This window comes from Photorhabdus viridis, assembly GCF_040256935.1.
In the GTDB taxonomy this organism is placed as follows: domain Bacteria; phylum Pseudomonadota; class Gammaproteobacteria; order Enterobacterales; family Enterobacteriaceae; genus Photorhabdus; species Photorhabdus viridis.
On record NZ_JBEJZY010000006.1, the window covers coordinates 57,672 to 115,342 of the forward strand.

Below are 57,671 nucleotides of genomic sequence, written 5' to 3' on the forward strand. Positions count from 1 at the left end.
TTGAATGGCTGTACTTGCGGCCCACTCAAAACTTTAGCAGCAGCAACTCGCTGATCTTTCAGAGAAGAGATATAACGTGCAAATACAGATTCAGTGATCAGCGTCAATGGAATACCCAAGTCCAAAGAGCTCTGGCTGGTCCACTTACCCGTCCCTTTATTTGCTGCTTCGTCCAAAATCACATCAACCAGATATTGGCCTGCTTCATCTTTCTTACGGAAAATATCAGCCGTGATTTCAATCAAATAGCTGCTCAGTTCACCATTATTCCAATCAGTGAAAATTTCATACAACTCTTCATTGCTCAGATTCAGAGCGTTTTTCAGTAAGGAATAGGCTTCAGCTATGAGCTGCATATCACCGTATTCAATCCCATTGTGAACCATTTTTACATAATGACCGGCGCCATCCGGGCCAATATATGCCACACAAGGTTCACCTTCAGCTTTAGCCGCAATCTCTTGCAGAATTGGCGCAACCAACTCATACGCCTCTTTTTGACCGCCCGGCATGATTGATGGCCCCTTCAATGCCCCTTCTTCACCACCGGAAACACCTGTACCGATAAAATTAAAGCCCTGAGCAGAAAGTTCCCGGTTACGGCGGATAGTATCCTGAAAATAGGTATTACCACCATCAATCAAAATGTCACCTTTATCCAGATGCGGAGTCAGTGAAGCGATAGTTTTATCGGTTGCTTCGCCAGCCTTAACCATAAGCAGAATACGGCGCGGTTTTTCCAGTGAATCGACAAACTCTTCGATAGTGTAACTTGGGACTAATTTTTTCCCTGGATTTTCGGCAATCACTTCGTCAGTTTTATCACTTGAACGATTAAATATAGATACGGAATAACCACGGCTTTCAATATTCAGCGCCAGGTTACGCCCCATCACCGCCATACCGACAACACCAATCTGCTGCTTGGACATGAATAACTCCTGTCTGATGATAATACTTGCACACTAATTATCATTAGTATGCAATTTGTTAATGTGATCACATGTTAACTCAGGATTAGGCTCAGTGGATAGTTATTGGTGCTATCAATACCGCCATAACTTATTTTTTGAAAAAAACTTCCTCAGATGAAAAATCAACTATTGAAATTTTATGAGTCAATGCCCATTATTCATTATTCGGCATAAGCCGTCATATTAAGAAAGGTAAAACAAACGGTATGGAATGGATCGCAGATCCGACGATATGGGCTGGACTGGTTACTCTTATCGTTCTAGAAATTGTCCTCGGAATCGACAACCTGGTCTTTATTGCCATTCTGGCAGATAAACTTCCTGAAAAACTAAGAGACAAAGCGCGTATCACAGGGTTGACCTGCGCACTACTGATGCGTGTCGTGTTGCTTTTTAGTCTCTCCTGGCTGATAACGCTAACTAATCCATTAATTACGCTTTGGGAACATCCATTCAGTGCCCGTGATTTGATTATGCTGGTAGGTGGCCTTTTCTTGCTATTCAAAGCGACTATGGAGCTAAACGAACGACTGGAAGGCAAAGATGCACACTCAGGGCAACAACGCAAAACGTCTAAATTTTGGACGGTTGTCGCGCAGATCATTGTCCTTGATGCCGTCTTCTCTCTAGACTCAGTGATTACTGCTGTCGGTATGGTTAATAATATTGGTATCATGATCGCAGCAGTAACCATCGCGATGTTCCTGATGATACTGGCAAGTAAGCCGTTAACAACCTTCGTCAATGCTCATCCAACCATCGTTATTCTCTGTCTGAGCTTCTTGCTGATGATTGGTTTCAGTCTGGTTGCCGAAGGTTTTGGTTATTACATACCAAAAGGTTACTTGTATGCCGCCATCGGCTTCTCAATTATGATTGAATCCTTAAACCAGTTCGCTCAATTTAACCGCCGCAGATTTCTTACCGCTTCCCGCTCACTACGTGAAAGAACAGCGGAGGCGGTTTTGCGTATCCTCAGTGGTAAACATGAAAAGGCAGAATTGGATAACCATACATCTAATCTGATTTCTGATAATCAAGAAGTGTTTGATCCACAAGAACGCCAGATGATTGCCAGAGTTTTGGGTATGGCGCAGCGTAACGTCAACAGTATCATGACCTCACGCCACGACGTGGAATACCTTGATATCAATGCACCGGCGGAAAATCTGACGCAAATACTGAGTAAAAACCCTCACACACGTATTGTCGTGACAGATGAAAATGTCAGTGACGAACCATTAGGTGTTGTCCATGTCATTGATTTACTGAATCAACAACTCAACCAGCAGCCTTTTGATTTGCATTCGTTGATAAAACAACCGCTGATTTTCCCTGAGCAACTTTCCCTGCTTCAGGCGTTGGAACAGTTCCGCCAGGCACAGACTCACTTCGCGTTTGTCGTCGATGAATTTGGTTCTGTGGAAGGTGTCGTTACTCTGACCGATGTCATGGAAACTATCGCGGGTAATCTGCCGGTAGATGGCGAAGAAACTGATGCCCGTCATGATATTCAAACGACTGAAAATGGCTGCTGGATTGCCAATGGTTATATGCCGCTGGATGATTTGATCCTTTACGTTCCTTTGCAACTGGATGAGAAGCGTGAATATCAAACCTTAGCAGGCTTATTGATGGAGCATTCACAACATATTCCACAACAAGGTGAGCAATTGCAGATTGATAATTATCTGTTTGAGCCATTGGAAGTCACAAGTCACCGAATTAATAAGGTAAAAATTACGCCATTGGTTTCAGAGGAAGAAGATAAAGAATAACCCGGAGCTATTTCACCAGCATCACCAAGTTCTTATTTTCCTCCAGGAATAAAATAAAAGCCCGGTCAGTTCTGATGAACTGTACCGGGGCATTGAATCCCTTGACGGCATTCATTATAACTTCGCAGTTTAACCCAGCAAACTTCAATGGTTCAACAAAGCGCACCGAATGCACCAGAGCGTTCTATTGTTCTTTATTACTATTGCTATTACGTTCAACCCAATCATTGATAGCCTGCTTTGCTTTGTTCTCCAGCTCATTACGTAACAATTGCTCAATATCAAAGTTGTATTTCAGATTACTCCAATTACCATAAACCCGCAGTGGTACTTTCAGTTTTCGCAAACGGCGCACCCATTCATCATCTGCACCCCACCCTTGTGTTACCTGCACTTTTAAAGCAACATCAACATCTTGTTTAAGCAAGTTGGCCTCACCCTGGCCGTCAATATTTAGCAGCTCGGATACGGCATGAAGCTGACTGATTTTTACATCACCCTGATTAAGTACTGCTTTAATATCAAGCCTTTTGGCACGGGTAAAGTTATCCATATCATCAGGAATATTCACTTTATTCGTTGCACGAGCAACAGATTGCCGGATCAATTGGGAGATATTCAATCCATACATTTTTGCATTAACTAAACTAAAATTAAGATCACCATGCCAAATATGCGAAATAGCATAACCACCATATCCTTTACCAGAAAGATCGCCATTAAGATTGAATTTACCACTAAATGCCTGTGGTAAAGAAAATGCTTTGAGTACGGGTTCCAATTCTATATCTTGCAGTAAAGGTTTGGTATGCAATTTAAGTTGATTGCCTGTTGCATCCAGAATGGTTGGAAGGGAGAAATGACCACCAAATAATTTCCCACTCAGAACAGAAATTTCGGCAATACCTTCATTACTCTCGGCTTTAAATATCAGGTCATCGATTTCCATCCCCCGATAAATAAATTTGTTCGCATTAACAGTAACACCGGCATCAAAATCATTCAAAAATGTAGCGCTATAATCAAGCTGAGCTGGACTCGAAACCGCAATCACTGGTTTAGCCGAACTATTCTCTATCCGGTAATGGCGTTTTGCTTCTGAGTTATCTTCAGAAAGCAAATCCCACCCCACCAGATTATCTAAATTCAATTTTTGGGAAGATAAATTTATCTGATAATCAGGGTGAGCACCTAATATTGCCTTTATACTGCCATGCAGATCACTCTCATTAGCAGTGAAATTCAGTGCCTGTAGAGAGATTGTTTGTGGTTTATCTGCCGTTTTTTCCTGATAAACAGCATTCACTTTTCCCGAACCACTAATTCCTGCCGTGGGTATACCTACCCCCTGAAGCTGATAATCGAAAGAATCAATATTACCGGCAACACGATATGGATAACCAGAAATGTCTACATTTGCATTAAGATTAAAAGCCAGTTCTTGTTGATTCTTATTGACCTTACTGCTCAATTCCACACTGATATGGTTTTGATCACCCCGTTTCATAAGCAGATTAATATCGCGGACATTCAACTGAGCGTGATCATCGCTTTGCCAGATAAGTAAACTGTCAGCGACTTTAATTCTGGCAATATCAAGTTTCCAGCGTTCCCCTTTAGCGACAGGATTTGCTGGATTCCCTTTCGGTGCAATAGGGGCATTCTCTTTTTCCTGAACTTTGCTTTCCGGGGTTAATCGCAACACCGCCCCTTTTAACATCACCTCTTTAACTACAAGCTGATGGGAAAGCAGTGGCCACAGCTCCACATCCAGGCGCATATTTTCTGCCGTCACTGCCGGCTGCGCCGCTCCCGGTGCAGTTAATGACATGCGCCCGGTAATAATGCTGAGTTTTGGCCAGGCATGCCAGCGCATGCCGTCTTGCAGAACAAGCTGATAGCCACTCTTCTTTTGCACCTGCTTAACCATATAAGCACGAAAGTCATTCGGGTTCACTAACATGACTAATGTCGCCAAACCGGTAATAATCACGACCAGCAAAATAACCAGTGTCGTCAGTAATCTTTTCATGACTTCCTCAGCTTTATTAAAGCGGTAAATGCGACTCAGTAACCGATAAAAACATTAATCTTCATCAATACGGCTACTCACCGCACCTTGCTGATTTTTATATTTTGCATCCTGACGACGATTATATGGACGATCAGCCGGGCCAGATAACGGTTCAAAACTCAAAGCACCGATCACCATACCCGGACGCAGCGCCAGAGGCAATTTACCCGAATTATAGAATTCGAGAACAATCTGACCATGCCAGCCCGGATCGATGCGGTGCGCCGTCACATGCACCATCAATCCAAGACGGGCAAGAGAAGAACGTCCATCAAGCCAGCCCACCAAATCATCAGGCAATGTGACGGATTCCAAAGTGACAGCCAGTGCCAACTCTCCGGGATGGAGGAAAAAAACCTCATCATCAGGCAGGATAATTTCATCGCTCATCACGCGATCAAGGGCAGCGCTCACTTCATCTTTTGGACCACTCAAATCAATATACGCGGCAGTATGACCACGGAAAACACGAAACTGGTTTCCAAGGCGCACATCAGCCGTTGCCCCGTTAATTCGTTCAATCGGCGGACGCGGAGAAATGACCAATTTACCTTCATCAAGCCATTTAATAATGTCACGGTCACAGAGTCGCATTCTTTTCCCTCTCAAATACGATGATGCTTATCAATGCCTGACAAGCAAAGTTTTATTATTCGCAGAACTGACCAATTTTGGCTTTCAGCACATCAATCGCTACGCGGTTTTTACCCCCGCGCGGCACAATAATATCTGCATATTGTTTTGATGGTTCAATAAATTGCAGAAACATTGGACGTACAGTTTTATGATATTGCTCAATCACAGAATCCAGAGAACGCCCCCGTTCATTAACATCCCGTTTAATACGACGCATAAGACAAATATCCAACGGTGTATCAATGAAAATAGAGAAGTCCATCTCCTGGCGCAAGCGCTTATCCGTCAATAACAGAATACCTTCCAGAATAATAACTCTTTTCGGCGCAAAATGAATCGATTCTGACTTTCGGGTATGCGCGACATAATCATACTGTGGTAATTCAATTGATTTACCGGCTTTTAGATCTTGCAGGTGAGAAAAGAGCAGATTGTGATCCATGGAACTTGGGTGGTCATAATTGGTCTTATAACGCTCTTCCATTGATAGATCGCTTTGGTCTTTATAGTAACAATCTTCTGGGATAATACCGATGTTGTGATCACCAACCTGAGCGCGTAGTTCACGGTAAAGTGTATTCGCAATGAGACTTTTACCTGAGGCAGATGCACCGGAAATTCCTACAATTGTGCACTGATGTGCTTCGTCAGCCATAATAGAGATTAACCTGATTCTAGAAAAAATGGGGAACAAAGCACCTAAGAGTGCTAAGTCGGGCGAGATTATAGGGAGTTAATGATATCTGTTCCAGTGTAAACAAGATTAAGTCTCATTTTTTTCGAAGCGTTTCGCATAAGAGCCATGCAACAGATATGAATCTGAAAAGAATTCTTTCTTCCGATACACAAAAACGGGTTATGAAAATATCACAACCCATTACGACTAACCGAATATGGATATTAAACAGCGCGGAACGAAATTTCCGTCGGTATCTTCTCACCCTGCCAGTACATCTGCGCAGAAATATTCGCTGCAATTTCCCGGTAAATATCCGTGAATTCACTATCAGGATTGCTGATAACGGTTGGCTCTCCACGGTCAAGATCTTCACGTAACGAAATATGCAGAGGAATTTGTCCCAACAGTTTACAATGATATTTAGCGGCCAGTTTTTCCGCCCCGCCGGTACCAAAAATAGGCTCCAGGTGACCACAGTTGCCGCAAATATGCGCACTCATGTTTTCAACGATCCCCAGTACAGGAACTTTCACTTTTTGGAACATGACAATGCCTTTCATCGCATCAATTAAGGCGATATCCTGAGGCGTTGTCACCACCAGCGCCCCCGTGACCGGGATGTTTTGTGACAACGTAAGCTGAATATCACCGGTTCCCGGCGGCATATCGATAACCAGATAATCAAGATCCGGCCATAATGTATCCTGTAGCATCTGCATCAATGCCTTACTGGCCATCGGGCCACGCCATACCATTGCATTGTCATCTGTCACCAGATAGCCAATGGAATTAGTGGCAAGGCCATGAGTCATAATAGGCGCCATATGCTGACCATCCGGGGAAGTTGGGCGCTCTTTGGTGGTTCCCAACATGCTCGGAACCGAAGGACCGTAAATATCCGCATCCAGAATACCGACTTTGGCCCCTTCCTGAGCCAATGCCAATGCCAGGTTTACCGCAGTGCTGGATTTACCCACGCCACCTTTACCTGAGCTGACAGCCAAAATATTACGGACACCATTAATTCCCGGCAAATCGTTAGCACGGCGTAATGTGCTGATATCATGGTTCAATTTCCACGCAACAGATTTAGCCCCGGTCACTGACTGCAATTTTTGCGTTGTCGCTTCTTTCAGCGCCTCAAAACCACGCTGCCAGACAAACGGCATAATCAATTCAATGTGCAGAACCTCATCAAGCATCGTGCAGTGATGCAGTGCTTTCAGAGCTGTCAGATCGCGTTCCAGCGTCAGGTGTGTAAAGGCAGCAAGTATTTTTGTTACCTGAGATTTCAGCAGGTCAGGGTTGGTCTGCTCGGGGGATTTTGCGCTCATCCCGGCTCCTTTGATTATCATGATTAACTATAAAGCCACCTTTTCATCATAACAGAACCCAATGCATTCGGATAAGGTCAGCAACAAAAACCCACTTCTCACTCACTGATTCAATTTTTATCCAATAAAACCCGCGAAGATCAAGAGTTACCCTAGCGACAATTTTTTTGATCAGGTAACATCAAACTCCCTTTTCATTTATTGGAAGTCAGATCCTTACTATGTCTCAAGTCGCAAAAAAATTATTGGTGACGTGTGCGTTGCCATATGCTAACGGTCCAATCCATCTTGGTCACATGCTGGAACATATCCAGGCAGATATTTGGGTCCGTTTTCAACGAATGCGCGGCAAAGAGGTTCACTTTATCTGCGCCGATGACGCTCACGGAACACCAATCATGCTGAAAGCTCAGCAAATGGGTATTGCTCCCGAGGAAATGATCGCCGCCGTGAACCTAGAGCATCATCAGGATTTTACTGGCTTTTCAATCAGCTATGATAACTATCACTCTACACACAGCAAAGAGAACCAGGAATTATCAACTGAAATCTATCTGGCGCTGAAAAAGAACGGCCACATTAAGAACCGCACTATTTCTCAGTTATACGATCCTGAGAAAGGGATGTTTCTGCCTGATCGCTTTGTAAAAGGCTCCTGCCCGAAATGTAAGGCAGAAGATCAATATGGCGATAACTGTGAAGTTTGTGGTTCAACTTACAGCCCAACAGAACTGATTAACCCACGTTCTGCTGTCTCCGGCGCAACGCCAGAAATGCGTGAGTCAGAGCACTTTTTCTTCGATCTGCCTGCATTCAGTAGCATGTTACAAGCATGGACCCGTTCCGGCGCATTACAGGAACAAGTTGCTAACAAGATGCAGGAATGGTTTGAATCCGGCTTACAGCAGTGGGATATCACCCGTGATGCACCTTATTTTGGTTTTGAAATTCCTGATGCGCCGGGCAAATATTTCTATGTCTGGCTGGATGCGCCTATTGGCTATATGGGTTCTTTCCAAAACCTGTGTGACAAACGCAGCAATCTGAGCTTTGATGAGTTCTGGGCAAAAGATTCCACCGCCGATCTTTATCACTTTATTGGTAAAGACATTGTCTATTTCCACAGCCTGTTCTGGCCTGCCATGCTGGAAGGCAGCGGTTATCGCAAGCCAACAAATCTGTTTGTTCACGGCTACGTCACCGTCAACGGTACGAAAATGTCCAAATCCCGCGGTACGTTTATCAAAGCCAGCACTTATTTGGATCATCTGGATGCAGACTGCCTGCGTTATTACTATGCGGCCAAACTCTCTTCCCGTATTGATGATATCGACCTGAATCTGGAAGATTTTGTTCAGCGTGTTAACAGCGATATCGTTAATAAAGTTGTTAACCTGGCTTCCCGTAACGCGGGTTTCATCAATAAACGCTTTAATGGCAAGCTAGCGGATAAACTGGCTGATCCGGCGCTTTACCAGAAGTTTATTGATGGTGCGAAAGTGATTGAGGAAGAGTTCAACAATCGCGAATTCAGTAAAGCAATCCGTGAAATCATGGCATTGGCTGATTTGGCAAACCGTTATGTGGATGAGCAGGCGCCGTGGGTTGTGGCAAAAGAAGAAGGCCGCGATGCGGATCTTCAAGCTATCTGTTCAATGGGCATCAACCTGTTCCACGTTCTGATGACTTTCCTAAAACCGGTTTTGCCAAGTCTGGCAGAACGCGCAGAAGCTTTCCTGAATACAGAACTGACCTGGAATGGTCTTGAACAACCTCTACTGGATCATCAGGTTTCCACCTTTAAGGCGCTGTTTAACCGCATTGATATGGATAAAGTCGATGCGATGGTTACTGCATCTAAAGAAAGCATCAGCGCACCACAAAAAATCAGCGGTCCACTGGCAGAAGATCCGATTCAGGATACAATCACTTTTGATGATTTCGCCAAAGTTGATATGCGCGTCGCCCTTATCAAACAGGCTGATTTTGTAGAAGGATCAGATAAGCTGCTGAAGCTGACTCTGGATCTTAGTGGTGAAACCCGCCAAGTGTTTTCCGGTATCCGTTCCAGCTATCCTGATCCAAAAGCCCTGGAAGGCCGTTTAACTATAATGGTTGCCAATCTGGCTCCGCGTAAAATGCGCTTCGGTATTTCTGAAGGAATGGTGATGGCTGCTGGGCCTGGCGGAAAAGATATCTTCCTGCTCAGTCCTGACAGTGGCGCACAGCCGGGTATGCAGGTGAAATAACAGTCAATTTATTGCCAATATACCCTATGGATTTCAAGATGCATCGCGACGGCAAGGGAACGAATCCCCGGGAGCATAGATAACTATGTGACCGGGGTGAGCGAGTGCAGCCAACAAAGAGGCAACTTGAAAGATGACGGGTATATATCTTACAAGCGGGGATCAACAATGGTCCCCGCTTTTTTTGAATGTGATCTATGGCACATTCCTAGGGTTAATTGTATGATGAATTCCTCACTGGAATTAGGAATTTTGTTATGTCGTTTCGTGAAGTACTGATTATAGGTTGGCAGTACCTGCGAGCATTTGTACTGATTTATCTGTGTTTATTGGCAGGCAATGCCATCTCTGCTCTGTTACCCATCGCCGTCCCCGGCAGCATTATCGGTATGTTAATATTGTTTGTCTTATTAGCTTTCCAATTGATTCCTGCCCACTGGACAAAACCAGGTTGCAGTCTGTTACTGAGAAATATGACCCTGCTGTTTCTGCCTATCGGTGTAGGCGTTATGAATTATTACGATCAGCTCAGCCAACAGATATTACCGATTGTCCTCTCATGCCTTATCAGCACCGCAATGGTTATGATTATTGTTGCTTACAGTTCCCATTATGTTCACCGCGAACGTTCAATTATTGGCTCTGTATCAGAAGTTAAGACTGAACAAGAAAAACAAGAGAAATAAATATGTTAAGTCATATTTGGTGGTCACTGCCATTAACATTGATTGTATTCTACGCCGCAAGAAAACTTTCACTAAGATTCAAAATGCCTATTCTGAATCCTTTATTGGTTTCTATCGCTGTACTGATCCCAATATTGTTAATAACCAATATCCCCTATGAACACTATTTCGCCGGCAGCCGAATTCTTAACGATCTGCTCCAGCCCGCAGTAGTTGCACTGGCATACCCTTTATATGAACAGTTGCACCAGATCCGCACCCAATGGAAATCCATTATCAGTGTCTGTTTTATCGGCAGTATTGTCGCTATGGTTACAGGTACCGCTATTGCATTATGGATGGGCGCAACACCTGAAATGGCCGCTTCGATATTGCCTAAATCAGTCACTACGCCAATAGCAATGGCAGTAGCAGATGCTATTGGCGGCATCCCGGCAATCAGTGCCGCTTGCGTCATTTTTGTCGGCATTCTTGGGGCAATATTTGGTCATAACCTGTTCGACCTCTTGCAAGTGAAAACCAAAGCATCCCGCGGTTTAGCAATGGGGACGGCATCACATGCTTTAGGCACCGCCCGTTGTACAGAAATCAATTTTGTTGAAGGAGCATACAGTTCATTAGCATTGATGACCTGTGGCATCATTACTTCACTAACCGCCCCTTTTATATTCCCAGTGCTGCTATATCTATTTAGTTAATTGCCCGTTGAAAATTTGATACAAATCTCTCAATTACCAACTTTAATTACATAATTTTCATTATTTTCGTGATACTGGTCACATTTAAAATCTAATCAGAGCATCTAGAATGATCTTAAGTTAATTTGGAGATCATTCTATGCAAGCTCGCTTTCGCTCTATCTGGGCACAATTGCCATCTAAACTACAAGATGCACTTTTTCCCTATGCAGGAAACGACGACTTTCCTGCCATGCTTACGGCTGAACAAGCTGAATCGGTCAAGAAAACCTGTGGCTTTGACGATAACACATTGGCTATCGCCCTGCTGCCACTCGCAGCAGCATGCTCCCTGACTCCGATATCACATTTTAATGTCGGCGCAATTGCCCGGGGCGAAAGCGGAAATCTCTACTTCGGCGCAAATATGGAATTTACCAATGTGCCATTACAGCAAACTATTCATGCTGAACAATGTGCTATTACTCACGCCTGGTTACGCAGCGAGAAAAAACTGACCTCTATCACGGTTAATTACTCTCCATGCGGTCACTGCCGCCAGTTTATGAATGAACTTAATAGTGGTACACAACTAGAGGTACATTTGCCAAAACAGGCGCCTTCAACATTGGGGCACTATTTACCAGACGCTTTCGGTCCAAACGATTTGGGTATCACTACTCTGTTGATGGACCCGGTTAATCATGGTTATAAACTAGAAGCCACTGATGAACTTGTACTAACCGCATTGGATGCAGCAAATCGGAGCCATGCCCCATACAGCAATTCGTACAGCGGTACAGCATTGCTGGGAAAAAATGGAAAAATCTATCCTGGGCGTTATGCAGAAAATGCTGCATTTAATCCAAGCTTACCCCCATTGCAAGCTGCCCTTATCCTGATGAATATTTCTGGTGGTGATTGTCTGGCTATCGAAAGAGCAGTATTAGTTGAGGGAAAAAACAGCGATTTGTCCCAACAAAGTGCAACTCAATCCACACTTGCCGCACTAGGCTGTAGTAAATTTGAGTATCACACGTTCTGAATTCAGTGAAAAATGCGCTTTTTCCTCTAGTCACACTCAACCGTGCGTATACGAAATTTGCACCGACGGCTCTGCCGGGCATCAAGCCCGGCGATAGGAAATTAAATGTACACGAAATATTAACGCTCCTTTTTATGAAAATTATGTAGATATCTATAACCCGGATGGAGGATTTTCTCCTATAAAAATAGTTAACGTAACATTTTATTAGCTAAATCTGGATGTTATCTCTCATTTTTACTCATAATACCTCTAATTAAGTAACATTTGCTGTACATATTTTTCCTATCTCTTAGGATCTATAGCTGACCTTGTTATCCATTTAGTTCAAAGAGTAAGATTCATGGAACTGGAACACGAAAATAAACGTCCATTATATATTCCCTATTCTGGCCCCATCCTGTTGGAATTTCCCCTGCTCAATAAAGGCAGTGCCTTTACTGAAGCAGAACGCGGCAACTTTAACCTTCATGGCTTATTACCGGAAGCGGTTGAAACTATCGAAGAACAAGCTGAACGCGCCTATCGGCAGTATCTTGATTTCAAAAATGATGCAGATAAACACATTTATCTGCGAAATATTCAAGACACTAACGAAACTCTGTTCTACCGCCTGCTGGATGCACATTTGAGCGAAATGATGCCAATCATTTATACCCCAACGGTTGGTGAAGCTTGTGAACATTTTTCTGATATTTACCGCCGCGCCCGTGGCTTGTTCATCTCATATCCAAATAAAACGCATATTGATGACATGCTGCAAAATGCGACTAAACAAAATGTAAAAGTTATCGTTGTCACCGATGGTGAACGTATTCTTGGTCTGGGTGACCAAGGTATCGGCGGTATGGGTATTCCTATTGGTAAACTTTCCCTGTATACCGCCTGTGGTGGTATCAGCCCGGCTTATACGCTGCCGGTAGTCCTGGATGTGGGAACGAATAACCCCCAGCGCCTGAATGACCCGTTATATATGGGCTGGCGCCATCCGCGTATTACCGGTGCAGAATATGATGAATTTGTTGATGAATTTATTCAGGCCGTTAAGCGCCGCTGGCCCAATGTGCTGCTACAGTTTGAAGATTTCGCGCAAAAAAATGCCATGCCCCTGCTCGACCGCTATCGCCATGAGCTTTGTTGCTTTAATGATGACATTCAGGGAACCGCCGCTGTTACACTGGGCAGCCTGATTGCAGCCAGCCGCGCTGCTGGTCGTCAATTAAAAGATCAAACCGTCACTTTCCTGGGGGCAGGTTCCGCTGGCTGCGGTATCGCAGAGCAGATTGTCGCCCAGATGAAATCTGAAGGTTTAAGTGAAGAACAAGCTCGCGCCCGTATTTTCATGGTTGATCGTTTCGGTTTACTGACAGATAAACTACCAAATTTATTGGATTTCCAGAACAAACTGGTACAAAAAAACGACTCCTTAGCTGAATGGGATGTGAACAGCGATTCTATCTCTCTGCTCGACGTTGTTCGTAATGCTAAACCTACAGTATTAATTGGCGTTTCAGGTCAAGCAGGGCTGTTCACAGAAGAGATCATCCGTGAGATGCATAAACACTGTGAACGCCCAATCGTTATGCCATTATCCAACCCAACTTCCCGTGTTGAAGCCCGGCCTGAAGATATTATCAACTGGACTAACGGAGCTGCTCTGGTTGCAACAGGTAGCCCATTCAATCCAGTAAAATATAAAGATCAAGAGTATCCGATCGCTCAATGTAATAACTCCTATATCTTCCCTGGAATTGGCTTAGGTGTTATTGCCTCCGGGGCCAAACTCGTCACTGACGGCATGTTGATGGCGGCAAGCCGGACATTAGCTGATTGTTCACCATTAGCTAAAGAGGGTACAGGCCCATTACTGCCACTTATTGATGATATTCAGGAAATTTCTCGCAAAATTGCGAAACAAGTTGCAAAAGAAGCGCAAATACAAGGTGTTGCAACTGTCACGTCAGACGGTGCGTTGGATGAAGCGATTGAACGTAACTTCTGGAAACCGGAATATCGCGTATATAAACGTACTTCATTATGACGGTTATCCGCTTGGATCGGGCAAAGCGTTTCCCACATTATCGGTTGTTACTCGTCCCTGGCGAGTCTGGCACAAACCCAGAAGACGGAAATGACGAGCACCGCAGCCTTTAAACCCACTATACCTCTATGCCGCATATTCATTGCGGCATTTTAATATCTGAAAACCCTGCAAGATTTTTCCCTCATATTTCAGCCCACATTATCCGAAGGTTTATGACAATTCTCACTAAATTATACTTAACTGATATAGCATTATTGAATTGCACATTAACAGCAAAAAAAATATATATATTTCACGAAGTTAGCATGATACTTCTATTTCCTTCACTTCTCTTATATATTTATAGGATTGGGATGTAATACTCCCAATCCCTAAAAGAAAAAACATTCCCAATATGATAATTACATCAATAACATCATTAATTCCATAACATTAGATGTTTATTTGGTGATACGCCGATGAAACTTTGCAACGATATTCTGCTTCCCTCAGAAAAGCTACGAATTGCATGGGGTTTCCTGGTGTTTATTATTATTAAATCTCCCAATTCTGGCTTAATACAAATAGATGGAGGAAGAGAACCCCGCCAATCATGTTCTGAACTATCTTCAATCAACTCGGTAATAGGAATAGCGGGAACATCCCACAACTCTAATTCCCCTCCACTTACAGGTACTTTTATATATATGTTTACAGAAAATTGCCCGAGCAAATTAACAGATTGTTGTTGAAGGCCATCAAAGTGAGGTTGTATTTCAGACATGATAGAGAGTTCTGGTCTTCTCATGACTCTGGCAATCCCCGCATGCATCTTTTTACCTTCAAAATTTGCAATACTGGCACCCGCAGACCATATTTCATCCATTTCTAAACGAAATTTATCGAACGGCGCTAGCATTGGAGCACAGAAATTTCTGACATTTCTTATTGCAGGTAATGCATTCTCAAAATATCTTTTATAACTATCACTATCTTTAGATTTTCCAAAAGTCATATTATAAGGCACACCAACTCTATCAACACCGTAATCAACTAAAACAATTTCATCTCCTTTTTTTAAATCATGAAGATAATGCTCTAGATTTTCATGAGAGAGGAAAAAATCAGAAAGCTTATTTGAAATATGACTATCTACATATTTTTTCACATGGACTGCTAACACTTCATCATTAAATAGCTTATTGAGATCACTTTCTTGCAAAGAATTAGATAAAATCACTTCATTTTTCATAAAAGTCACCTTGTTATACTTAACATGATTTCGGAAAATTCTCCTACATAAAAATACACCAGAAAATGTTAGTTCCAATATTCTATCCAGTAAAAGCACTTTTAATCAACACGATATTAATCACCAAAATAGATATAGATATATATTTAAGTTATTTTACTAATTACACATTTAATAATAGTGAAGATTATGATTGCAACGATTTTATTTTATGAGATTTACTATAAACTTGAAAATAATCAATTTAATATTCAATGATAATTATAATAATAAATAGACAATATAATCCCTCATAAATTCTAGGCAGATCAGAATTGGCATATCTACCGCAGAAACAGCTTCGGCAATATTTAGCATAAAGTAAAACGTGTGCAAATCAAAAATAGCATACTAAAACTCATAAAAAGAATATAATCGGGTTTTACGGTATATCCGCCCCCTTGATGCGGCGTCTACCGACTGCTGCGGGACAAAATATCAAGAAACAGACAACATATCAGACTTTTTTCTTATGAGAAAACTTGCTTCGGAATTTCAGGTAAAGTAGCCTTTAGTCAATATTAGTCATTGATGCATATTAAAGGCAAAAGCATGTGGAAGCGCCTGATAATTAGTCTGTTATTCATCGCAGGGATGCTGACGCTCACAGCTATTATACTTGACCGCTGGATTAGCTGGAAAACAGCCCCTTATATTTTTGATGACCTCAAAAAACTTCCTGAACGCGAAGTAGGTATGGTGCTTGGTACGTCTAAATACTACCATTCCGGTGCACCCAATCAGTATTATATGTACCGCATTCAGGGTGCAGTTAATGCTTATAACAGCGATAAAATCAAATATCTATTACTGAGCGGCGACAATGCCCAGCAAAGTTATAACGAACCTGTCACCATGCGCAGGGATTTAGTAAAAGCAGGTATTCCTGCCACAAACATCGTGCTGGATTTTGCTGGTTTCAGAACGCTTGATTCGATAGTCAGAACCCGTAAAGTTTTTGACACCAATGATTTTACGATTATCACTCAACGATTCCATTGCGAACGGGCGCTGTTTATCGCTATACATATGGGAATTGACGCTCAGTGCTATGCAGTTTCCACACCTAAAAATATGATTACCGTCCGGTTACGTGAGATAATTGCCCGCCTTGGCGCCTTGACTGATCTTTATATTTTGAAACGCGAACCGCGTTTCCTGGGTCCTTTGATCCCAATACCTGCTCCGCATAAAATACCAGAAGGTATAACCAATTATCCGGCGGTAACCCCGGAAGAATTGCAAGAAATGGACAAAACCCAGCCTAAGAGGAGCGTGCCAATGCCGCCGTAACATTTCGCCACAGCCATTCTAATGGCCCTTGCTGGTGACAACGTAACCACCAGCATGAAAAAAGAATATTTATGGTCCAAATAAATGGAATAAACGTCAGTAACTCCAAACGACTGAATTGACCAAAGAATCCAAAGTGATAAAACAACACAGTACAGATTAAAGTTTGCAGTAAATAATTACTCATCGCCATTCGTCCAACCCGCCTGAGCCAACGATTAATTCGCCAGCATGCAATTACCGGCCAAAAACCATATATCAAAGCCATATAACCCAGCGCCTGAAATGGAATTACCAATTCAGAAAGGATATAACCAACAATACCTGACCAAAAGAAATCCCAGTTATGCACATACTGGAGCACCACAGAGAATATCTGGACAGCAATACTGAGTGGTATCAGCAATAGCGCCACATTTCGATAATGACTCACCGGAAATTCACCTTTCAGCCAGCCATTACGCACTAATCCGGCACCACATAACATAATGCCGCTCAGTTGCCAGCCATACTGAACAAACAGCATGACCATCATCAACATGATTTGATTAAAACGTTCTTCTATTGCCAGCCATCCACCACCCGTTTTCCAGAATGTTTCGTATAACATATGGAATTCAGTCGGTCGCCAGGCATCGTTAGATTCACCTCTGGAAAAAAAACCAAGAATAAATAACAGCACTAATCCAATCAGATAAAAAACAACACCGTTCATAAATAACCGGCTATTGGTGCTATTTTGGCTAATCAGATAAAAACTAAAAAAACCGGTCAAACTGTAAGAGAGTAAAATATCACCATCCCAAAACAGGACGCCATGTATCCCGCCAATCAGGGCAAGTATGATTAATCGTGGGTAGTTCCAGACTTTACCCCTTGGTAGTAATAACTCCAGTGTTGCACCAAATAAGAAGGCAAAAATACACAGGAATTTTCCCTGAGCAAAGATACTGAGCACAGACCAGATAACCAAATCAGCAGAAGAAACTGAACCATTATATGCCGGGTTCAAATAAGCTGCGGATGGCAAAGCAAAACCGGAGATATTGAGCAGCAATATCCCCAGAATCGCCAGACCACGAATACTGTCCAGTGCACCAATTCTCTGGCGGGCCATTCTTATATCCCGGTGTAAAAATTACAAATGACGTGTTGTGCGTAAAAACTCCTGACGGGTATTTTGACTGGATTTAAACAACCCCCCTAGGGATGTCGTTGTCGTGGTACTGGTTGCATCACGGATGCCCCTGGCTTTCACACAGTAATGGACCGCATCAATAGATACGGCAACATTATTGGTGCCAAGCAGTGTCTGTAATGCAATCAGGATCTGTTGGGTCAGACGCTCCTGTACCTGTGGACGCTGCGAAAAAAACTGCACAATGCGGTTAATTTTAGATAACCCAATTACTTTATCTTTCGGGATATAGGAAACAGTCGCCTTACCATCAATAGTCACAAAATGATGTTCACAGGTACTGGTTAACGTGATATCACGCACTGTCACCATTTCATCCACTTTCATTTTATTTTCTATCAATGTGATTTTCGGAAAATTACTGTAGTCCAGCCCTGAAAAGATTTCATCAACATACATTTTTGCAATACGCCGGGGGGTTTCCGCCAAACTGTCATCATTTAGATCAAGATTCAACAGTTTCATAATTTCCGTCATATGCTCTTCAATCCGCACTTTGCGCACTTCCGGCATCAACGCCTGACCACGAAGAGGAGTTTCAAGACCACGAGCTTCCAGCGCCGAATGCACAAGCTCAGCTTCTTTACTTAGGGATGACATTCTTTTCTCCAAAGGTATTACTTTCCATTATCTGGCGGGTAGTAAAATTGATGTTCGAGTCATTAGTACCATAACTAAGGCAATCTGATATTTCGCGCCGCATTAATATCGCGGCCATGATTGGTATAGCACAACCAAGCGTCTGAGCCAACAATTCCGTTTACTGTGATGTGGGATAGGCCGATATTTGTATGCGCATTTTATGGCATTACACACTAGCCTCACCAACTGGCTTATTCCTGCTACAAACCAGTAACCCGGCAATCACCAGAGTGATCAATGCCACATACAGCGCAGGCTCCAGTTTCCCGGTTATCGCGGTGGAAACTGCTGACAGCACCGGCCCAACAAGCTGCCCAATAGCATAGCCTGTAGTCAGCAACCCGGCCATATAACGGCTATGTTCCGGCGCCAGTTCACGCCCATACTGAAACGCCATTTGCACCGCGCACATAAAACCACCACCAATCAGCAAAGCGCTTAACGCCAAGCCACTTATTCCCGGTACAATCTCAGCGATAAGAATCCCCACGGCTTGGATCCATAAAGTGATTGCCAACCGGATTTGGGTTGTCAGCATATGGCGGGTCAGAATAGCGAAACCGATGCCGATGACTGCGGCGCTACCAAATATCGGCCAGACAAACTGAGCAAACAAGCTGCCAGGGAAACGATCACTTGCCATTTGCGAAAGAAAAGTGGCAGGTAAAATATAACCAAACCCCGCCAAACTGTAGCTCCATACCAACCGCTTAATTGCAGGTGTCCAAATCAGCTTCTTCATCTCAGCCTGTGAACGGTGTAGTTTACCGCTACGGGGCAAATGCCGACTAATATAGATACTAAAAATCAGCGCCACAATGCCATACAACATCCATGCTTCGGCAGCACTCAATTGCCATGCCTGAATCCCGACAGCAAGAATACCAGTAACGAATATCCCAACTCCGGGTCCTGCAAATATGGCAACACCCAACGCAGGACGGTTTAAGCTAGCTAACTGCTCATTTACCCATGCCGCCACCAGCACTAATGTCAAGCCACTTGCCCAACCAATAAAAAAACGGGCGACACTGTGTAATATCGGCTCATCCAGCAGTGCAGACAGCAACGTGATAATGACCACTCCCCATAATCCTGCCCAGAGCCGATATTCAATAAAACAGCGTGCCCGCATCGCATCATAAGAACCCGCCAGATATCCCAGATAGTTAAAAGCTGCGATGATACCCGCGCCAGTCAGACTAATCTGGGATTCTACGATCATTAAGGGAACTTGGGGAGTGAAGGTAAAACGTCCAATTCCCATAGCAACAACCAGTGCCAAAAAGCCACTCATTGCGATATGAAAAGCCTGATAGCGGTGATTCGTCTGAGGAGAAGTTGAATTGCTCATTGTCATGAAAACATCATTTTTTAATTTATTTTTCACAAGCTATAACAAAAATCAAATGTAATACACTCTTATTATTAATAAAATTCACATAGAGACGTAAAGTATTTCTTACCCTTAATAAAGTATTCAGTAAGCCTTAAGTTACGGTATCTGGGACGACAAAGTATTTGAAATCTCATGCTCCGTTCTATTCGTTCACCTTTGACCAAGGTTAAATCAGACTGTTACAGCGCAACATAAACTGATCCTGCACTCAATAGCGCACTAATAATACTGTCAAGCCGCTGCCAGAAATGTATGATTTATCATGTTGTGTGTACCAATATTATTAATAAGGAGCTTTTTATGTATAAAGAATTCCAAGGTAAGACAGCAATTGTTACCGGAGGTGGAACCGGTATAGGACGGGCAATCAGTATCATGCTAGCGAAACAAGGCGCTGCCGTGGCAGTTATCTATTCACAAAGTGAACTTGAAGCTCGGGAAACAACAGAATCTATTATCCGGGATGGAGGGCAAGCCATAGCAATAAAAGCCGATATTGCCGATGAATCCGCTGTACAGGCAATGATCAACACTGTTGCTGAAAAATTTAACGGCATCGACTACCTGATTAATAATGCAGGGACAACAAAGCAACTTCAATTTGATGATCTCGAATCTATATCCGACAATATTTGGAATACCATTCTTGACGTTAACGTGAAAGGCACATTTCATTGTTGCCGGTATGCAGCACCTTATCTTAGGAAAAGAGCGGGTAGCGCTATCGTGAATATCGGTAGTATCTCTGGCGAAACCGGTCATGGTTCTTCCATTCCCTATGCGGTTTCCAAATCAGCCATTCACGGGCTCACAAGATCATTGGCCCGTGCATTGGCGCCATCAATAAGAGTTAACTGCGTGGCGCCAGGCGCGGTCGAAACCAGATGGTGGAAAGGGCTAGAGGAGAAAATGCGAACCTTCTGTACACATTTGCCTTTAGAACGCATCTCAACACCAGAAGATGTCGCAGAAATAACCTTGATGTTACTAAAAGCAGAAGCAATGACAGGGCAGATCATCAAGATTGACAGCGGTCAAACTTTATAAAATTTACCTGATAACACAGTAAATATTGCTAGCTGGATGCCGCCAAATTCAATCGGACTTACTCTGGTAGCCAGCTATTTCTCTCTGAACAAACATTAGATAATACCTACGTTTATCTTGCAAAAATGAGCTAACTCAAAAGGATATTGCATGTACATAACCCTTACTGATGTGGATAAGGACAACTACGAAGCTGTCTGTGATCTAAGTGTAGACAAGCACCAATATGAATATGTTGCAGACAACACGTGGTCACTCGTTGAATCAAAATTCAACCCCTCATACCAAACACGTACCATTTGCTTAGACGGCAAACCTGTTGGATTTTTTATGTGGGTGCCTGAGACGGAGCGAAGAATATCGATTTGGCGATTTATGGTGGATCAGCACTATCAAAACAAGGGTATTGGACGCAAAGCAATGCTGTTAGCCCTAGATGAAATTAGACGAACAAATGGATTGGAAGAGATCGAAATCTGTTACAACCCGAATAATCCTGTCGCACAAAACTTTTATGCCAGCTTTGGTTTTGTTGAAGTCGGTATGGATGAAGACGGTGAAGATATGTTAGCAATTATTAAAGTTTAATATAACTAACGCATATGATGATCTCTGCCATAATGGTGCTATAACAAAATGCTATTTTGGAGCATCATTATGGATCACTGTCACACCTCTGGATTGATCTCTTTAGAACAAGCGCTGGAAAAACTCCTGACGCAAGTTGCACCACTGACTGACACAGAAACCGTCAATCTCATCCAATCATCAGAGCGGATTACCGCGGCAGATATTCTTTCTCCTATCAATGTCCCGCCTTTTGCTAACTCAGCAATGGATGGTTATGCCGTTCGCTATGCCGATTTGAATGGAAACATCCCTCTTCCTCTGGCAGGAAAAGCACTGGCTGGCGCGCCTTTTCAGGGAGAATGGCCCGCGACAACCTGCATCCAGATTATGACCGGCGCTCCTGTTCCCGCAGGTGCAGATACTGTCATTATGCAAGAGCACACAGAGGTTACTGATGATGGCGTTGTTTTCTCGCAACCAGCCAAACGGGGCCAGAATATCCGTCTGGCAGGCGAAGATATCCCCAAAGGGGCGGTAGTATTGCCGGCAGGCAGTAAATTATCCACCGCTCAATTACCACTGATTGCCTCTCTGGGAATCGCTAAAATCGAAGTGGTTCGCAAATTAAAAGTTGCCATTTTCTCCACCGGTGATGAACTGCAAGCCATCGGTCTGCCTCTTGGAGAAAGCCAGATTTATGATACCAACCGCTTTGCTGTTCGCCTGATGTTGGAAAAACTGGACTGCGACGTCATTGATTTAGGCGTTATTGCCGACAATCCCAAAGCCCTGCGCAAGGCTTTCGAAGAAGCGGATCAAAAAGCGGATTTAGTTATCAGCAGTGGCGGCGTCTCTGTGGGTGAAGCAGACTACACCAAGCAGATGTTGGATGAGCTGGGTGAAATCAGTTTCTGGAAACTGGCAATTAAACCGGGTAAACCTTTTGCTTTTGGCAAACTGAAAAACGCCTGGTTCTGTGGTCTGCCTGGTAATCCAGTTTCAGCTGTCCTTACCTTCTATCAACTGGTGCAACCTCTAATCGCCCGTCTGTCCGGTTTTACAGCATGGCAACCACCAATACGCCTCCATGCCAAGGTGACTACGCCATTGAAAAAAACACCGGGAAGAACAGATTTTCAACGCGGTATTATCTCTGTGAATGAACAAGGTGAGTTGGAAGTCCGCACTACAGGACATCAAGGTTCTCATATATTCAGTTCATTCAACTTGGGTAACTGCTTTATCGTTCTGGAGCGCGAACGTGGCTGGGTAGAAGCTGGCGAAATGGTTAAGATCGAATTGTTCAATCATCTATTGAAAAACGAATAATGACCATTGAACTGACAGACGCAGAAACCCTGCGCTACAACCGTCAAATTGTCCTGCGTGGGTTTGATTTTGACGGCCAGGAAAAACTGAAATCCTCGAAGATCCTGATAGTGGGTACGGGCGGCTTAGGTTGTGCTGCATCCCAGTATCTGACAGCAGCAGGCGTGGGAACGATAACACTGTTGGATTTTGATACCGTTTCTCTATCGAACCTGCAACGGCAGATCCTGCATCGAGATGAACGCATCGGGATGGCTAAAGTACATTCGGCCCAAATAACGCTTCAAGCAATAAACCCGCATGCCATCATCAACACCGTCGATGCATTGCTGGAAGATCAGGCGCTGGATAAACTTATTAGCGAAAATGATGCTGTATTGGATTGCACTGATAATGTGGCGATCCGCGAACAGTTAAACCGCCTATGCTTGATCAGGAAAACTCCACTGGTTTCCGGCGCAGCTATTCGTATGGAAGGACAATTAACCGTATTTACTTATCAGCCGGATTCCCCCTGCTACCACTGCTTGAGCAGACTGTTTGGTGAAAATAACCTGACTTGTGTTGAAGCGGGCGTTATGGCGCCATTGGTCGGTACCATCGGGACATTGCAAGCCATGGAAACTATCAAATTACTCACTGGATATGGCAAGGTAAGCAACGGAAAGGTTTTACTGTTTGATGCCATGACGATGCAATTCCGCGATATTAACTTACTGAAAGATCCCAATTGCGAAGTGTGCAGCAGCTAACCATCCACAGATAAAAATAAGTTGCCCCAGTTACCTAAACCGGAGCAACTTATTCTTAAAAGCGCTTACTCAGTAATCCCCTGACTTCTCAGGTATTCATCATAAGTCCCTTTAAAATCAATAATTTTATTAGACTTGATTTCCAGAACACGGCTTGCCAATGAGCTGACAAATTGCCGATCATGAGAAACAAATATCAACGTCCCTTTATACAACTCAAGAGCCAGGTTCAGGGATTCAATGGATTCCATATCCAGGTGGTTTGTTGGTTCATCCATTATCAAAATATTTGGCTGTTGCATCATCAACTTGCCAAATAGCATCCGGCCTTTTTCACCACCAGATAACACCTTAACTTTCTTCCTGATATCATCCTGACCGAACAACAAACGCCCTAGCACACTGCGGACGGCTTGCTCATCGTCCCCTTCTCTCTTCCACTGACTCATCCAATCGAAAACCGTCAGATCGTAGTCAAAATCACCGGCATGATCCTGAGCATAGTACCCAATGCTGCTGTTTTCAGACCATTTAACCGCGCCACTGTTTGGTTCTGCTTCACCAACCAGCGTTTTCAGGAAAGTTGTTTTACCGATACCGTTAGCACCGATAACCGCCATTTTCTCGCCAACTTCCAGCAACATATTGAGATTTTTAAACAGCGGGCCATTGTCATAGCCTTTCGTCAAACCTTCTAGATCCAGAGCATTACGGAATAATTTCTTATCCTGTTCAAAGCGGATATAGGGATTCTGACGACTGGATGCTTTAACTTCATCCAACTGAATTTTATCAATCTGACGGGCGCGGGAAGTCGCCTGTTTTGATTTGGAAGCATTGGCACTGAAACGGCTGACAAAAGATTGCAACTCCGCAATCTGTGCTTTCTTCTTCGCATTATCAGCTAGCAGACGTTCACGTGCCTGAGTTGCAGCAACCATATATTCATCATAGTTGCCGGAGAACAGACGTAATTCACCATAATCCAGATCTGCCATGTGAGTACAAACTGTATTCAGGAAATGACGATCGTGGGAAATAATGATCATGGTGCTGTCTCGATCATTTAACACCTGCTCCAACCAGCGAATGGTATCAATATCCAGGTTGTTGGTTGGCTCATCCAATAACAGAACATCAGGATTAGAAAACAGAGCCTGAGCCAGCAAAACACGCAATTTCCAGCCGGGAGCCACTTCACTCATCGGGCCATAATGTTGTTCTACCGGAATACCCACACCCAGCAACAACTCGCCGGCACGCGCTTCGGCACTATAACCATCCATCTCGCCGTAGGACACTTCCAGATCCGCAACACGATAGCCATCTTCTTCGCTCATTTCCGCCATCGCATAAATACGGTCACGCTCCTGTTTCACTTGCCACAGTTCCGTGTGTCCCATAATCACTGTATCCAGTACAGTGAACTCTTCAAAGGCAAACTGATCCTGACGCAGTTTACCAATACGCTCATTGGGATCCGTGCTGACATTACCGGCAGTTGGCGTCAGATCGCCGCCAAGGATTTTCATAAACGTGGATTTACCAGAACCATTAGCGCCAATCAGACCATAACGGTTACCGTTGCCAAACTTGACAGAAATGTTTTCAAACAGGGGCTTACTGCCAAATTGCATGGTGATGTTGTTTGTACTTAACACTGCATTCGCTCTTAAATTTAGAAACAAAAGGGAAATCGGAAAAAATCGATAGCGGCGTATTATGCCACAATAAAACAACAGTATCGCCTATAGTTATGTTTGTTTCTCAGCAAAAGACGGGAGTATGGCAGGTAAGCAGGTTGCGGGGAGAAGCCCCGGGCTCCCAGGGCATTCTTCCAGCTCTAAAGACTTGCTTGCAAGATCTGACGACTAATATCTAACGTAACATCTCTGTTTTCACCTAGTTTAGTCATTCCGTGAGCTTCCAATTGTTCTATCACACGCTCAATGTCATCAACACCGAGGTTGTAATCAGACAAACGAGTGTGGAGCCCCAAATTCTCGAAGAAACTGCGGGTATGTGCAATAGCTTGATCAATACGTTGTTCTTCATTTCCGCTGGTGATGCCCCAAACACGTTCACCATACTGCAACAATTTGCCACGTTTGCTTTCCCGGCGAATTTGCAGATTTGCCGGCAAGGTAATCGCAAGTGTGCGCGCATGATCAATGCCGTAAAGCGCAGTTAATTCATGTCCTATCATATGTGTGGACCAATCCTGCGGCATGCCTGCACCAACCAATCCGTTGAGAGCAGAGGTCGCAACCCACATCAAATTTGCACGAATATCGTAGTCGTCTGGCGAGCTTATCGCCTGAGCGCCAATTTCAATCAGTGTCTGCATTAATCCTTCAGCAAGCCGATCCTGCACCATACCATTAGCGGGGTAAGTCAGGTACTGCTCTATAATATGTATAAAAGCATCAGCCACCCCGTTAGCCACCTGATGTAACGGCAAAGTATACGTTTTCGTTGGGTCCAGAATAGAGAACCGGGGGAAAACAAATGAGCTTATAAGGTCCAGTTTAGCTTGTTTTGCCTTATTGGTGATAACAGCAACCTCATTCATCTCTGAACCCGTTGCCGGTAAAGTCAAAACTGTACCAAATGGAAGAGCGCCCCGAATATTACGACCATGTTCTTCCAGAATATGCCAGGGTTCCCCTTCAAAATTCACTGCGGCAGCCACAAATTTAGTGCCATCAATCACAGAACCACCACCAACAGCAAGCAGGAAATCCACCTCACTATTGCGTACCAATTCAACCGCTTTCATCATAGTTTCATAAGTCGGGTTAGCTTCAATACCCCCAAACTCCCGGATAGACCGATCAGCCAGCGCGTGCCTGACCTCATCCAATGTCCCGCTTTTTTCAGCGCTGCTGCTACCATAGAGAATCAATACCCGCGCGTCCCGTGGCACCAGGTCGTCAAGACGCCTAATCGTATCTTTACCGAAAATGACTTTAGTTGGATTGTAATACTCAAAATTTCGCATAATTACCTCGCTGGATCAGTTGGATATAATTCTTTAACGTTCTTCGCAGAATTTAATTATCGGGGCCGACACGAATAACTAACTTACCGAAATTACAGCCTTGCAATAGTCCAATGAATGCCTCTGGAGCCAAAAAGTAGACCAGTCGTCTAATCATTAAGTATAAAAAAATACTGATGAATAGTGATCTACAACAGTGTTTTTACTCGTTATGCATTCAACAATCGCTTTGTGGTGGTCATAGCGCTCTGTAGCGGTGCACTACTTTGTGTGATCTTCGCCATCAGACTCGCCCCTAACCAAGTCTGGTACAACATTTCAGACAGAGGGAAGGTTTCTTCAGCAGCACATTCCAACCCACCTTCATCAGCAACGCTTTCTACTACAGCAGCAAGACGCATGATGATATTTTTTGTACCATTTTCCAGCACCAAACGCATCGCTACAGAGAGATCACTGACTTCAGCGCCAAGCTTGACAACCAGACACTTCTGCCCACAGAAAGCGCCGTCTCCCAAAGGCTCCAACCAACCCTGCCAGTATTGCAGCAGGTTCTCTTTAGCTGTCCATTCTTTACGCGCCATGATGTTATCCATTCTTTCGAGATAATGCATAAAGTAATCTTCAAGCATAGCCGCGCCAAACACCTCTTTCGACGCAAAATAATGGTAAAACGAGCCTTTCGGCACTTCCGCCGCTTTGAGAATTTCATTGAGTCCGACAGCCGAAAAACCTTTACATCCAATAAGTTGCTGAGCAACCTCTAGGATGTGCTGACGAATATCTTGGGGGGTTCTATTTGTTTGCATAGATATAACCTATACCGAATTAGACCAATCGTCTACAACTTAAATGAAATTTTCCTGTCAGCAAAGAGATTAGAAAATTCTCCTATAAATACAAATTCCTACCATTTTCTTGCTGATTTATAGCTCGATTCTTAAGCACATGTTGAGACAAAATTTCATCAATAGAATAATGCATTATTAAAAATGCGCCATGAACTGCTTTAATAACTCACTTTTAATAAGATAGAAAGAAGGTTCTTATTCTATTGACCACGTTGAATTATAAAACGATATCGTTATATGGTTTTATTTAATGTTGAATGCACTCTCAAATTAGACACAATAAAGAAATAAGAGAAGCCAATAGTGGCATATTACACTGCGAATAAATAGATTAAGTACTAAATATTAATGATATTTCCATTAACAATGTGATAATACCTATAGTGAATATAATCTTGTCTCATTATCAAAACATCTGTTAATCAATAGGTGAATAAATCAATAAACCTCCCCATACAACATTACAATACATTAACATTTCATCAATTCAGTGGTAAATTAACACTCAATAAGTAATTAAATTATTATTAGTTAATTATAAACCTGACAATCTATTTTTATTTATCATTACAATTATTTTACATATTAACCATTAAAAACATAGATATATTTTATCATCTATATCTATGTTTTTAAGTATAAAGATATAATTAATCTCTTATTATTTTATAACAAAACTCAGAGGGTAAAAAAATTGACATTTATCCGAGAGAAAAGGTATATTTGAAAAACACCGAAATTACAGGAAATTTATTTTAACAAACGGTTAATTGTTAATTTTAACTTATTAAAGAAATAAGAATCGACACTAACCATTTGTAATAGTGGGTGGAAAACCAAAATATAAATAAATTAACTTTTAGGAAGCGTTATGAAATGGAATTCTAATGAAAGGTAAAAAAACCAATCATAAAATATGATTAAAAAGTTCGGTTACACGCCAAAGTATTTTATATAGCCATAATAGGTTAAATTAAGATCTTGGTATTTAATAATTATTTTTTTAATTTTTTATAAGAGGTAATATTATGTCAGAGATTGAAGCGATTTCATTAAAAGCACCAATCAGTGTTACTGCAAAAGTAACTAACAAATCAGCATATAAACTTAAACTTATTCAAGATTCTATTCGTTTGGATCAGGGTGAGTGGACAACTCTTCCTCCGCAAATAATTAATAAAAGCAGTGATAACACCGCAGGAAAAGGCATTTGGAGAAGTGATTCAAACAGTCTGCTAGGTGGTGTTGCAGGGCGCTGTACTTATGTATTTGTAGACAGTAAAGGTGAAATTTACAATATCTATATTACATGGAATAACCCACTGATCGGAAGCAGCAGCTATTCAATATCAACAGACTATGAAGGTGATGATTTACATTTATCCTACTCAGCAGATAACGGTAATAATCCAATCGTAGAATATACTATTGTAAGCTAATGCTTAATCCTTAATATTAACAACCATTCCTGTAGGATATATTTAAATTAATATATTCCCAACAGGAATGGTTTATTTATAATTTAATACGTTTTTACAGATGGTGCTCGATAAGAATTAAAACGATCAAGCAAGACAACAGGATCTTGTTCGACTATTGCCATATGGCGATATTTTTCATGCAAGAATTGTTCATCAGCCATTTTATTAATCATGGCAATCAGTGGATCATAAAAGTTATTGATATTCAAGATACCGCAAGGTTTAGTATGCAACCCAATCTGACTCCAGGTAAATACTTCACTGAACTCTTCCAACGTGCCAAAGCCTCCAGGCAAAGCAACGAAACCATCAGCTAACTCAACCATCTTATTTTTACGCTGATGCATAGTTTCAACAACGTATAATTCAGTCAGATTTTTATGTGATATTTCGCGTTCTTCCAATAATGTGGGAATAACACCGACAACTTTACCGCCGTTTTCCAAAACAGTATCAGCAACAGTTCCCATAATACCCACACTGGCTCCACCATAAATCAGCGTAATATCACGCTTAACTAACTCCTTTGCGAAGATAATGACATTTTCTTTATAGATTTCAGATATCCCTAGGCTTGAACCACAATAAACGGCAATACTCTTCATTATCTAAGCTCCTGTTACTTCATCTTTACAGTGAAAGATATTGATTATACATTAGCATCACTATTATACAACTCACTTATGCAAAAGATAATTTAAATTAAAAAACCAAGAAAAACAAAATAACCTAATAAATGAAAAAGACAGATAGGAATTGCTTTATAATAATATGCGGCATTAGTTTAGTAGCAATCGTAATTTACGCTTAACTATTAAAGCATAAAACGAAGCCTAATTCAGATTACCATGGGATTCTCATCACCTGCAATCTCTAAATTTTCAATACATTAAAATGCAATATAAATTTTTTCAGGGTTATACACCAATAATGAAAAATAATTTCACTATCCAGATGCAGTATAATCTTAATAAATGAAAAATATTTCTCTAAAATTATATTCTCTAAACCTATTGAGTTATCTGCATTTCACTGCGAATATTACCGGCCAGATCACTTGATTTCAATTGAGGTTTTGCCCGGATGTCTTCTTCCAAGCTCCAAAAGAGTGCCTTTCCGTTAATACCTGTAATATTGTTACTACTTGCCATGACATCAATTCAAAGTGGCGCTTCCCTTGCTAAAACACTGTTTCCAGTGATCGGCGCACCTGGCGTTACCGCTTTGCGGCTAGGTCTTGGAACTATCATTCTGTTCATTATTTTTAAACCCTGGCGCTTGAGTTTTCGCCGAAATTCAATTATGCCGCTGCTTACCTATGGTATTGCTCTTGGAGCAATGAACTATACATTCTATATGGCACTGACAACAATTCCTTTAGGTATCGCCGTCGCTCTTGAGTTTACCGGCCCATTGGCCGTAGCCATGTTTTCATCACGCAGGCCAATAGATTTTCTTTGGGTCGCGCTGGTTATCGCCGGTCTGGCTTTCCTGTTACCCATTGGTAATAATATTAATGGCTTGGATCCTATAGGTATTATTTATGCACTCAGTGCGGGTGTTTGTTGGGCACTGTATATTATTTTTGGCCAACGCGCTGGGGCTGGTTATGGCGCAGCAACGGTTTCTATCGGTTCATTTATCGCAGCCTTGATATTTTTCCCTGTGGGGCTGATACAAACAGGGCCAGAACTGTTATTTGATATGTCAATTATGCCTCTGGCACTGGCAATCGCTATTCTATCCACAGCATTCCCATATACGCTGGAAATGATTGCCCTGACCCGTTTACCTGCACAAACATTTGGTACTCTGATGAGTATTGAACCAGCACTTGGCGCTCTATCTGGTATTGTGTTCCTCAATGAACACCTGACCACTATTCAATGGCTGGCCCTGTTTTGTATTATTTTTGCCTCTATTGGTTCTACGTCAACGATTAAAAGAAAACCTAAAATTACCAAGGTCGATTAATCACTTTATCTAATAAAAATAGAATGAAAACCGGAGTAATTAATAAAATAATTCTCCGGTTATTAATCAATATAACTATTATCATTCATCAATAAATAAATCATCCACATCTAAGCAATAATTAAATATTAAGCATAATCCGTAAGTCGAAAAAATAATTATCAAAGAAAACCATATCTCTATTGATATATAACAATATAAATATATTAAACATAATTATTTTATCCAAAACTTTATAATAATGAACTATTGATTTAATAGGAATAAACTATATGATTTAAAAATAATATTGAGTTATATTCATTTCAATAAATGAGAAGCTCATTATTAATACTAGGGGAAAATTATTATGGGTACTGCTAAATTAGTCAAAACAGCACCATCCACACTGCTTTATACTCGTAATGACGTCGATGATAGCGTTAAGCAAGAAACAATTGAAATTTTAAACCATATGGTGATTCAATTTATTGATCTTTCCCTGCTGACCAAACAGGCACATTGGAACATGCGCGGTAAAAATTTCATTTCCATCCATGAAATGCTGGATAACTTTCGTGCCACTATTATTGAACATCTGGATATTTTCGCAGAAAGAGTTGTACAACTTGGTGGAATAGCTCTCGGAACAGTACAAGAAGTTAATAAAAGCACTTTACTGAGAAGCTACCCAACGAATATTCATGACGTACAAGATCATCTAAAAGCACTGGCTGACCGTTATGCCATTGTTGCTAATGATATCCGCGAAGCAATTGGTGAGGTTGAAGATGAAAATACCGCGGACATGTTCACCGCAGCCTCCCGTGACCTCGACAAATTCTTATGGTTTATTGAAGCAAGCGTTGAGCAATAAAATATAAAGAGCCGTTACATTAAGAGCTCTGCATTACTCACAACCCCCGGTTAACAACAACGGGGGTTGTTTCTTTCTCCCCTTTACCACCCAACGCCGGCACAGAAAAATATCATAAAATACCCTCCATATGGACAAACGTCACCATATCCTTTAAAAACCAGCATTAATTGTCTATAATCGAGATTTATTTTCATAAATAACTTGAGGAAATAATAAAATGGATGCCGAAGTAAAAGACAGCAATGGTACTGTGCTCAATGATGGCGATTCTGTACAGGTCATCAAGGATCTGAAAGTAAAAGGCACATCAGCGACATTAAAGCGCGGTACTATCATTAAAAATATTCGCCTGAACCATCGCGAAGATGAAATTGAATGTAACGCAGATAAACTCAAAGGCTTGGTATTGAAAACCTGTTTTCTGAAAAAAGTAGGATAAATAGACTTTTATATCGATTTTATTTGTAAAGGATAAATAAATTACAGTTTTTAGTGGTAAGTTATTTATCCTTTTTCATTTGTCTGATCTCCGCTTCTGAAAGAATTTCCGGCTGTTCAATAGGGAAAACCGGCAGTGCCTTCAACAACCTCGCACCATATCTTTTGCTCAGTAAACGCCGGTCATAAATAACCACATCACCATAACACTCATGACTACGGATAAGCCTTCCCACTTGCTGAATAAGGCTGAAAGAAGCACTTGGCAAACTCTGTACTTCAAAAGGATAGCGTTTGAGTGATTTCAACCACTCGCTTTCAGTGATAATCACCGGATTATTAACGGCAGGGAATGAAATTTTATGAATATGAACCTGGGACAGGTAACCCCCCTTTAAATCCAGCCCTTCAGCAAAAGATTGCAATCCAATCAATACACTGCATTGTCCCTCATTGATACGCTGACAGTGTGTTTCAACTAACCGATAACGTGGCTGATCACCCTGCACAAGCAACATCAAGCGTAAATCCGTCACATAAGAGAGGAAGATATCCATGGCCCTTTGGCTACTGAACAAAATCAACATGCCTTTATGTTGCTGACTCAGCAATTGCGTCCTGAAATAACGCGCCATTTCCGCCAAATGAGCAGTTTCATTATCAAGTGTCGGCTCCAATGACATTTTGGGAATAACCAATCGCCCCTGATTTACATGATCAAAAGGTGACGACAGCGCCACAAAACGATCAGCCATTGTTTCAGTTAACCCAGTTAATTCCTGGATACGGGAAAAACTATTCAAAGAACGAAGCGTTGCCGATGTCACAACCACATGAGGAACATTACGCCAAAGCAGTTGATTGAGCTGTTCACTGACTCTGATACCGGCACAATGGAAGTAGAGGTGTGACTGATTTCTTTCATAACGGCGTCTCAGCCATTTTGACACCGGCGCATTGGATGACTCTTCCAGCGACGCCAGGCGCCACAATTTAGTCATATTTTCGAAATAACCCAGTGTGCGGCTGGTATGTAAAATAGACCGATGCAACTGGACAATATCCTGTTTAGCCGTTTGCTCAGTCAGATCATTCAGTATCGCTTCTGCTAATCCCCGTAAACCATCGGTCAGTTTAAACAGTTGCTGGCAGCAAAGTCGCAAATTATCCGACAACTTACCCATCTCAAACAGATATTCATTTACTTCATTATTTTCAGGTAAAAGTGCCTGCGCAATAGTGGCAAGCTCTTTAAAACATTCCCGTAATTTTTCACTGTGTTCATTGAGACGACTGGCATTAGCCAGACGTGGTGGCTTGGCCGGACGAAATTGCACCAGATATTGTTCAACATGACGGATAAAAGTATCTAGCTGACCATTAAGCTGAAACAGGGTGATTTCCCCTTCAACTTCCAGAGAATCCCTGGCGACATCCGGTATATGATGCCCTTCATCAAGTACCAATAACAAATTTTTAGCATCAGGGAGTACCGATTCACTCTCTAGTGCCGCTATCACTAACGCATGGTTAGCGACCACCACATCTGCATTTTCGATCTCACGGCGGGCAATAAAAAACGGACAGCGATGATGATACTGACAGTTGCGACCCAGGCAATTCGCCTTATCTGTACTGACTTTCGTCCACAAAGTATCGGACAAAGCCAATTTATGGTGATCACGCAATCCATCCCAAGCAAACGTTGTGTAGTCACTACGCAACCGGCGACAAAGTTCCCTCTCTTCGCTACTGGCAAGCTCTGTTTTGTCCTCAACCAACAGCATTAAATCTATCTGTTCACCATCAGCTGCACAGATAGCGTCGAGATTACGTGGACAAACATAACGACCACGCCCAAAAGCACCGGTAAATTTCAGATCAGGAATAATTTTGTGCAACAGAGGAAGATCTTTACTGTAAATTTGATCCTGTAAAGCGACATTAGCGGTACTGACAACTAATGGCTTACTTTCCGCCCTGCTGATCGCAATGCCAGGGAGCAGATAAGAAAGGGTTTTGCCGATTCCGGTCGGCGCTTCAATGACCAAATGGCGCCCTTCCTGATCAGCAAGTGTTTTTGCAACTTCAGCAATCATCTGCCTCTGTGGAGTGCGGGGAATAAAACCATTGATATACTGAGGTAACACCTTATACCACTGGCTTATCTGATTTTTTATTGAACTGGAAAGTGCCATTGAACTCTGCTGCCATAAAACCGGAGCGCTATTGTCCCACAGAGCAAGAACGAAATCAGCAGTATATCGAGAAACAAAACCAGATTGATAATTTAACCCCAATTTCTGTAAATTATGATGCCAATAAAAACTTAGCAAAAAACTTTATCAACAATAACAGTAAGCTAATTTCATTTACTTAATCAGTTCAAAGAATTATTCATTATTCGTAAAGTAAATTGGTTATTACCTTGTCAGCTATTCAGAACCCGATATACTGCCTGTTTTCTATGGCAGTTGAGAACAAAAATGAAAAAACTATTTATCACTTTCATCGCACTCTTTGCATTCGGTTCAATCGGTGGCGTATTCCTAGCGGGTCTTAATATATATACCCGCTCAACTACACCGATAGAATCACCAGCCAGTCAACAGCAAGAGACAACCATAGCGCCGATACAGCAGCAATAACGGGGCGCAACACTATCTATACTTTTGTATTAAGTGAGGGATCCCATGAATAATGCATATTTTGTCAGTCCACAATGGCTAAAAGATCATCTTGATGATGAAAACCTCGTCATCCTTGATGCGACTGCACCACCACCACCTCAGCAAATTGATTGTCATCAGCTTTGGCTGAATACACATATTCCCGGCGCCCAATTTTTTGATTTGGATAAAATTGCTAATCATCAAAGTGGGCTACCCCATATGCTGCCAGATCCGCAAACTTTCAGCCAAGCTGTTGGTGAAATGGGGATCAGCGAGAATCATTTGGTCGTGGTTTATGACCAAGGAAATATGTTCTCCGCTCCTCGCGCATGGTGGACATTCAAGGTATTCGGCAGTCGTAATGTCCGTATTCTTGCTGGCGGTTTACAAGGCTGGCAACAGGCCGGATTTCCAACAGAATCAGGTGAAGTAAAACGTCATTCTCAGGTTTTTAATACCCATTTCAATGCCGGCAAAGTAAAATCACTGAAACACATTCTGGATTCGTTAAATGATCCACAAGCTGAAATTGTTGATGCCAGAGCAATAGACCGTTTTCAGGCTAGAGCGCCAGAACCACGCCCTGGGTTAAGAATGGGCCATATTCCCGGCAGTAAAAACGTGCCATGGACGATGTTAATAGAGAATGGTCACTTTAAATCAGAAACTGAAATTGCAGATATTTTCCGTAAACAAAACGTTGATTTAAACAAACCGATCATTGCCAGTTGCGGCTCTGGTATGACAGCCGCTGTTTTAGTATTGGGTTTAGATATCATCGGCAAGAAAGATACTTATTTATATGATGGCTCATGGGCTGAATGGGGTGCAGATGATACCCTGCCACTTGAGAAGTAATTAAATACCCAAGGGCATATTTACCCTATGCCCTTTAATAAACAAATTAATATATTTTTTAAAATCACACAAATCTAAAAGATAATTTTCATATCGTTATATCTCACAATTCCGCTTATCCCATTTGCTTTCAATTTATTAATCAACACTCTTTTTTATCAGACAAAGTGATATAAAATAATACAAGGCATATATTTGACAAATTTAAACATTATTATTAATTTAAAATTCAACTCTGAATTTATCTAAACAGAAAATTAAAAGGGTTGAGTATTAATACTTTAATCAGAGTATCATATCAGAATCTATATAATAAAAATGGAGAGTAAAAATGACTATTTCGCTTAGAGATCAAAAAATAAATCTCGCGCTCAGCTTTATCAGTGGCGCAGGCAGTATAATAACAGAAAAATCCGAACCGGCTATCGTTTCGGAAAATATTAAAGAATCATTGGAAAAAAGTAAAGTTACCGCCAACAGATTCTCTATCATTTGGGGACCGGCTGTTTTCCGGGTTAATAATGGGGAAAACTCTCAAGATAACAAAGATGATCACGTTTTATTTATTGTGCGAAATCGCAGATTCCCATATGACTATCGAATTGTTATCCGGGGATCATGGTCTGATGTTAACTGGCAGGTTGAAAACTTTGCAGTACATGAAACGGTAAATTGGTCACTCTGGGATCCCAATATTCCTGAAGAATTCAAAGACGCTAAGATTTCTTATGGAACACATTTAGCATTAGATTATATTGTTAACCAAGTAAAAAGTAACAATACGCCAGGCTATGGAGAATCACTCATTGATGCAATTGACAAAATTGCCCTGGAAAAAGGAATACATAACATTACTATCACCGGGCACAGTTTGGGAGGTGCATTGGCTTCTACTCTTGGAGTATATTTAAAACGATTATATATTAATAAGGGAAAAAGGAATATTCGAATTAATGTTTGTGCCTTTGCCAGCCCAATTATTAGTAATGGTACTTTTGCATCTTATATTGAATCTGTTTTTAGCCGCATATCAATAACGAATTATAAGAGTCATTTTTTAAGAATCTATAACCGTAAGGATATTATTTCCTTAATTTGGCACCTGGATGGATTAGAAAGGATACCCACTATCTATGAACCATTAATTAAAATAAATGAAAAATTAATTAATAAGTTTAACAAGATCGTCCTGATTGTGAAAGATAAAGATTACACAAAACTCACTCCAGATTTACCTTTTACAGCACCGATTTTAGAATCATCACCAGATTTAAATCATCAGGTCATCTTTCAACATATTAAAGCATATGCATATAAATACGGCATGAATTTAATTGAAGTAAATGACGGCACTCAACCACCTATTGATGATATTGTCGTTATTAACAGTAATCTATCTCAAGATATTGTCGCCTATTTCTTGCTTATACCACTTCCTTAACTTAAAATAAAACTAATATTGTATAATTTGGTTATATTAGGTCTGTATTTTACTTAACAACAATGGAGCCTTTATTAAAGGCTCCATTAATTCAAATAATCGCCACTTAAATATATAAATAAAACCGCTCTTATTTATATATCATTAAAATATTATTAATTCATAATTATTAAACATATAAATATTATAGTTTGTTTTTAATTTCATAATAAATAATTAATATTTTCATCAAACCAAATAATATAAAAAAATTCCATGTATCTATTTGACAGATTTAAAAGTTATTATTAACTTTAAGTTAAATCCTGTTTTTTATCTGAATGGAAGACTAAAAGAATTAAATCTTAAATTTTAAACTGATAGCTCGAATTAACACTTATCATATGAAAAAATAGGGAGTGAAAATGTCTATTTCTCGTGAAGATCAGAAGTTAAATCTCGCACTGAGCTTTATTATTAATTCTGGAGGCATAAAAACACCAAAACCAGAGCCGGGAATCGTTTCGGCAAATATTCAAAAATCATTGGAAAGCAGTCAAGCAACAGCAAATAAATTTTCTATTGTTTGGGGACCAGCAGTGTTTCGTGTTGGTAGTGCAGATAAAGAAAAAAGTACTATAGATAAAAAGGATGATCACGTTTTATTCATTGTACAAAGCCTCCATAGTCCAAATGATTATCGCGTTGTCATTCGAGGGTCATGGTCTGATATTAACTGGATTAATGAAGACCTGATTGTCTGTAAAACTAAAGACTGGTCAAAATGGGATCCAAAAGCGCCTGAAAATGCTAAGATTGCTTACGGAACAAATTTGGCATTAGATTATATTATCAACCAAATAAAAAGCAACAACCCTCCAGGTTATGGAGAATCACTAACTGACGCCATCGATAAAATTGCCCTGAAAGAAGGGATACAAAATATTACCATCACAGGACACAGTTTAGGAGGCATACTGGCTTCTACCCTTGGTTTATATCTAAAAAGGCAGTACCTTGATAAAGGAAACGATAATATTCGCATTAATGTTTGTGCCTTTGCCGGCCCAACTGCCGGTAATGATATTTTCGCCTGCTATTCTGAATTTGTTTTTAATGAAGCATTATCGGCGGGTTATGAAAGTGATTTTATAAGGATTCATAATAGTATAGATGTCGTTCCTCTGGCCTGGTATATCAATGGGTTGGAGAAAGTTAAAGCTATCTATCCGATATTAACAGCAGCAGTTAATGCTCTTATCCTTCTTGTCCAAGATAAAAAATACACTCAAATTTTCCCAGATTTACCTTTTCATTCAGAAATTCCGACGATACCGATAAAGTCCCTCGAAGACTTATTTATTAATATAGGAAATCAACATATTCACGCATATCACAAAGAGTATGGAATGAGTTTCATAGCCACTAATGACAGTTCAAACCCACCTACTGATTACGATATTGTTGTGATTAACGATACCCTATTGCAAAGTATTATCGATATTTTCTCATTTTTAATCAAAGGTAAAATCAATATTACATAATTTTGTTCTATTTTATCTATTTTTTTATTAGAAACAATGGAGCCTTTATTAAAGGTTCCATTAGTTTCAATAAACCATTCTTAAATTGAATAAGGAAATTATTTTATCCATATATCAACAAAATAACGCCAATCCATTATCACTCAACTTTGTAGATACCCATATAAATTATTTTCTATCGGGAATATTAAAAAAACACAGCATAATTTTTATCCGTTATTTTAAAGTTCATTATCGATAATTTATTTTGTTAAATAAATTAACATTAAAAAATCATATACTCCCATCCGGCAGATTTAAAGATTACTATTAACCTTAACTCTGTTTTTATTTAAATGAAATACCAAAAGCGTTGGTTATTGATGTTTAAGTTAAAATATCAGATCAATATTTATCATCTTAAAAATTTGGAAGTAAAAATGACTATTTCTTTTGAAGATCAAAAAATAAATCTTGCGTTAGGCTTTATTGTTAGCTCAGGAAGTTTAATAACCGCCGAGCCAGAGCCCGCTCTCGTTTCAGAAAATATTCAAAAATCATTAGCAAGTAGTAAAGCAACAGCAAATAGATTCTCTCTTGTTTGGGGACCTGCTGTTTTTCGTGTAGGCAGTGTTGACAAGAAAACAAGTGTTGTCGATAAGAAAGATGACCACGTTTTATTCATGGTGAAAGATCTCAAAACCCCAAATGACTATCGAATTGTTATTCGCGGATCATGGTCTGATGTCAACTGGTATGATGAAAATTTTAATGTGGGTAAAACTGAAAACTGGTCAATTTGGGACTCAAAAGCCCCTAAAAATGCAAAAATTTCAAAGGGAATACACGTAACATTAGACTATATTATCAACAAAATAAAAAGTAATAACACGCCTGGTTATGGGGAATCACTAATCGATGCAATTGATAAAATTGCTCTGGAAGACGGGATACAAAATATTACTCTTACAGGGCACAGTTTAGGCGGTGTAATGGCTTCGACTATTGGATTGTACTTAAAGAGGCGCTACCTTGATAAAGGCAACAATAATATTCGTATTAACGTTTGCTCCTTTGCTGCCCCAACTGCCGGTAACGATATCTTTGCATCCTATACCGAGTCTGTTTTTAACGGAACATCTCTACCGAGCTATGAAAGTAAATTTCTCAGGATCCATAACCGTACAGATATCGTTACCCTAGCCTGGCATACAAAAGGATTAGAACAAATTAAAGCTCTCTACTCTGTATTATATCTGCCCGTTAGCGGTTTTCTTTTACTGGTGAAGGATAAAAATTACACCCAACTTTTTCCAGATCTGCCTTTCACTACACCTATGTTAGATCCTTCTCCAGGTTTTATTGAACAACTCGTATTTCAACATATCGAGGCATATGCCAAAGAGTATGATATGAGTTTCGTTAAAGTTAATGATAGCTCTAATCCGCCGACTAATTATGATATTGTTGTGATTAATGATGGCCTCTCCCGCAATATTAACCATCTTTTCTCATCTATGATTCAATATGACGCAGTCGATACCAGATAATCTTGTCTTCATCGAACCTTTTTTAATTTAATAAAAATGGAACCTTATTTAAAGGTTCCATATAGAATAGCTTCTAAGCTGCTCTTAATCACCAGTCACATCAAAGAGATCACATGCGCTATATCAGCAGACGTTTTTAATTTCCTTATCTCTTCAAAGAGTGTTAACGCTTCTTCATACTCTTTCCGCAAATAACCGAGCCACTGTTTAATCCGGGCAACATGATATTGCCCGGTATCACCTTGCTTTTCCAACCGGACATATTTTTGCAGTAATTGAACCACGCCCTGCCAAGGCATTTTTGGCTCGTTATATTTCACCACTCTGCTCAAATTAGGAACATTAAGCGCTCCACGGCCAATCATGACAGCACCACAGCCTGTCACATTTATACAATCCTGCGCACTTTGCCAATCCCAAATCTCACCATTGGCAATCACCGGAATAGCAAGGCGCTGACGAATTTCACCAATCGCTTGCCAATTAATACGTTCCGCTTTGTAACCATCCTCTTTGGTTCGCCCATGGATCGTTATTTCCGTTGCGCCCGCCTGTTGTACTGCATCAGCAATTTCGAATTGTCGATCACCACTATCCCAACCCAGCCGAACCTTAACCGTCACAGGTAAATGAGAAGGCACCGCTTCACGCATCGCTTTTGCCCCCTGATAAATCAATTCAGGATCTTTCAGCAACGTTGCTCCGCCGCCACTGCCATTGACCGTTTTTGATGGGCAACCGCAATTTAAATCAACCCCACAGGAGCCTAATTCAACCGCCCGCGCAGCGTTTTCCGCCAACCATTGCGGATATTGGCCCAAGAGCTGAACCCGCACCAAAGTGCCGGACGGCGTCCGGCTTTGGTTACGTAATTCAGGGCAAAGCTTATAAAACGATTTTACCGGCAACAGGCTATCAACAACCCGCAAGAACTCCGTAATGCACAGATCATACTCATTGACGTTACTCAGAAGTTCCCTGACCAAAGAATCCAGCACCCCTTCCATCGGAGCCAGCAAAACCCGCATTGATTAACCTCTGGCGCCAGACGCTTTATTTGGTGTATCCGCATGATTACGGCTGCGCTGACGCGAAGGTGCCCCAGAACGGCGATGGCTATTTTTCTGCCGATTATCGCCACGCCCCTGGCGACCATTCTGAATAGGTTCAGCCTTGATGGTTGGGTCCGGCTCATATCCGGGGATCGCCATACGGGGAATCTCCCGTTTCAGCAGGCGTTCAATATCTTTCAGCAATTTGTGCTCATCAACACATACCAGAGAAAGCGCCTGCCCTGTCGCATCTGCCCGACCGGTACGACCAATACGGTGGACATAATCCTCAGAGACATTAGGCAATTCAAAATTCACGACATGAGGCAATTGATCAATGTCCAGACCACGGGCGGCAATATCTGTCGCTACCAGCACCCTGATGCAGCCATCTTTAAAATCAGCCAGCGCACGAGTTCTGGCCCCCTGGCTTTTGTTGCCATGAATAGCTGAAGCGGTTACGCCATCCTTATTTAACTGTTCTGCCAGACGATTTGCGCCATGTTTGGTTCGGGTAAAGACCAAAACCTGTTGCCAGTTACGGCTGCCAATCAGGAAAGAAAGCAGCTCGCCTTTACGCTTTTTATCGACAAAATGAACAAATTGCTCAATCTGTTCAGAAGCGGAGTTACGGCGTGCAACCTCGACGCTGACGGGATCATGCAATAATTTATTGGCTAAATTTTTGATATCGTCGGAGAAGGTAGCAGAAAATAGTAAATTTTGCCGTTTCGGTGGCAACTTATTCAGTACTCGACGGATATCATGGATAAAACCCATGTCCAGCATACGATCGGCTTCATCCAATACCAAAATTTCCACCCGCGATAAATCAACCGCATTCTGGTGTTCAAGATCCAGTAAGCGGCCCGGTGTCGCGACCAAAATATCAACACCACCACGCAATTTCATCATCTGAGGGTTAATACTGACACCACCAAAAACCACCAAAGAACGAAGTCTGAGGTGCTTGCTGTAGTCACGTACATTTTCACCAACCTGAGCAGCCAATTCACGGGTTGGCGTCAGGACTAACGCTCTGACCGGCCTGCGCCCTTTCATCTGAACAGGGGAGTCATTAAGCCGTTGCAGCATGGGTAAAGTAAAACCCGCAGTTTTACCTGTGCCTGTCTGAGCGCTCGCCAATAAATCTTTACCTGCTAATACAACAGGGATTGCCTGCTGTTGGATTGGCGTTGGCGCTGAATAACCTTGTTCTTCAATGGCACGCAAAATATCAGCACTTAAGCCAAGTGATTCAAAACTCATAAGTAAGAAATGCTCCAGACTTCACCATTCCTGAACTACATTCAGGGGCAGTTTTATGGGAAGAAAATCAGACGCGGTAAATACCACAAAAGGAAAAAACACAAACTGCAATGCTCCATATCTTAACTATTATACCAGATATACTTTCTGATAATGCAACTAAAACTACAGGTATTTGCCCCGTAGTTTTCATGATCCACGACATTTTTATGCAATTTACATTGATTTACTATAAGTATAGAGTTTGCCATTTGATTGATATTTTGTTTAAGTCTTTTGATTATTTCCAATAGGATTCATGTCCATGTCAGTCAACAACACCCAAACCCCCAGAGGCGGGCAAGCCAAACAGCAGCTACTCGAAGCCGCTCTTGAAATTTTTGGTAAATCAGGATTAACCGGCGCGACAACCAGAGAAATCGCATTGCGCGCTCAACAGAATATTGCTGCCATAGCTTACTATTTTGGCTCCAAAGAGGGGCTCTATCAGGCAGTCGCCCAGTATATTACTGACACCATCAAGACTGAGTTCACTCATCTTTTTAAAGAAATTGATGATTTTTTTTCATCACCAGTACCTTACTCATCAGACAATATATTGCGGATGATTCACGAAGGATTTCTTGGCGTTAACCGCCTGATGATTGAAAAAGAGAGCATTAATATCAGCCGGATCATGGCCAGAGAGCAACTCGCACCCACTGATGCTTATACCCTAATCCATGAGCAGGCACTGGCTCCTCTCCACAACAGGTTAAATAAATTAATCGCCAGCTATATCGACGCCGATGAACATCAACTTTCTACTATGCTCCATACTCATGCTCTGATGGGTGAAATCATCTCTTTCCGCATGGCGCAGGAAACCTTATTACGTCAGACAGGTTGGAATAATATCGGGACAGAAGAATACAAATTAATTGATCAGATCCTCATCCAGCATATTGATTTATTACTGAATGGACTGAAAAAATATAACTCAAATAAATAAAAGAACAAGGAACATCATGTACAACAAGAAACTCACCCTCGCAATACTGATCGTTGCTGTTATTCTTGGCGCTATTTTAGGAAGTTACTATTATCAAGATAAAAATGATAAAACACTGACACTCTACGGCAACGTAGATATACGCACTGTCAATCTCAGCTTCCGGGTTGGTGGTAAACTTGCCAGTCTGCAAGTTGATGAAGGTGATGTTATCAATGCTAATCAAGTGATCGGCCTGCTGGACAATGCGCCATTTATTAACGCGCTCAATAAAGCGAAAGCCACACGCGATAGCGCTAAAGCACGTCTGGCTATGATGGAAGAGGGTTATCGCACGGAAGAAGTTGCGCAAGTGCGTTCAGAAGTGACACAACGCGAGGCCGCCTGGCATTTTGCTGACAGTTTCTTCAAACGCCAGCAAGGTTTATGGCAAAGTAAAATGATTTCAGCCAACGAGCTGGACAATGCCAAAACTAACCGTAATCAGGCGCTGGCTGCGTTACAAGCGGCGAAAGATAAACTGAATCAGTTCGAAACCGGCTACCGTAAAGAAGAAATTGCAGAAGCCAAAGGCCAGCTTGCTCAAGCCGAAGCGGCTGTTGCTCAGTCTGAACTAGACTTACAAGATACTCACCTGACTTCCCCCTCATCCGGGACTATCCTGACCCGTGCCATTGAACCGGGCACCATGCTGGCAGCGGGCAATACCGTGTTTACGCTTTCTCTGACCCATCCCGTTTGGGTAAGAGCCTATATCAGTGAAAGCCATCTTGGACAAGCAACACCAGGACGTGAAATTTTACTCTACACTGACAGCCGTAAAGATCAGCCCTATCACGGTAAAATTGGCTTTATTTCACCAACAGCAGAATTTACACCAAAGAATGTAGAGACACCTGATCTGCGCACCGATTTGGTCTATCGGTTACGCATTATCGTTACTGACCCGGATGATTCCCTGCGTCAAGGTATGCCGATTACCCTGCATTTTTCTGATTCAGACGCATAAGGGGCTGTAATGAACAGCTCTGTATACACGATAAAGTTAGAAAAAGTAGAGAAAACTTTTCCTGGCCTGAATAATCCTGCGGTATCCAGCTTGACCACAGAGATCTACGGTGGCTCTGTTACCGGGCTGGTGGGGCCGGATGGAGCAGGCAAAACCACGCTGATACGCATGTTGGCTGGCTTACTGAAACCAGATAGTGGTTCTATTGAAATAATGGGGCTTGATCCGATTAAACATGGTGTACAGGTACGCTTTGAACTGGGCTATATGCCTCAGAAATTTGGCCTGTATGAAGATCTGACGGTTTTAGAAAACCTGAATCTGTATGCGGATCTGCGCGGTGTACTGGGTGATGAACGTAAAAAAACCTATGAACAATTACTCACTTTTACTGACCTGACCCATTTTACCGGACGACTGGCAGGCAAACTTTCAGGCGGCATGAAGCAAAAACTGGGGCTAGCCTGTACTCTGCTCGGCAAGCCCAAAGTTCTGCTCCTGGACGAACCCGGAGTAGGTGTTGACCCAATAGCCCGCCGCGAACTCTGGCGGATGGTTCACGAGCTGGCAGATGATGGCATGCTGATCCTCTGGAGTACTTCCTACCTGGATGAAGCTGAGCGGTGCCGCGATGTCCTGCTACTCAACCAAGGAAAGTTGCTCTATAGCGGTCAACCACAGAAACTGACCCAAACGATGTCCGGACGTTCTTTCCTGCTTGGCGCCAAACAGAATTCCCGCAGAAAAACACTGCAACGCGCTCTTACTTTGCCACAGGTAACCGATGGCGTGATCCAGGGAAAATATGTTCGTCTTATTCTTAAGCCTGATGTCTCACCGCAAGAACTGCTTAATCAGCTTAAACTACCTGATGCTGAAATCATTAAAGCGGCTCCCCGCTTTGAAGATGCTTTTATTGATTTACTCGGCGGTGATCCTGCCCGCCATTCAGAACTAGCGGAAATCATGCCGCAGATTGACGCTAATCCCACAGAAACCGTGATTGAAGCACAGGATTTAACCAAGAAATTTGGTGATTTTGCTGCCACTGATCATGTTGATTTTCAGGTAAAACGCGGAGAAATTTTTGGCCTGCTAGGTCCAAACGGCGCCGGTAAATCCACGACGTTTAAAATGATGTGCGGACTCATGGTGCCGACTGGCGGTAAAGCGCTGGTATTGGGGATGGATTTGAAAACCAGTTCCGGGAAAGCCCGTCAGCATTTGGGTTATATGGCGCAAAAATTTTCACTGTACGGTAACTTGACAGTTGAACAGAACCTGAAATTCTTTTCAGGCATTTATGGCCTGCAAGGGCGTAAACAAAAAGAGAAAATTGACGGGATGGTCGAAGCCTTCAATCTCAAATCTGTTTTACATCAGACAACCGACGAATTGCCATTGGGATATAAACAACGCCTTGCCCTTTCCTGCTCACTGATGCATGAACCAGATATTCTGTTTTTGGACGAACCGACTTCGGGCGTCGATCCGCAAATTCGACGTGAATTTTGGTTACATATCAATGGTATGGTAGATAAAGGCGTCACGGTTATGGTGACCACCCACTTTATGGATGAAGCCGAATATTGTGACCGGATAGGGCTGGTATTTCGCGGTAAACTGATTGCCGCCGGCACACCGGACGATTTGAAACAGTTGGTCGCTACCGATGAAAATCCTGATCCATCAATGGAACAGGCATTTATTGATTTGGTCGTTAATTACGACGAGGAGCCGCAATGAGCAATCCAAAGCAACATGCTCCACAGAAGGCTGTCCGCTTCTCCTGGTGGCGACTGAAAGCACTTTGTATCAAAGAGACAAAACAGATCTTACGTGATCCCACCAGCGGGTTAATTTCCATTGTCATTCCACTGATTCTGCTATTTATCTTCGGATACGGCATTAATCTCGATTCCAGCACCGTCCGTATTGGTATTCTTGTAGAACAACAAAGTGAAGATGCCCGCGAGTTAATACAGGCTTTTGCCGGTTCGCCCTATATTGATCCTAAAATCAGCGATAACCGTCAGCAATTAATTAATATGATGCAATCAGGAGAAATACGTGGGCTGATTGTCATTCCTGTGAATTTCGATGCTCAACTTGCCCGCTCTGATGGTAAAGCACAAATTCAAGTCATTACTGACGGCAGTGAACCGAATACCGCAAGCTTTGTGCAAAATTACGCCAAAGGCGTATGGCAGATTTGGTTGCAACAAAGGGGGCAGGATCAGGGAAACCCGGCTAATCCATTGATTGATATGCAAGTCCGTTATTGGTTCAATCCCGCAACCATCAGCCAGCATTTCATCATTCCCGGCGCAATCACCATTATCATCACCGTCGTTGGCGCCATTCTGACATCATTGGTTGTTGCCCGTGAATGGGAGCGCGGTACGATGGAAGCCCTGCTTTCCACCCAAATTACCCGTACCGAATTACTGCTTTCCAAACTTTTGCCTTATCAAGTACTTGGATCGCTCGCCATGACGCTCTGTATGCTGGTGGCTGTATTTGTGCTGGATGTCCCTTATCGAGGCTCGCTATGGATATTGTCTGCAATCACCAGTCTCTACCTGGCCACTGCCCTTGGTATCGGGCTTTTAATCTCTACCATTACACGCAACCAATTTAATGCGGCAATGATAGCGTTGAATGTCGCCTTTCTACCTGCAATTATGCTTTCCGGCTTTATTTTTGAAATAAACAGCATGCCTGCGTTTATTCAGGCCGTGACCTATTTCATTCCTGCCCGTTATTTTGTCAGCAGCCTGCACACACTTTTTCTGGCTGGAAATATCAGTACGATATTGATGATAAACCTGTTACTGCTGATTGCCTCCGCGATTTTGTTTATTGGCCTGACTGCATGGAAAACCCCGCGGCGCCTGGATTAAGAAGGAATTACCATGTTTTATCGTCTTTACACACTGATTATTAAAGAATTACAGTCTCTTCTCCGAGATCCGCAGACACGGGCCATATTGGTTATGCCGGTTATCTTTCAGATGATCCTATTTCCACTATCAGCAACGCTTGATGTCACTAACGCCACCATTGCTATTTTTGATGAGGACAAAGGTAAAGCCTCTATCGAGCTGACTCAACGACTGGCAAAATCAAAAGCATTTCCTGACGTGATATTATTAACCCATTCACAAGAGATACAGCCCATAATCGATCACCAAAAAGCCTTACTACTGGTTCGTTTCCCACAAGATTTCAGTGCTAAAATTGCCAGCCATGACCCCGTTTCTCTTCAGGTACTGCTGGATGGTCGTAATTCTAACAGTGCCCAAATTGCTGCCGGCTATATCCAGGAAATTGTCCTGAACTATCAACAGGAGCTAATGGGTAATATGCCGAAAGCCAATAACAGTGAATTGGTGATCCGCAACTGGTATAACCCCAATCTGGATTATAAATGGTTTGTCGTACCTTCTCTGGTTGCACTGATTACCACGGTCGGGATATTAACGGTCACTGCATTGTCAATTGCCCGGGAAAGAGAGCAAGGAACGCTGGACCAATTACTGGTTTCACCGATGACCACCTGGCAGATTTTCATTGGTAAAGCGGTTCCTGCTGTAGTCGTAGCTACTTTTCAGGCGACTTTAGTGTTGGCTATTGGCATCTTTTGCTATCAAATCCCATTTTCTGGCTCACTACCGCTGTTCTATTTATCCATGTTGATATACAGCTTATCTCTGGTGGGATTTGGCTTGTTAATCTCTTCTCTCTGTTACACTCAGCAACAGGCGTTTATTGGCGTATTTGTCTTTATCATGCCCGCCATCTTGATTTCCGGTTATATTTCTCCGGTTGAAAATATGCCTGGATGGTTACAAGATCTCACCTGGGTTAATCCTATTTGGCATTTTAATGACATAACCAAGCAGATTTATCTCAAAGATGCCAATTTCGCTGTTATCTGGAGAAGCCTGTGGCCCCTTCTGGCAATCACTGTCACGACCGGGAATCTTGCCTATTGGTTATTCAGGCGGAAAATTGCTTGATAAAAACGGCCCTGCATTTCAATTATGCAGGGCTTTATCAGAAACAGATAGATGAATTTAACGGCGATCGCCAAAAATACGCAGCAGCATCAAGAACATATTAATGAAGTCCAGATACAGGGTCAGCGCGCCGACAATAGAGAATTTACGCAGACTCTCTTTATCATTCACATCCAGATTTTCACCCATCTCTTTCAGTTTTTGAGTGTCGTAAGCGGTCAAGCCCGCAAAAATAACCACACCAATGTAGGTTATCGCCCACATCAATATTTCACTCTTTAACCAATAGTTAACCAGAGAAGCCAAAATAATGCCGATAAGCCCCATAAACAGGAAGCTGCCAAGGCCACTCAAACTACGCTTGGTGGTATAGCCGTAAAAACTCAGCGCACCAAACATGCCCGCAGTCACAACAAAAGTGGTAGCAATGGAATCACCAGTATATATTTTAAAAATACTGGAAAGCGTCAGCCCAGTCAGAGCTGAATACAGCATAAACAACCCTGTCGCTAATGAACCGTTCATACGGTTAATCAAACCGGAAAGAACGAAAACCAGTCCCAATTGAGCAATAATCAGCCCATAGAAAACAATTGAGTTTGAGAAAATAAATGCAACAACAACCTCACTTTGTGACGCATACCAAGCCACAAACGCTGTTAACAACAGGCCACAAGTCATCCAACCATAAACTTGGGCCATATAAGTTTGCAGGCCGGTTCCAGCCTGCTGGATTATAGAACCATTTGAGCGTGGATAACGATCCATGGCGCTTACCTTCTATGACAGTGTTTAGAAATTCGGGCTGTTTTAATATCAACAACCCACTCAAGTTTTATACATTATCACAGAATATAATCAAAACAATTAACCATTCAATAATTACTTGTATAGCAGTTCATCTATCTGATCAGTTTTCGAAGCGTTTCGCAAAAATAGAAAATGCCTTCATAACCAGCGCTTCGCCGCTTCTTGATCGCTCTCGCGGGATTCAACCCAACGTTCACCATCAGACAAGGACTCTTTTTTCCAGAAAGGCGCCTTTGTTTTCAAATAATCCATAATAAATTCAGCAGCTTCAAAAGCCATATGACGATGGGCGCTTGTCACACCAACAAACACAATTTCATCACCAGGGTAAAGTGCGCCTACCCGATGGATAACGCTGACACGTTGCAATGACCAGCGATCCCGTGCTTCGGAGACAATATTTTGTAACGCTTTCTCCGTCATTCCGGGATAGTGTTCCAGTCTCAGTACACTCACTCGGTCACCCAGATTATGATGACGAACTTTTCCCGTGAAAGTGACGATAGCCCCATCTTCATCACATTGAGAAAGCCATTGGTGCTCATCCCCTACACTGAAACTTTCCGGGCCAACAAAAATACGCGTGTTTTCCATTAATCACCCCCCAGTTACCGGTGGGAAAAAAGCCACTTCATCACCATCCTGTAATGGATGCCCGCCATGAACAAAAGTTTGGTTTACTGCTGACAGGAGTTTTCCATCTTCCAGCGCCATTGCCCAACGCTCACCTTTTAATATTAATGCCTTTCTCAAGCCCTCAACGGTTGGATAATGACTATCCAGCTCCAGTGAATCAGTCCCTACCAGCTCACGTACTTGAGCAAAAAAGAGTACTTTAATCATTATTCCACCTTAAAATGCCCTAATCGCCCACCCCGTTTCTCCAGCAAACGAACCGGCCCAATGACCATATCTTTCTGTACGGCTTTACACATATCATAAATAGTCAGCGCCGCGACGGATGCCGCTGTCAACGCCTCCATTTCAACGCCGGTTCTTCCTGTCAGACGGCAGCAGGATTCAATTCTCACCCGGCTATATTCTGTCTGCACTTCCAACTGAACTTCGACTTTCGTTAGCTGTAATGGATGACAAAGCGGAATTAATTCCCATGCGCGCTTTGCCGCCTGAATACCCGCAATCCGGGCTGTTGCAAAGACATCCCCTTTGTGATGGCTGCCGTCAATAATCATTGCCAGTGTTTCCGGCGTCATTTCAATAAAAGCCTCTGCCCGCGCCTCACGTTCTGTTTCGGCTTTAGCAGAGATATCAACCATATGGGCTTCACCAGTAGAGTTAATATGGGTCAATTGAGACATTCTTTGCTCCTGAAAAAATAACAATACTAGGCAGTAAATTAACCGCCGATGACAGAAAGATTTGGGGTGATACCGCTGTCACCCTGATGAAGGAAATGGGTTTCCCGTTTATGGCGCAGTCCCCCCTGAATGCGCAATTTCAAATCATTGAGTTGCTCTTCACTCGATAACAAATCACGCAGTGGTATCCCCTGTTCACCAAACAGGCATAAGTGAAGATTACCTATTGCGGAGACACGCAAGCGATTACAACTTCGGCAGAAATCTCTCTCATAAGGCATAATCAGACCAATTTCCCCCTGATAATCAGGATGGCTAAAAACCTGTGCCGGACCATCACTGCGTGAGCGTTGAAGCTGATGCCAACCATCGTGCAGCAAGCGTTCCCGGATAGTTTCGCCAGAAATGTGGTATTTGCGAAACATTTCACCGCCATCACCGGTTTCCATCAATTCAATGAATCTCAATTGGATAGGACGATCTTTTATCCAGTGCAGGAAAGCCGGCAGACTGATGTCATTGACGTTTTTCATCAGCACCACGTTGACTTTCACTTTACTGAAACCCGCTGCAAATGCCGCATCAATACCACGCATCACCTGAAAGAATTTGTCTTGTCCGGTAATCGCATGAAACTGACGGGGATCAAGCGAGTCCATACTGACATTCACTGCGGTTAAACCCGCCTCTTTCCACCCGGCAACATTCCGTTCCATTCGATAACCATTGGTAGTTACAGCAAGGGTTCTGATTAACTTATTCTCACGGATAACAGAAATGATATCTGTGAAATCACGACGCATGGTTGGTTCGCCCCCCGTCAAACGGATTTTCTCTGTACCAAGATCGGCAAACGCCCGGCCAACAAGACGGATTTCAGATAATGTCAAAAAGGAGTGATGCCCGCGGGGTTTATAGCCATCCGGCAGGCAATACGTACACCGGAAATTACAAACATCGGTAATCGACAGCCTCAAATAATAAAATTTGCGGGCAAAAGCATCTACGAGTTGTTCCACAATAACACCTTTCCAAATATGGGAGACGCGGGCATTTCCGCCCTACATCCTGGTGACTCAGTGGCCACGGCCAAAGCATCATATCGCTGTGTAAAACGGTGACTTAGACGCAGAGGCTAGGAGTTAATTTCAATATCTATGATTTAATGTAAAACGACATTCTCAATATCAATTCTAGCGCTTAAGAAAGAAAAAGGCGAACATCCACTTTCGTTATATAATTTAATATACAATGACTTAGTCAATGCCAGAACAAATAGCAGACAGTTCTATTGGCGTTGATTAATTAAAATATTGCGCCAAATCACGGCACTTTTTCGGTTAATCGTGTTTTATAATAAATTACGCTAAAATTACTCGGTAAATATAAGTTCAGTCAGCAACAGGAATTCTATGCGAAACCGCACATTAGCCGATTTAGATCGGGTCGTTGCCCTCGGTGGAGGTCATGGCCTGGGGCGTGTTATGTCCTCTCTTTCATCATTAGGCTCCCGCCTGACAGGTATTGTCACCACGACAGATAATGGCGGCTCAACCGGCAGGATCCGGCGTTCTGAAGGCGGTATCGCTTGGGGAGATACCCGCAATTGTTTAAATCAGCTCATTACCGAGCCCAGCGTTGCATCAGCAATGTTTGAATACCGTTTCAGTGGTAATGGGGAACTGGCAGGTCATAATTTGGGTAATCTGATGCTTAAGGCGTTGGATCATCTGAGTGTCAGGCCTCTTGAAGCGATTAATTTAATCCGCAGCCTGCTTAAAGTGAATTCTCATCTTATTCCCATGTCTGAACAACCCGTTGACCTGATGGCGGTAGATGATCAAGGCAATACCATCTATGGCGAAGTCAATATTGATCAGTTGCATTGTATTCCACGGGAGTTGATGATTTATCCTCCAGCTACGGCGACAAAAGAGGCGCTGGATGCTATCACTCAGGCGGACCTGATTATTATCGGGCCTGGAAGCTTCTTTACCAGTCTAATGCCATTACTTTTACTTGAAGATTTAACTCAGGCACTACGCCGCAGCAACGCCAGTATGATTTATATCGGCAATCTTGGGAAAGAATTAAGTACCGCCGCCGCTGGGTTAACACTGAAAGATAAACTGGAAATAATGGAAAACAAAATTGGCTGCCGGATGATTAACGCGGTCATTGTTGGCCCCTGCACAGATATCAGCGAACTTAGCGACCGGATTATCACTCAACAAATACTGGAAGCACAGGATATTCCCTACCGCCACGACCGTGAATTACTGCATCAGGCGTTAGAAAATACCCTGCAAAACCTTGGTTAATTAACCTCAGCTCTGCTTAAGAAATAGAGATTTCAGAGGCACGTAGATTCAGACTCGGTCTTATCGCTTGGTATGTAAATGTGCAGCTTCTATTATGCGTTTCGTGCATTGATTCAAGCATTTTTATGCCGATAACGTATCAGCCAGTAAGTTTATCGGACATTTGTTCAAGCTCACTCTGGCTCAGTCCGGTGATTTTCATCACCGTTCACGGTCGATACTCAGACTCCGGTGATTGTTTTGACAGTCACCGTAACATCCTCTTTTAACAAGAATTGCTAATGCTGGTTAAGCACTCTCAACATGAGTTAGTGGCGTATTTGCTCAAGTTCGTTTTGGCTCAGACCGGTAGTTTTCATCACCGTTTCACGATCGATTCCGCTGTTCAGCAATGCATGAGCAATCTTTAAAGTTGCCTCTTGGCGCCCTTCCTGACGCCCTTCCTGACGCCCTTCCTGACGCCCTTCCTGACGTGCTTTATGTTCCAATCTTTGTGCTATTGTCATCAGTACCTCCTCATACCTCGGGGACTGTTCTGCCAGTCGCCGGATAAAACCCTCTGGATCGGCGGTATCTCCCACCTGTAATAAGTAGTTTAGCACGCTTTTTAACTGTTCATCCGTATAATAATCATACGTCAGCAGTATGACCAACTCTTGCAGCAGCTCCGCCATATCTCGCTGCCGGATATGTTTTTGCACCATTTCCAATAGCGCGACCCGTTTGTGCGTCAGGATCTCATCATCAGGAATGACCGTCACATCGACCAGCGGGAAGGGACCGGAATAGATTTCCTTCGCCAGGACCGGAGCATCAAAGCAGTCGAGCCAATTGGTACTCCAGGGATACGGCTGTACTTTCCCGTGATAAAACAACACCGGAATGACCAGCGGCAATTTTTCATGTCCCTGCTCCAGATGTCGTTGCATGGCTGAAATACTATAACGCATTAGCCGGAATGCCATCATCTTGTCCGGGGAACTTTGGTGTTCAATCACGCAATACACGTAACCTTCACCTCGTGCCGTTTTCAATGAATACAAAATGTCGGAATAATGCGCCCGCAGATTGTCTTCAATAAACGATCCTGATTCCAACCGCAGTGTATCCAGATCACAAACTGCCCGTAATTTAGCAGGCAAATGTATCTCCAGGAAATCTCTGGCCGTATCAATATGACTTAAAAACTGTTTAAAAACAGCGTCATGTGGCGTTGGTGTATTTTTTCTCTTCATCGACGGATGGTAACATACTTTATTTTATATTGAAGGAATATTAAGCAAAAAATCGAGCGGACTGCGATGTCTTGAATGTTCTTTGACAAAAACGTTGATCGTATCTCAGACACTTTAATTTCCTTCTTAAACGAAGTTCAGGTTAATTAAGAATTGGCAATAAATTGCTCACGCAATGCCTGAACCTGATCCCGAACACTCGCCGCCTGCTCGAATTCAAGATCCTGCGCATGCTGGTACATTTTCGCTTCCAGCCCGCGGATTTTGTTTTCCAGCTCTTTGGCGGACAGCTTGCTGAATTCTTCCGGCGCAACCACCTTACTTCTGCCCTTCCCTTTGCTACCCGCAGGCTGACCAATTTGCAGAATATCACTGATCTTTTTATTCAGGCCTGTTGGAACAATACCGTGCTCTTGATTAAATACTTGTTGTTTAGCACGACGACGTTCCGTCTCACCAATCGCTTTCGCCATTGAATCAGTGATCTTATCGCCATAAAGAATCGCCTTACCATGCAAGTTGCGAGCGGCACGCCCAATAGTTTGAATTAATGAACGCTCAGAACGCAGGAAACCTTCTTTATCAGCATCAAGAATCGCCACCAGAGAAACTTCTGGCATGTCCAGCCCTTCCCTCAGCAAGTTAATACCTACTAATACATCAAATTCACCTAAACGAAGATCCCGAATAATTTCCACACGCTCGACAGTATCAATATCTGAGTGCAAATAACGAACCCGCTCACCATGTTCTTCCAAATATTCAGTTAAATCCTCCGCCATTCGCTTGGTCAGCGTAGTAACCAGCACCCGCTCATTTTTCACCGCCCGGATGCGGATTTCAGACAGTAAGTCATCAACCTGAGTGGTTACTGGGCGAACTTCTATTTCAGGATCAAGCAAACCGGTAGGACGCACCACCTGCTCCACGACATCCCCACCGGATTTTTCCAATTCATATTTACCCGGCGTGGCTGAAACATAAATTGTCTGTGGAGCCAGTGCTTCAAATTCTTCAAATCTCAGCGGACGGTTATCCAATGCGGAAGGCATACGGAAACCATATTCCACTAACGTTTCTTTACGGGAACGATCCCCTCGGTACATCCCACCAATTTGCGGGATTGTCACGTGTGATTCATCCACCACCAACAGGCCATCAGCAGAGAGATAATCAAACAGTGTCGGAGGCGGCTCTCCTTCCGCACGTCCAGAGAGGTAACGAGAGTAGTTTTCAATGCCGGAGCAATAACCCAATTCATTCATCATTTCTAAATCAAACTGGGTACGCTGAGCGACACGCTGTTCTTCCAACAACTTACCGTTTGCCAACAGTACTTTGCGCCGCTCCTCAAGCTCAACTTTAATCTCTTCCATCGCCTGAATAATACGCTCACGAGGAGTCACATAGTGAGTTTTCGGATAAACAGTATATCGCGGAACATGATATTCAATCTGTCCCGTCAGCGGATCAAACAGTGATAACCGTTCTACCTCATCATCAAATAATTCAACACGCAAGGCATGCTCATCAGACTCAGCCGGGAAGATATCAATCACTTCACCACGTACCCTGAATGTTCCTCGCTGAAACGCCTGATCATTACGGGTATATTGCAATTCAGCTAAACGCCGCAGAATGGAACGTTGATCGATAATCATGCCATTGGTCAGATGGAGCATCATTTTCAGATAACTGTCCGGATCACCCAAGCCATAAATAGCCGATACAGATGCAACCACGATAACATCCCGCCGCTCCAGTAAAGCCTTCGTGGCGGACAAACGCATTTGTTCAATGTGCTCGTTTACTGAAGCATCTTTTTCGATAAAAGTATCGGAACTGGGAACATAAGCTTCAGGTTGGTAATAATCGTAGTAAGAAACAAAGTACTCCACCGCATTCTCTGGAAAAAATTCCTTCATTTCACTGTAAAGTTGGGCCGCTAGTGTCTTGTTAGGCGCAAGTACCATTGTTGGCCGGTTTAAATTCGCTATCACATTAGCAATAGTGAATGTTTTACCAGACCCCGTTACGCCCAATAGAGTCTGGTGGGCAAGCCCGTCTTCCAGCCCTTCCTGCAATCGGTGAATAGCTTCTGGTTGATCACCACCAGGTTGGAAGTCAGAACGTAATTTGAACACCTTACTCATAGATATCTCACTTTCCTAACATTAAGCCGTCTATAATACTGGATAAAAAACCAGCTTCAAGTCAGTTTTGTAAAAACCGGCTCAATTTGGACCATTTCCCTATTAACTAAAAATTGGTTGACATCAAAATAAATACCACGTTATCCCCAAAATCACCTTGATTTTTTCATTTTTTATATGATCGACTGAAAGGTGACAACACAGAGCATCATCACCGATCAAACAAGGCTTGATTTTAGTTATCTTATTGATATTAAATAAAATTAAAACAAAGACGAGAATAACATCAACCTTAATGAAAGCCGCGTATTTTCTTGCGTTACGCAACTTTTCTAAGCCTAATACACAAGGTTATCCACAGGAATAGTGGATAACTCTACAAACCCTATTAGCTGTATGAGGTTGCAGCATCATTCCACAAAAGAGGTATCCTCTACCAGTAAAAATTTTTACTGTTTTTTTAACCAGCAACAAACCATACCGACTTCGCAGCAGAATTTTCATTCAATGGAAATAACCGGTAAACAGTTTTCCAGTATCAAATCTGTTTACACCAGAAGAGATGCTAATAAGCATTTGCCAGAAAAATAAAACCACCTTATTGATATGAGTAAAACTCATCTTTTAACCAGGATAGACAATATATCCTTGATAAGCAGATTAATTCACATCAGTATTCCCCTATTCTACAAGATAAGCGCCATAAGGAGTTTTAAAAAAAACGATAGATACAAAAATATCAGATCTACATTGCCCTGACAAAATGTCCAATATTCTGCTGGCTATTTTCGATCGAAAGACCTACTTTGTACCTATCATCTACAATTTTAATCTATTGCTGTTCCCAAGCATTTTTATATTGTCATTTCCCGGTGATTTAACTGTGTTACCATTTAATTAATTTACTAATTTAAGTCCTAATTTTTATTTCATTTCCTTATTTTACAGCGGTTCCCTAGTGCTAAAAGAAATAACCAGTTTTTAAACTCGAAGGTTGAAGTAGCTCTTCCCCGAGGGATTTATAATAGGAATAATGCTTTGGTTGACGCTATCCGACTGCCAGAAAACACATCAACACAACTTAACATTATTGTAATAGAGTCCATAAAGTCAACATAAAAAGAAACATAAAGTTCATTTTTATGTAAACTTTATAATGCATCTAACTTAATACTATGATTTAACTT

At 42.3% G+C, this 57,671-nt stretch carries 49 protein-coding genes and 1 riboswitch (1 of these 50 only partly in view); of the genes, 26 read left to right on the forward strand and 23 right to left on the reverse strand.

Annotation, left to right across the window (positions count from 1 at the left end; genetic code table 11):
* Positions 1 to 932, reverse strand: the 5' portion of a protein-coding gene (gndA, locus tag ABR397_RS03585; protein WP_350304510.1) for an NADP-dependent phosphogluconate dehydrogenase. 475 nt of this gene lie to the left of the window's left edge; only the first 932 of its 1,407 coding nucleotides appear in the window; its start codon is at positions 930 to 932; its stop codon lies off the left edge, out of view.
* 248 nt (positions 933 to 1,180) lie between these two features.
* Between gndA and ABR397_RS03590 the strand changes: the two genes are divergently transcribed.
* Entirely contained in the window at positions 1,181 to 2,752 is a 1,572-nt protein-coding gene (locus tag ABR397_RS03590; RefSeq protein ID WP_350304511.1) for a TerC family protein, read from the forward strand.
* A 184-nt stretch (positions 2,753 to 2,936) separates the two neighbouring features.
* Here ABR397_RS03590 and asmA read toward each other — a convergent pair whose 3' ends face one another.
* From asmA to apbC, 4 genes are all read right to left on the reverse strand, one after another.
* On the reverse strand, positions 2,937 to 4,784 hold the full coding sequence (gene asmA, locus ABR397_RS03595) for an outer membrane assembly protein AsmA (RefSeq protein WP_350304512.1): 1,848 nt from the start codon (positions 4,782 to 4,784) through the stop codon (positions 2,937 to 2,939).
* Positions 4,785 to 4,838: 54 nt separating this feature from the next.
* A complete protein-coding gene (gene dcd / locus ABR397_RS03600; protein WP_036850859.1) occupies positions 4,839 to 5,420 on the reverse strand; it encodes a dCTP deaminase in 582 nt (193 codons plus the stop codon).
* A 55-nt stretch (positions 5,421 to 5,475) separates the two neighbouring features.
* The gene (udk, locus tag ABR397_RS03605) at positions 5,476 to 6,117 is read right to left on the reverse strand and encodes a uridine kinase (protein ID WP_350304513.1); all 642 of its coding nucleotides are present in this window, start codon (positions 6,115 to 6,117) and stop codon (positions 5,476 to 5,478) included.
* A gap of 245 nt (positions 6,118 to 6,362) precedes the next feature.
* Positions 6,363 to 7,475: an iron-sulfur cluster carrier protein ApbC gene (gene apbC, locus ABR397_RS03610; RefSeq protein WP_350304514.1), complete on the reverse strand. Its 1,113-nt coding sequence runs from the start codon at positions 7,473 to 7,475 to the stop codon at positions 6,363 to 6,365.
* Between the two features lie 221 nt (positions 7,476 to 7,696).
* Here apbC and metG point away from each other — a divergent pair, with 221 nt between their 5' ends.
* From metG to ABR397_RS03635, 5 genes are all read left to right on the forward strand, one after another.
* Positions 7,697 to 9,724: a methionine--tRNA ligase gene (gene metG / locus ABR397_RS03615; protein ID WP_350304515.1), complete on the forward strand. Its 2,028-nt coding sequence runs from the start codon at positions 7,697 to 7,699 to the stop codon at positions 9,722 to 9,724.
* A 257-nt stretch (positions 9,725 to 9,981) separates the two neighbouring features.
* Entirely contained in the window at positions 9,982 to 10,410 is a 429-nt protein-coding gene (locus tag ABR397_RS03620) for a CidA/LrgA family protein (protein WP_350304516.1), read from the forward strand.
* Between the two features lie 2 nt (positions 10,411 to 10,412).
* Positions 10,413 to 11,108: a CidB/LrgB family autolysis modulator gene (locus ABR397_RS03625; RefSeq protein WP_350304517.1), complete on the forward strand. Its 696-nt coding sequence runs from the start codon at positions 10,413 to 10,415 to the stop codon at positions 11,106 to 11,108.
* Between the two features lie 139 nt (positions 11,109 to 11,247).
* Entirely contained in the window at positions 11,248 to 12,132 is an 885-nt protein-coding gene (gene cdd / locus ABR397_RS03630; RefSeq protein ID WP_350304518.1) for a cytidine deaminase, read from the forward strand.
* Positions 12,133 to 12,475: 343 nt separating this feature from the next.
* Positions 12,476 to 14,173 carry an NAD-dependent malic enzyme gene (locus ABR397_RS03635; RefSeq protein ID WP_350304519.1) on the forward strand — a complete coding sequence of 566 codons (1,698 nt, stop codon included), beginning with the start codon at positions 12,476 to 12,478 and terminating at the stop codon, positions 14,171 to 14,173.
* A gap of 421 nt (positions 14,174 to 14,594) precedes the next feature.
* Here ABR397_RS03635 and ABR397_RS03640 read toward each other — a convergent pair whose 3' ends face one another.
* A complete protein-coding gene (locus ABR397_RS03640; protein ID WP_350304520.1) occupies positions 14,595 to 15,407 on the reverse strand; it encodes a 2OG-Fe(II) oxygenase family protein in 813 nt (270 codons plus the stop codon).
* A gap of 591 nt (positions 15,408 to 15,998) precedes the next feature.
* On the opposite strand from ABR397_RS03640, the gene sanA reads away from it, so the two are divergent.
* Positions 15,999 to 16,739, forward strand: a complete 741-nt coding sequence (gene sanA / locus ABR397_RS03645) for an outer membrane permeability protein SanA (RefSeq protein ID WP_350304521.1) — start codon at positions 15,999 to 16,001, stop codon at positions 16,737 to 16,739.
* Here sanA and yeiB read toward each other — a convergent pair.
* The 3 genes from yeiB to ABR397_RS03660 form a co-directional block, all read right to left on the reverse strand.
* Positions 16,711 to 17,856 carry a DUF418 domain-containing protein YeiB gene (yeiB, locus tag ABR397_RS03650; RefSeq protein ID WP_350304522.1) on the reverse strand — a complete coding sequence of 382 codons (1,146 nt, stop codon included), beginning with the start codon at positions 17,854 to 17,856 and terminating at the stop codon, positions 16,711 to 16,713. The genes sanA and yeiB overlap by 29 nt on opposite strands.
* Before the next feature lie 21 nt (positions 17,857 to 17,877).
* On the reverse strand, positions 17,878 to 18,537 hold the full coding sequence (folE, locus tag ABR397_RS03655; protein WP_350304523.1) for a GTP cyclohydrolase I FolE: 660 nt from the start codon (positions 18,535 to 18,537) through the stop codon (positions 17,878 to 17,880).
* A gap of 208 nt (positions 18,538 to 18,745) precedes the next feature.
* The gene (locus tag ABR397_RS03660; RefSeq protein WP_350304563.1) at positions 18,746 to 19,933 is read right to left on the reverse strand and encodes a YbfB/YjiJ family MFS transporter; all 1,188 of its coding nucleotides are present in this window, start codon (positions 19,931 to 19,933) and stop codon (positions 18,746 to 18,748) included.
* Between the two features lie 345 nt (positions 19,934 to 20,278).
* Between ABR397_RS03660 and ABR397_RS03665 the strand changes: the two genes are divergently transcribed.
* From ABR397_RS03665 to moeB, 4 genes are all read left to right on the forward strand, one after another.
* Complete coding sequence (locus ABR397_RS03665; protein ID WP_350304524.1) at positions 20,279 to 21,025, forward strand: SDR family NAD(P)-dependent oxidoreductase; 747 nt, start codon at positions 20,279 to 20,281, stop codon at positions 21,023 to 21,025.
* A gap of 150 nt (positions 21,026 to 21,175) precedes the next feature.
* A complete protein-coding gene (locus tag ABR397_RS03670; RefSeq protein ID WP_350304525.1) occupies positions 21,176 to 21,613 on the forward strand; it encodes a GNAT family N-acetyltransferase in 438 nt (145 codons plus the stop codon).
* A 69-nt stretch (positions 21,614 to 21,682) separates the two neighbouring features.
* The gene (gene moeA, locus ABR397_RS03675; RefSeq protein ID WP_350304526.1) at positions 21,683 to 22,924 is read left to right on the forward strand and encodes a molybdopterin molybdotransferase MoeA; all 1,242 of its coding nucleotides are present in this window, start codon (positions 21,683 to 21,685) and stop codon (positions 22,922 to 22,924) included.
* Entirely contained in the window at positions 22,924 to 23,676 is a 753-nt protein-coding gene (gene moeB / locus ABR397_RS03680; protein WP_350304527.1) for a molybdopterin-synthase adenylyltransferase MoeB, read from the forward strand. Before moeA ends, moeB begins: the two co-directional genes overlap by 1 nt.
* A gap of 65 nt (positions 23,677 to 23,741) precedes the next feature.
* On the opposite strand, the gene ABR397_RS03685 is transcribed toward moeB, so the two are convergent.
* The 3 genes from ABR397_RS03685 to ABR397_RS03695 form a co-directional block, all read right to left on the reverse strand.
* Positions 23,742 to 25,337: an ABC-F family ATPase gene (locus ABR397_RS03685; RefSeq protein WP_350304528.1), complete on the reverse strand. Its 1,596-nt coding sequence runs from the start codon at positions 25,335 to 25,337 to the stop codon at positions 23,742 to 23,744.
* 182 nt (positions 25,338 to 25,519) lie between these two features.
* The gene (locus tag ABR397_RS03690) at positions 25,520 to 26,677 is read right to left on the reverse strand and encodes an iron-containing alcohol dehydrogenase (protein WP_350304529.1); all 1,158 of its coding nucleotides are present in this window, start codon (positions 26,675 to 26,677) and stop codon (positions 25,520 to 25,522) included.
* Between the two features lie 209 nt (positions 26,678 to 26,886).
* Positions 26,887 to 27,486: a TetR/AcrR family transcriptional regulator gene (locus ABR397_RS03695; protein ID WP_350304530.1), complete on the reverse strand. Its 600-nt coding sequence runs from the start codon at positions 27,484 to 27,486 to the stop codon at positions 26,887 to 26,889.
* Between the two features lie 1,070 nt (positions 27,487 to 28,556).
* Here ABR397_RS03695 and ABR397_RS03700 point away from each other — a divergent pair.
* Complete coding sequence (locus ABR397_RS03700; protein ID WP_350304531.1) at positions 28,557 to 28,967, forward strand: toxin; 411 nt, start codon at positions 28,557 to 28,559, stop codon at positions 28,965 to 28,967.
* 83 nt (positions 28,968 to 29,050) lie between these two features.
* On the opposite strand, the gene ABR397_RS03705 is transcribed toward ABR397_RS03700, so the two are convergent.
* Positions 29,051 to 29,614: an LOG family protein gene (locus ABR397_RS03705; protein WP_350304532.1), complete on the reverse strand. Its 564-nt coding sequence runs from the start codon at positions 29,612 to 29,614 to the stop codon at positions 29,051 to 29,053.
* Positions 29,615 to 30,092: 478 nt separating this feature from the next.
* Here ABR397_RS03705 and rhtA point away from each other — a divergent pair, with 478 nt between their 5' ends.
* The 3 genes from rhtA to ABR397_RS03720 all read left to right on the forward strand — a co-directional run bounded on the left by rhtA (position 30,093) and on the right by ABR397_RS03720 (position 32,281).
* Entirely contained in the window at positions 30,093 to 30,983 is an 891-nt protein-coding gene (rhtA, locus tag ABR397_RS03710) for a threonine/homoserine exporter RhtA (RefSeq protein WP_350304533.1), read from the forward strand.
* A gap of 349 nt (positions 30,984 to 31,332) precedes the next feature.
* Entirely contained in the window at positions 31,333 to 31,839 is a 507-nt protein-coding gene (gene dps, locus ABR397_RS03715; RefSeq protein WP_350304534.1) for a DNA starvation/stationary phase protection protein Dps, read from the forward strand.
* 220 nt (positions 31,840 to 32,059) lie between these two features.
* A complete protein-coding gene (locus ABR397_RS03720) occupies positions 32,060 to 32,281 on the forward strand; it encodes an alkylphosphonate utilization protein (RefSeq protein ID WP_021325754.1) in 222 nt (73 codons plus the stop codon).
* Positions 32,282 to 32,342: 61 nt separating this feature from the next.
* On the opposite strand, the gene dinG is transcribed toward ABR397_RS03720, so the two are convergent.
* Positions 32,343 to 34,478 carry an ATP-dependent DNA helicase DinG gene (gene dinG, locus ABR397_RS03725; RefSeq protein ID WP_350304535.1) on the reverse strand — a complete coding sequence of 712 codons (2,136 nt, stop codon included), beginning with the start codon at positions 34,476 to 34,478 and terminating at the stop codon, positions 32,343 to 32,345.
* 288 nt (positions 34,479 to 34,766) lie between these two features.
* Between dinG and ABR397_RS03730 the strand changes: the two genes are divergently transcribed.
* The 5 genes from ABR397_RS03730 (at position 34,767) to ABR397_RS03750 (ending at position 40,303) form a co-directional block, all read left to right on the forward strand.
* Positions 34,767 to 34,928 (forward strand): hypothetical protein, encoded by a 162-nt coding sequence (locus ABR397_RS03730; protein WP_021325752.1) that lies wholly within the window; start codon positions 34,767 to 34,769, stop codon positions 34,926 to 34,928.
* Positions 34,929 to 34,973: 45 nt separating this feature from the next.
* Complete coding sequence (gene sseA / locus ABR397_RS03735; protein ID WP_350304536.1) at positions 34,974 to 35,810, forward strand: 3-mercaptopyruvate sulfurtransferase; 837 nt, start codon at positions 34,974 to 34,976, stop codon at positions 35,808 to 35,810.
* A 331-nt stretch (positions 35,811 to 36,141) separates the two neighbouring features.
* Positions 36,142 to 37,251, forward strand: coding sequence for a lipase family protein (locus tag ABR397_RS03740; protein WP_350304537.1), 1,110 nt, complete (start codon positions 36,142 to 36,144; stop codon positions 37,249 to 37,251).
* Positions 37,252 to 37,655: 404 nt separating this feature from the next.
* Positions 37,656 to 38,774, forward strand: a complete 1,119-nt coding sequence (locus ABR397_RS03745; RefSeq protein WP_350304538.1) for a lipase family protein — start codon at positions 37,656 to 37,658, stop codon at positions 38,772 to 38,774.
* Positions 38,775 to 39,193: 419 nt separating this feature from the next.
* Entirely contained in the window at positions 39,194 to 40,303 is a 1,110-nt protein-coding gene (locus tag ABR397_RS03750) for a lipase family protein (protein ID WP_350304564.1), read from the forward strand.
* A gap of 95 nt (positions 40,304 to 40,398) precedes the next feature.
* Here ABR397_RS03750 and dusC read toward each other — a convergent pair whose 3' ends face one another.
* A complete protein-coding gene (dusC, locus tag ABR397_RS03755; RefSeq protein WP_350304539.1) occupies positions 40,399 to 41,331 on the reverse strand; it encodes a tRNA dihydrouridine(16) synthase DusC in 933 nt (310 codons plus the stop codon).
* Positions 41,332 to 41,334: 3 nt separating this feature from the next.
* Complete coding sequence (gene rhlE, locus ABR397_RS03760; protein ID WP_350304540.1) at positions 41,335 to 42,624, reverse strand: ATP-dependent RNA helicase RhlE; 1,290 nt, start codon at positions 42,622 to 42,624, stop codon at positions 41,335 to 41,337.
* A gap of 304 nt (positions 42,625 to 42,928) precedes the next feature.
* On the opposite strand from rhlE, the gene cecR reads away from it, so the two are divergent.
* The 5 genes from cecR to ABR397_RS03785 are packed head-to-tail and all read left to right on the forward strand — an operon-like array spanning position 42,929 to position 48,646.
* On the forward strand, positions 42,929 to 43,615 hold the full coding sequence (gene cecR, locus ABR397_RS03765) for a transcriptional regulator CecR (RefSeq protein WP_407072852.1): 687 nt from the start codon (positions 42,929 to 42,931) through the stop codon (positions 43,613 to 43,615).
* 16 nt (positions 43,616 to 43,631) lie between these two features.
* On the forward strand, positions 43,632 to 44,624 hold the full coding sequence (hlyD, locus tag ABR397_RS03770) for a secretion protein HlyD (protein WP_350304542.1): 993 nt from the start codon (positions 43,632 to 43,634) through the stop codon (positions 44,622 to 44,624).
* 9 nt (positions 44,625 to 44,633) lie between these two features.
* Positions 44,634 to 46,370 carry an ATP-binding cassette domain-containing protein gene (locus ABR397_RS03775; protein WP_350304543.1) on the forward strand — a complete coding sequence of 579 codons (1,737 nt, stop codon included), beginning with the start codon at positions 44,634 to 44,636 and terminating at the stop codon, positions 46,368 to 46,370.
* Positions 46,367 to 47,527, forward strand: a complete 1,161-nt coding sequence (locus ABR397_RS03780; RefSeq protein ID WP_350304544.1) for an ABC transporter permease — start codon at positions 46,367 to 46,369, stop codon at positions 47,525 to 47,527. Before ABR397_RS03775 ends, ABR397_RS03780 begins: the two co-directional genes overlap by 4 nt.
* 12 nt (positions 47,528 to 47,539) lie before the next feature.
* Positions 47,540 to 48,646, forward strand: coding sequence for an ABC transporter permease (locus ABR397_RS03785; RefSeq protein ID WP_350304545.1), 1,107 nt, complete (start codon positions 47,540 to 47,542; stop codon positions 48,644 to 48,646).
* Positions 48,647 to 48,703: 57 nt separating this feature from the next.
* Here the strand turns inward: ABR397_RS03785 and ABR397_RS03790 are convergent, their stop codons facing one another.
* From ABR397_RS03790 to moaA, 5 genes are all read right to left on the reverse strand, one after another.
* On the reverse strand, positions 48,704 to 49,414 hold the full coding sequence (locus ABR397_RS03790) for a Bax inhibitor-1/YccA family protein (RefSeq protein ID WP_350304546.1): 711 nt from the start codon (positions 49,412 to 49,414) through the stop codon (positions 48,704 to 48,706).
* A 180-nt stretch (positions 49,415 to 49,594) separates the two neighbouring features.
* Positions 49,595 to 50,050 carry a molybdopterin synthase catalytic subunit MoaE gene (moaE, locus tag ABR397_RS03795; protein ID WP_350304547.1) on the reverse strand — a complete coding sequence of 152 codons (456 nt, stop codon included), beginning with the start codon at positions 50,048 to 50,050 and terminating at the stop codon, positions 49,595 to 49,597.
* A gap of 3 nt (positions 50,051 to 50,053) precedes the next feature.
* A complete protein-coding gene (moaD, locus tag ABR397_RS03800) occupies positions 50,054 to 50,299 on the reverse strand; it encodes a molybdopterin synthase sulfur carrier subunit (protein WP_350304548.1) in 246 nt (81 codons plus the stop codon).
* Positions 50,299 to 50,775 carry a cyclic pyranopterin monophosphate synthase MoaC gene (gene moaC / locus ABR397_RS03805; RefSeq protein WP_350304549.1) on the reverse strand — a complete coding sequence of 159 codons (477 nt, stop codon included), beginning with the start codon at positions 50,773 to 50,775 and terminating at the stop codon, positions 50,299 to 50,301. The genes moaD and moaC overlap by 1 nt, the downstream gene beginning before the upstream one ends.
* A 38-nt stretch (positions 50,776 to 50,813) precedes the next feature.
* Positions 50,814 to 51,797 carry a GTP 3',8-cyclase MoaA gene (moaA, locus tag ABR397_RS03810; protein WP_350304565.1) on the reverse strand — a complete coding sequence of 328 codons (984 nt, stop codon included), beginning with the start codon at positions 51,795 to 51,797 and terminating at the stop codon, positions 50,814 to 50,816.
* Positions 51,784 to 51,929, reverse strand: a riboswitch (molybdenum cofactor riboswitch). (Overlaps the previous gene by 14 nt.)
* A gap of 258 nt (positions 51,930 to 52,187) precedes the next feature.
* Here moaA and yvcK point away from each other — a divergent pair.
* Complete coding sequence (gene yvcK / locus ABR397_RS03815; RefSeq protein WP_350304550.1) at positions 52,188 to 53,096, forward strand: uridine diphosphate-N-acetylglucosamine-binding protein YvcK; 909 nt, start codon at positions 52,188 to 52,190, stop codon at positions 53,094 to 53,096.
* Positions 53,097 to 53,404: 308 nt separating this feature from the next.
* Here yvcK and ABR397_RS03820 read toward each other — a convergent pair whose 3' ends face one another.
* Entirely contained in the window at positions 53,405 to 54,331 is a 927-nt protein-coding gene (locus tag ABR397_RS03820; RefSeq protein ID WP_350304551.1) for an Rpn family recombination-promoting nuclease/putative transposase, read from the reverse strand.
* A 146-nt stretch (positions 54,332 to 54,477) separates the two neighbouring features.
* Positions 54,478 to 56,484: an excinuclease ABC subunit UvrB gene (gene uvrB / locus ABR397_RS03825; RefSeq protein WP_350304552.1), complete on the reverse strand. Its 2,007-nt coding sequence runs from the start codon at positions 56,482 to 56,484 to the stop codon at positions 54,478 to 54,480.
* Positions 56,485 to 57,671: the final 1,187 nt, after the last annotated feature.

Excerpts from the sequence above, each read along its gene's own strand:
- ABR397_RS03590 (WP_350304511.1), top strand. The coding sequence starts at position 1,181 with ATGGAATGGATCGCAGATCCGACGATATGGGCTGGACTGGTTACTCTT.
- asmA (WP_350304512.1), bottom strand. The coding sequence starts at position 4,784 with ATGAAAAGATTACTGACGACACTGGTTATTTTGCTGGTCGTGATTATT.
- dcd (WP_036850859.1), bottom strand. The coding sequence starts at position 5,420 with ATGCGACTCTGTGACCGTGACATTATTAAATGGCTTGATGAAGGTAAA.
- udk (WP_350304513.1), bottom strand. The coding sequence starts at position 6,117 with ATGGCTGACGAAGCACATCAGTGCACAATTGTAGGAATTTCCGGTGCA.
- apbC (WP_350304514.1), bottom strand. The coding sequence starts at position 7,475 with ATGAGCGCAAAATCCCCCGAGCAGACCAACCCTGACCTGCTGAAATCT.
- metG (WP_350304515.1), top strand. The coding sequence starts at position 7,697 with ATGTCTCAAGTCGCAAAAAAATTATTGGTGACGTGTGCGTTGCCATAT.
- ABR397_RS03620 (WP_350304516.1), top strand. The coding sequence starts at position 9,982 with ATGTCGTTTCGTGAAGTACTGATTATAGGTTGGCAGTACCTGCGAGCA.
- ABR397_RS03625 (WP_350304517.1), top strand. The coding sequence starts at position 10,413 with ATGTTAAGTCATATTTGGTGGTCACTGCCATTAACATTGATTGTATTC.
- cdd (WP_350304518.1), top strand. The coding sequence starts at position 11,248 with ATGCAAGCTCGCTTTCGCTCTATCTGGGCACAATTGCCATCTAAACTA.
- ABR397_RS03635 (WP_350304519.1), top strand. The coding sequence starts at position 12,476 with ATGGAACTGGAACACGAAAATAAACGTCCATTATATATTCCCTATTCT.
- ABR397_RS03640 (WP_350304520.1), bottom strand. The coding sequence starts at position 15,407 with ATGAAAAATGAAGTGATTTTATCTAATTCTTTGCAAGAAAGTGATCTC.
- sanA (WP_350304521.1), top strand. The coding sequence starts at position 15,999 with ATGTGGAAGCGCCTGATAATTAGTCTGTTATTCATCGCAGGGATGCTG.
- yeiB (WP_350304522.1), bottom strand. The coding sequence starts at position 17,856 with ATGGCCCGCCAGAGAATTGGTGCACTGGACAGTATTCGTGGTCTGGCG.
- folE (WP_350304523.1), bottom strand. The coding sequence starts at position 18,537 with ATGTCATCCCTAAGTAAAGAAGCTGAGCTTGTGCATTCGGCGCTGGAA.
- ABR397_RS03660 (WP_350304563.1), bottom strand. The coding sequence starts at position 19,933 with ATGAGCAATTCAACTTCTCCTCAGACGAATCACCGCTATCAGGCTTTT.
- ABR397_RS03665 (WP_350304524.1), top strand. The coding sequence starts at position 20,279 with ATGTATAAAGAATTCCAAGGTAAGACAGCAATTGTTACCGGAGGTGGA.
- ABR397_RS03670 (WP_350304525.1), top strand. The coding sequence starts at position 21,176 with ATGTACATAACCCTTACTGATGTGGATAAGGACAACTACGAAGCTGTC.
- moeA (WP_350304526.1), top strand. The coding sequence starts at position 21,683 with ATGGATCACTGTCACACCTCTGGATTGATCTCTTTAGAACAAGCGCTG.
- moeB (WP_350304527.1), top strand. The coding sequence starts at position 22,924 with ATGACCATTGAACTGACAGACGCAGAAACCCTGCGCTACAACCGTCAA.
- ABR397_RS03690 (WP_350304529.1), bottom strand. The coding sequence starts at position 26,677 with ATGCGAAATTTTGAGTATTACAATCCAACTAAAGTCATTTTCGGTAAA.
- ABR397_RS03695 (WP_350304530.1), bottom strand. The coding sequence starts at position 27,486 with ATGCAAACAAATAGAACCCCCCAAGATATTCGTCAGCACATCCTAGAG.
- ABR397_RS03700 (WP_350304531.1), top strand. The coding sequence starts at position 28,557 with ATGTCAGAGATTGAAGCGATTTCATTAAAAGCACCAATCAGTGTTACT.
- ABR397_RS03705 (WP_350304532.1), bottom strand. The coding sequence starts at position 29,614 with ATGAAGAGTATTGCCGTTTATTGTGGTTCAAGCCTAGGGATATCTGAA.
- rhtA (WP_350304533.1), top strand. The coding sequence starts at position 30,093 with ATGTCTTCTTCCAAGCTCCAAAAGAGTGCCTTTCCGTTAATACCTGTA.
- dps (WP_350304534.1), top strand. The coding sequence starts at position 31,333 with ATGGGTACTGCTAAATTAGTCAAAACAGCACCATCCACACTGCTTTAT.
- ABR397_RS03720 (WP_021325754.1), top strand. The coding sequence starts at position 32,060 with ATGGATGCCGAAGTAAAAGACAGCAATGGTACTGTGCTCAATGATGGC.
- dinG (WP_350304535.1), bottom strand. The coding sequence starts at position 34,478 with ATGGCACTTTCCAGTTCAATAAAAAATCAGATAAGCCAGTGGTATAAG.
- ABR397_RS03730 (WP_021325752.1), top strand. The coding sequence starts at position 34,767 with ATGAAAAAACTATTTATCACTTTCATCGCACTCTTTGCATTCGGTTCA.
- sseA (WP_350304536.1), top strand. The coding sequence starts at position 34,974 with ATGAATAATGCATATTTTGTCAGTCCACAATGGCTAAAAGATCATCTT.
- ABR397_RS03740 (WP_350304537.1), top strand. The coding sequence starts at position 36,142 with ATGACTATTTCGCTTAGAGATCAAAAAATAAATCTCGCGCTCAGCTTT.
- ABR397_RS03745 (WP_350304538.1), top strand. The coding sequence starts at position 37,656 with ATGTCTATTTCTCGTGAAGATCAGAAGTTAAATCTCGCACTGAGCTTT.
- ABR397_RS03750 (WP_350304564.1), top strand. The coding sequence starts at position 39,194 with ATGACTATTTCTTTTGAAGATCAAAAAATAAATCTTGCGTTAGGCTTT.
- dusC (WP_350304539.1), bottom strand. The coding sequence starts at position 41,331 with ATGCGGGTTTTGCTGGCTCCGATGGAAGGGGTGCTGGATTCTTTGGTC.
- rhlE (WP_350304540.1), bottom strand. The coding sequence starts at position 42,624 with ATGAGTTTTGAATCACTTGGCTTAAGTGCTGATATTTTGCGTGCCATT.
- cecR (WP_407072852.1), top strand. The coding sequence starts at position 42,929 with ATGTCAGTCAACAACACCCAAACCCCCAGAGGCGGGCAAGCCAAACAG.
- hlyD (WP_350304542.1), top strand. The coding sequence starts at position 43,632 with ATGTACAACAAGAAACTCACCCTCGCAATACTGATCGTTGCTGTTATT.
- ABR397_RS03775 (WP_350304543.1), top strand. The coding sequence starts at position 44,634 with ATGAACAGCTCTGTATACACGATAAAGTTAGAAAAAGTAGAGAAAACT.
- ABR397_RS03780 (WP_350304544.1), top strand. The coding sequence starts at position 46,367 with ATGAGCAATCCAAAGCAACATGCTCCACAGAAGGCTGTCCGCTTCTCC.
- ABR397_RS03785 (WP_350304545.1), top strand. The coding sequence starts at position 47,540 with ATGTTTTATCGTCTTTACACACTGATTATTAAAGAATTACAGTCTCTT.
- ABR397_RS03790 (WP_350304546.1), bottom strand. The coding sequence starts at position 49,414 with ATGGATCGTTATCCACGCTCAAATGGTTCTATAATCCAGCAGGCTGGA.
- moaE (WP_350304547.1), bottom strand. The coding sequence starts at position 50,050 with ATGGAAAACACGCGTATTTTTGTTGGCCCGGAAAGTTTCAGTGTAGGG.
- moaD (WP_350304548.1), bottom strand. The coding sequence starts at position 50,299 with ATGATTAAAGTACTCTTTTTTGCTCAAGTACGTGAGCTGGTAGGGACT.
- moaC (WP_350304549.1), bottom strand. The coding sequence starts at position 50,775 with ATGTCTCAATTGACCCATATTAACTCTACTGGTGAAGCCCATATGGTT.
- yvcK (WP_350304550.1), top strand. The coding sequence starts at position 52,188 with ATGCGAAACCGCACATTAGCCGATTTAGATCGGGTCGTTGCCCTCGGT.
- ABR397_RS03820 (WP_350304551.1), bottom strand. The coding sequence starts at position 54,331 with ATGAAGAGAAAAAATACACCAACGCCACATGACGCTGTTTTTAAACAG.
- uvrB (WP_350304552.1), bottom strand. The coding sequence starts at position 56,484 with ATGAGTAAGGTGTTCAAATTACGTTCTGACTTCCAACCTGGTGGTGAT.